Genomic DNA, 54,492 nt, shown 5'->3' on the forward strand with positions numbered 1-54,492 from the left:
TCGAGGTACGGATGGAAGAAACAACGGTCATTTGAGTGCTCCCTGCACAATGTATGAGGACGTTCTGGCATGAATTCGCTGAATGGCAGATGAACCTTCAGCGGCAATTTAAGGGCGTTGGCTTACCTTACCGCTGCGGGCGTGAGCCGTGACATGAAGAATGCGTCATGTTCCGAATTCGTCGCCGGGAGGGTGACAACATCGCCGGCTTCGGTGATGCAGGCTTCGAAGCCGGGGGCTTCTTCCGGCGTGATGGGCAGGCGGGTGACGAGGCCTTCGGCGATCGCGCGCGCCACCACGTCCACGCCTTCGGCGCTCAGGGGTGTGCAGACGCAGTAGAGGATCGCGCCGCCGGGGCGGACCATCTCTGTTGCCGCTTTCAGTAGCCGGTACTGCACATCCGGGAATCGGGCGATGTCTGCTTCGCGCTTGATCCAGGCGCCTTCCGGGTGACGGCGGAGGGTGCCGAGGGCCGAACATGGCGCGTCCAGCAGCAGCAGGTCAGCGAGTGCGTCCGGTCGCCAGGTTTCGGCGTCCGCTGCAATAATCTCAGCAGAAAGCCCGGTGCGTTCGAGGTTCTCTTCGAGCCGTTTCAGGCGCGGTTTCGACCGGTCGACGGCGACCACGTTCAGGACTGCCGCGCAGAGCTGCAGCGTCTTGCCGCCGGGGGCCGCGCAGAGGTCAATCGCCGTGATTTCAGACGGCTTGCCCATGACCATATCGGACTTGTCCATGATCATACCGGACTTCGCCGGATCATCCGATGCGCATGCCATGAGCAGTCTTGCGGGCAGGGCGGCGGCCGGATCCTGTACCCACCAATCTCCGCTGCCATACTCGGCCAGCGCCTCGACCGGCCCGCCCGGCGCGCGGACGGAGCCGTTGCCCAGCAGTTCCCCGCCGGTCACTTCGGCGACGGCGGCAGCGCTGGTCTTCGCGGTGAGGTAAATGCCGGGTTCACCCAACTGGGCGGCGGCGAGCGCGTTGGCGCCCTCTTTCCCGACACTCTCTTCGAAGGCGGCTGCCAGCCAGTCCGGCCAGATGGCGGTGAGGGGCAGGGCGTCCAGGTCGGGGCGTTCGGCGGCGGCGCGGCGCAGCACGGCGTTCAGGAAGGCGCCGCCCGAGCGGGCGTTCGGCCAGTCCTTCGCCGCTTCCACGGTTTCGGAGACGGCGGCATGTTCCGGCACATCCATCCGCCAGAGCTGGACCGCGCCCACGCGCAGCAGGGCCCGGATCGCGGGGCTCGCCGCCTGCAGCGGACGGGAGAGCAGGGGGGCGAGGGCCATGTCGATGCGGCCAAGCTCCCGCAGGGCAGCGGACGTGATGGCGCGGGCAAAGCCGCGGTCCGGCCCATCGAGATCGTTGAAGGGTGGGGACTCGGCCATGGCCTGGTCCAGCGTGCGGCGCTTTTCGAGTGTCAGGAACAGGAGATCGGCGGCTGCCCGCCGCACCAGTGCGCCACTCATCGGTTCACAGTCTTCCCTTTAGCCCCACGGACCTGCTTCACGGCGCATGGCCGGGGAAGCCTGCGGCGCCGTTACGCCCATATCTGCCGCAAGACGGCGCAGGGCTTCAATCCGGTTAGCGGTTGCCGGGTGGGTTGAGAAGAGATTGTCCGCACCGCGCCCGTTCAGCGGGTTCGCGATATACATGTGCGCCATGGCCGGGTTGCGCTCAGCTGCGACATTGATCGTGGACCGCGCGCCGCGTTCGATCTTGGCCAGAGCCGAGGCAAGCCAGAGCGGATTGCCGCAGATTTCCGCGCCCATCCGGTCAGCTTCGTATTCGCGCGAGCGGGAGATCGCCATCTGGACGAGCCCTGCCGCCAGCGGCGCAAAGACCATGATCGCGATGGAGCCGATCAGGCCCGTGCGTTCGCGCCCGAAGAAGAGGGCGAAATTTGCCAGCATGCCGATGGCACCGGCGATGGTGGCGGTGACGGTCATGGTCAGCGTGTCGCGGTGTTTCACATGCGCCAGCTCATGGGCCATCACACCGCGAACCTCGTCGCGGTTCAGCATGCCGAGCAGGCCGGTCGTGGCGCAGACAGCCGCATGCTGCGGGTCGCGGCCGGTGGCGAAGGCGTTCGGCTGGGGCGTTTCGATGATATAGACGCGCGGCGGCGGCATGCCGGCGCGGTCGGCCATGATGGCGACGTCATTGGCGAAGGTGCGCAGCACGGGCGAGGCGGTCTTCGGATCGATCTCTTTCGCGCCCTGCATCGACAGGACGATCTTGTCGGAATTCCAATAGGAGAAAATATTCATCGCGGCGGCCACGACGAAGGCCACGGCCATGCCCGGCACGCCGCCGATGAGATAGCCGACGCCCATGAAGAGCGCGGTCATCGCCGCAAGTAGCATGAAGGTTTTCAGTGTGCCCATCGGGCCTTAACTCCACTCTGTTCTCCGCGTATGTACGCGGTGCGTTCGCACTCCCCAGTCGCCACACCTATATGGCGAGCGTTAACGAAAAGAGGAGTCTCCATGGCCAGCGATGACAAAGCTGTAATCCCTGCCCTGACGGAAGAGGAAATCGAGCGCCGCAAGGCGTTGCCGGAAGCAGCTCGCCGTGCGCTGGAAGAAGCCGATGCCCGCAAGGCCAAGGAAGCCGCCGATGCCGCCGCCCTGCCGGAAGACGAGCATGGCGGGCCAAGAAGCATCGAGCCGACCCGGTATGGGGATTGGGAAAGAAAAGGCATCGCCTACGATTTCTAAGTCCTTCAGAGACCAAGCACTTTCCGTGCAATGATCGTCCGCTGGATTTCGTTCGTGCCGCCATAGATGGACTGCGCACGCCCCGCAAAATAGGTCGCCATGTCCCGGCCGGGCGAGCCGCCGGGATCGTTCTGCCCGGCCCAGAAGCTGAAATGCGGCTGGGCGTAGGCGCCGGCGGCATCGACCATCAGTTCGGTGATCTGCTGGTGGGTCGAGGTGGCGAGGATTTTCACGGTCGATGCCGCATCCCCCGGTGAGCCACCCTGTGCCGCCGCAGACAGGACACGGAAGACCGTCATCTCCAGCCCATCGACCGCCATTTCGGCTTCGGTGAGGCGTCGGGCAAACCCTGCATCGTCGATCAGGCGCTCGCCGCTGCCGTCCGGCGTGGACGTCGCCACATCGCGCACATGGCGCAGCATGGCGCGCTTGCCGCCGATGCGGGCGTACGACGTCCGCTCGAAACCGAGCAGGTATTGCGAATAGGTCCAGCCTTTACCCGCTTCGCCGATCCGGTTGTCTTCGGGCACTTTCACGTCCTCGAAGAAGACCTCGTTCAGGACGTGATTGCCGTCGATGGTGATGATCGGCTTCACCGTCACACCGGGCGCATCGATGGGGCAGCAAATGAAGCTGATGCCCTGTTGTTTCTTCTCTTCCTGCGAGGTGCGCGCCAGCAGGAAGATCCAGTCCGCATGCTGGGCGGCGGACGTCCAGATCTTGTGGCCGTTCAGCGTGTAGGTGCCGTTCTCCAGTTTCGCACTGAACTGGAGGGAGGCGAGGTCGGAGCCTGCGCCGGGCTCGGAATAGCCCTGCGCCCAGCCGACCGAGCCGTCGCGGATGCCGGGCAGCCAGCGCGCTTTCTGTTCCTCCGAGCCGAACGTGTAGATCACCGGGCCGACATAGATGACGCCCATCGGCGTGACGGTCGGTACGCCCGCGCGTTCCAGCTCTTCGTCGAAGACGTATTGTTCCTCGATCCCCCAGCCGGGGCCGCCATAGTCTTCCGGCCAGGCCGTGGCGAGCCAGCCTTTCTGGCCGAGCGCCATTTCGGACCGGCGCACTTCCGCCGTGGTCAGCGGCAGGCCGGCCTTGTATTTGCGGATGATGTCTTCCGGGAATTCGGTTTCGAACCATGTCCGCACTTTTGTGCGGAAGGCTTCGATCTCAGGGCTGAAGGCAAGGTCCATCTTTGGCTCCGTAGCGTTCACCCCAAAAGCGTAGGGCAGGGCCTGTCCATGACAAGCCCTGCCCCGACGTCGCCTTGTTGGCGAATTTTTCGGCGGCGCTAGGCGGCCTTCACTTCGGCGATCCACTGGTCGACGCGGCGTTCCAGCAGCTCGAGCGGCATGGCGCCGCCACCGAGCACGGTGTCGTGGAAGGCGCGGATGTCGAACTTGTCGCCCAGCTCTTCCTCGGCGTGCTTGCGCAGGTCCTGGATCTTGATCATCCCGATCTTGTAGGCCGTGGCCTGGCCCGGCATCACGATGTAACGCTGGACCTCGGAGCGGGCCTGGCCTTCGGTGATGGCCGAATTGTCCAGGAAGTACTGGACCGCCTGTTCCTCGGTCCAGCCCTTGGCGTGCATGCCGGTATCGACGACGAGGCGGATGGCGCGCCAGATCTCGGAACCGAGGCGGCCGAAGTCGGAATAGGGGTCTTCATAGGTGCCCGGGAATTCCGTCGCCAGCCATTCGGAATAGAGGCCCCAACCTTCCTGATAGGCGGTGAAGCCGGCCTGCGTGCGGAACTGCGGCACGCCGGTCAGTTCCTGCGCGATGGCGATCTGCATGTGGTGGCCGGGGATGCCCTCGTGATAGGCGATCACTTCCAGCTCGCCCTTCGGCATGGATTTCATGTCCGAGAGGTGGGCGTAATAGACGCCGGGGCGCGAGCCGTCCGGCGTGCCGGGGAAGTAGTGCTGGGCAGCGCCCGGCTGCTCGCGGAAGGCTTCGACGCGTTTCACGACCAGATCCGCTTTCGGAAGGATGCCGAAGAATTCCGGCAGCTTCGTCTTGATATTCTCGATCTTCGCCGTGGCGTCGTCGATATAGGCCTGGCGGCCCTCATCCGTGTCCGGATAGTAGAAGCGCTCATCGTTCTTGGAATCGCGCTGGAAGGCGAAGAATTCCTGAAGCGTGCCCTCGAAGCCGACCTTGTCCTTGATGGCTTCCATCTCCTTGTGGAGACGCTCCACTTCGGCAAGGCCGATCTCGTGGATCTCGTCCGACGTCATCGACGTGGTCGTGTTGTAAGCAAGGCGCTCATTGTAGTAGGCGGCCCCGTCCGGCTGGAGGAAGGCGCCGACGGGCTGTGAGGAATCCGGCGAGTTGGCCATGTCCTCGGTCGCGAAGGCGATGATGTTCTCGAACGCGGTCTTGAACTCGTTCGTCATCGCGTCGGTCGCATCGGCGAGGATCGCGTCGGATTCGTCCTGCGTCAGCTTTCCGTCTGAAACCAGCGTGGCGAGTTCGGATTTCACATCCACCATCAGGTCGCTGTCCGGGCCGTCCGTGAACGGCGCGCCGGTAATGACTTTGGTCGACTGGTCGATCACGCCCTCATAGGCAAACTTCGGCGCGTGGGTGCCGTGCTCGGCGCTCTCGCGGGCGACATCCGTGGCTTCGTTCAGCGCACGGGCGCTCTCGCGGATCCGCGAGACATAGGCGCGCATGTCGTCGGCATTGTCGACCTGGTGGAAGCTGATCAGGAATTGCGGGACGAAGCCCTGCGGGCCGTTCATCTGGTCATAGACGAAGCCGTTATAGCGGAACTTCGCGGACTCGGCGGACTGGTTGTACTGGTACTCGAAGATGTCCCAGGACAGTTTGTCTTCGTCCGACAGGTCATCATAGTTGAACTTGGCCTTCATCTCATCGACGGCTGCCTTGCGGCGGGCCAGCTGTGCGTCGGCGCAGGCGAAGGTCATGCAGTCGATCTGGTCGTTCAGGTCCTTCCGGCCGAGGAACGTCATGGAGATCGGGCTCTCCTGCAGCGATTCCTCATACTTCTCGTCGAACCAGGCATTCAGCTCCTTGCTGATCTCTGCCTTCTGGTCGGCGGTCAGTTCGGTGGCGGCGGTCGGCGCAGTCGTTTCGGCGGGCGTTCCGCACGCCGCGAGCGCAAGAGCCAGCGCAAGCGCTGACACGGCGGGTTTCATCATGGGAGTCTCCGAATGGGGATTTCTCGATAAACGATAAAGCTTGGTAGCCGCTTCCGCGTCGCTCTGTCAATTGGCAAGCGGCACGCCCGGCGCTAGGGGAGGGAGATGACCGAAACAAATTCCCCCAGAAGGCTCCGGATCGGGACACGTGGTTCGCCACTGGCCCTGATTCAGGCAAATCAGATCGCAGCCGGAATCGAGGCGGCCTCCGGCGGCGCCATGATCGGCGAGATCGTGACGTTCACCACGTCCGGCGACCAGCTGACGACCGAACGCCTGATCAATTCAGGCGGCAAGGGCCTGTTCACCCGCGAGCTGGATGCGGCGCTGACCCGCGGCGACGTGGATCTCACCGTTCACAGCCTGAAGGATGTGCCGTCCGTGCTGGAGCCGGGGCAGGTGTTCGCAGCCTTCCCGCAGCGCGAAGACCCGCGCGAGGGCTTCCTCTCCCCGCATGCCAAGAACCTGATGGACCTGCCGCAGGGCGCAAAGGTCGGCACGGCATCGCTCCGCCGGGAAGCGCAGACCCGCGCGCTGCGCCCCGATCTCGAAATCGTCACCTTCCGCGGCAATGTCGCGACCCGCATGCGCAAACTGGATGAGGGGCTCGCCGACGCGACCTACCTCGCCATGGCAGGCCTGACGCGCCTCGGCCAGCCGGAAGTCGCAACGCCGATCCCGCTGACCGAGATGCTGCCAGCGGCGGCGCAGGGGATTGTGGGCGTCGTGATGCGCGAGGATGCCGATGCGGACACCGCCGCCGTCCTGCACAAGCTGAATCATGTGCCGACAGCGGCCGCCGCGATGATCGAGCGGGCTTTCCTGCTGGCGCTCGACGGCTCCTGCCGCACGCCGATTGCCGCGCACACATTCGACAAGGGCGAGGAATGGCATCTGGTCGGCGAAGTCCTCGCCATGGATGGCAGCGCCCGCTGGCGCGCCGAGGGTGTCTGCCGCAAGGGCGCAACAGAGCTGCAGCTCGAAGCACTGGGCAAGGACATCGCAAACGAAGTCCGCCAGCAGGCGGGCGGCCAGCTTCCGGCCTTCGAGGGGGACTGGTGAGCCTTCCGGTTATCGTGACCCGCGCCGAGCCCGGCGCTTCCGAAACCATGACCCGGCTGGCGGCAATGGGTGTGACGCCAATCGCTTCGCCCATGCTGTCGCTCGCCCGGCTGGATGTGGACCTGCCGGACCTGTCCGGCGTGCAGCATCTGGTCTTCACCAGTGCCAATGGTGTGCGTTTCTTTGCAGAGGCCAGCACCCTGCGCGGGGCGAAAGCCTGGTGCGTCGGCCCGTCGACCGCTGCAGCGGCGCGGGAAGCTGGATTTGCAGCCGTCTATGAAGGCGCAGGCGATGCGGCGGCGCTGGCGGCGGATATCCTCGTTGCCCTGCCGGAAGGGACTGAAGGGGTCCTGCATGTGGCGAACGAAGCCGCTGCGGGCGATCTCGTAGCCCGCCTGAAAGAGGGCGGTATCCCGGCAGAATTTCTGGCGCTCTACGAGACCCGCCCGTCCGACGAGCTGACAGGCGAGGCCGAGGCCGCGCTCGCGTCGGGGCCGGCCTGCGTCCTGATCCATTCCGCTAAAGCGGCGGCAGCCTTCGCCTGGGCGGCTGGGGCTCTGGAACAGGCCATCATCGTCGCCATATCAGAAGCCGCGACCCGTCCGCTGCAGGGCCGGGAGGTCGCTGCGATCCACATTGCCGGGGCGCCGAATGAGAACGCGCTGATGGCGGTCCTCGCCAGGGTGGCGGGCGGTCTTTAAGCCGCCGGAATCCTGTGCGAGTGTGCGCAGGTAGAAACCGGATTCGAAATGACAGACGATTCTATCCCTGAAAGCTCCGTCGACCCGGCAGAACCGATCGACGCGGATTTCGAACTGGCCCCGGAAGAGGGGAAATCGCCAAAGGCAGGCGGTGGCCCCGGCTGGCTGGGCGCGGGCGTGATGAGCATGATGGCGGCCGGGATCGGCGGCCTGATCGGCATTGGCGCCCACATCGTGCTGCCCAGCGGTCTTGGCGATGCCAGCGAGGAAGTGGCCGCGCTGAACGACCGGATCGGCAAGCTGGAACAATCCGCGCCGGATGACCGCGCCGCGCTCAAGGCCGGGATCGATGCGCTGGCAAACCGGATCGACAATCTTCCCGCAAGTAGCGGCAATAGCGCGCCTGTCGACCTGACCGGCATCATCGCCCGGCTCGATGCACTGGAATCGGTCGAGGTGGGCGACACGGTCGCGCCTGAGGATATGGCCCGCGCCCTCGGCGCCCTGTCCGACCGTCTGGATGCGCTGGAAGCCCGGCCCCTGCCGGTGGACCTCAGCGCCCGCGTCGTGGCGCTGGAGCGCGAGATCGAAACACTGCGCGATTCGACGCTGGAACAGACAAAGCAGGGCCGCTCGCTTGCCGACATGCTGGCGCGCGTCCAGACGGAACAGAGCGATGCCCGGGCTGAGGCGGCGTCCGCAAGCTCGGTCGCTGAAGCCGCGCTGGCGCTCTCCGCCATCGAGGCCGCGTCCCGCCGGGGCGAACCGTTCGAGTCGGATTACCGGGCCCTGCGCTCTGCCTTGCCGAAGGTGGATGATGTCCGCGCGCTGGGGCCGCTCGCAACAAATGGTGTGCCGACGCTGGTGGAGCTGACTGACAGTTTCGGGACGGCAGCCGATGCTGCGCGCCGCACGGTGCCCACGGAAGACTCCGGGCGCTGGGGCTGGATCAACAAATTCTTCGGCGGCGCGGTGACCGTTCGCAAGGCGGACGGCACGGATGCCGATCCGTTTGCGCTCCTCTCGCGCGCGGCGGAGGTCCTTGAAAAGGGTGACCTCGAAGAGGCTGTATCCTATACAAGCCGGCTGGACGGGCCGGCGGGCACGGCAATGTCCGGATGGACCGACGATGCGAAACGCCGCATCACTCTGGAACACTCTCTGGAGGCCGTGCGCCTCGCCCTGGCGGATGGGGGCGCCAAGACACCATGAACCGGATCATCGTGTTCCTCGTGCTTCTGATCGTGCTGATTGCGGCGCTCGCTTTCGGCTGGTGGGCTTATACGCTGCCCGGCAAGGTGACCGTACCGATCGGGACGGAAGAGATTTCCATCAAGTCCGGCGCTGCCGTGGCGCTCGTGCTGGCGCTGTCCGGTATCATGGCCGCAGTCTGGTGGATCGTTTCCGGCATCTTCGTGCTGCCGGGCCGGATTGCCCGCTCGCGCCGACAGTCCAAATCCCGCAAGGCCAATGCCGCGCTGACCGAGGGCCTGCTGGCCGCCGAAGCCGGCGATGCCGAAGCCGCGCTGAAGCTCGCCCGCAAGGCTGCGAAGCACGCCGAGGATGAGCGTCTCAAACTGTTGCTGGAAGCGCGCGCCGCCGAAGCCAATGATGACTGGGCCGGTGCCGAACGCGCCTGGAGCCAGCTGACCCGCCTGCCGGGCGGCCAGCTTGCGGGCCTGCGCGGCTCTGCCATGGCGGCCTCCGAACGCGGTGACCAGCTGACGGCGGAAACGCGCGCCCGCGAGGCCCTCGGCCTGAAATCCTCCGCCGACTGGCCATTCAATTCCCTGTTCGACCTGCAGGTCTCGAAAGGGGAGTGGGAGAAGGCGCTCGATACGCTGACGACCGGCGAACGCCGCGGCATGATCAAGGGCGACAGTTTGCGCCGCCGCCGCGCCGTGCTGCTGACCGCCCATGCCGTCGGTATGCCGCATGACGAGAAGACCGCTGCCCAGAAGGCGCTCGCCGAGGCCATCCGGTCCGCGCCGGGCTTCCCGCCGGCGGCCTTCCATGGTGCAAAAACGCTGATGGTGGATGGCAAGGCGAAAGCCGCCCAGGGCGTGCTGGAGCTTGGCTGGAAGGCGCGTCCGCACCCGGCGCTGGCGCAGCTCTCCCGCCGCCTCGTGCCACAGGACAGCCAGGCCAACATCGCCGCCCGCCTGCAGGCGCTGATCGCGGCCCAGCCGAACCACCGCGAAAGCAAGATCCTGATGGCCGAGATCGCCATGGACAAGGGCGACTGGGTCGGTGCGATCCGCGCGCTCGCGCTGCTCGTGGAAGAGAACCCGACCGCGCGCCTCTGCCTGCTGATGGAGCGGGCCCTGAAGGGCTATGGCGACCAGACGGAAGCCGCCCGCTGGGGCCGCATGGCCGTCTCCGCCTCGCGCGAGCCGGACTGGTCTGACATCGACCCGAAGGGCAATGCCTTCGATTTCGACAAGCAGGGCTGGTCGCGCCTCGTCTATGCCTTCGGCGATGTCGGAGATCTGGTGCACCCGCGCTACGAATCCTATGGCCGCGAACTGGAAGCAGGGCGCGTGCCCGCCCTGCCGGGGCCGGAGCTGGAGGCAGATGCCCGGCTCGATGCGCCGAAAGCACCGGACCGTCCGCTCAGCCCGCCGCTGGACTACGCCTCCGACGACGACTGATCGGGCCTGCTTGAGGACTGAAGCGGGTGGCAAAAGCGTCTTGCGAAAGGAGGCGTCTGCCGGTATGAGGCGGGCCTTCAGAATGGTCTAGGCCGCTATAGCTCAGCTGGTAGAGCATCGCATTCGTAATGCGGGGGTCAGGTGTTCAAGTCACCTTAGCGGCACCATTCTCTTTTCCACGCGATTTCTCGTTTATTCACTGAGCAGGATACCGGCGTCCGCCAGGGCCTGGACTTTGTCTGCCGGCAGCCCCAGCCAGTCGTTCAGGGCGTCCTGATTGTGCTCGCCGCGCTTTGGCGACCGCGCGCCGGGTTCGATCCCGCTCCTGGAGGCGGAGAACCGGTAAGGCGACTGAACGGTACGGCGGGGGTTGCCCTTGTCGTCGATCACATCGACGAGCACGCCATTATGCCGGACGCTTTGCTGAGCATAGGACTCCTCGCCGAAATTCCGGACGAGGCCCCAGGCGAGATTCATCCGGTCGAGTGCTTGGGTCAGGGAGTCGAAATCGGGATAGGAGGCGATGTGGTCCACGATGGCCTTGCGCCGATTGGCGAGCTTGGTTTCAAGGTCCGCGCCCTTGGGCGTCGGATCGACGAGTCCGCCCTTGGTCGACAAGACGAGCCACAGCCATTTCATGTCTGAGGATATCAGGATCTGCCGGCCTTCCGGCGCATCCCAGACAAGGTTTTCCTTCGGTTTTGGCCAGTTTTGATCCAGCGCCCAATGGGCATAATCATCGGTCGCGTGCAGGACATTGATCATCGCGATGTCGATTTGCTGGCCGATACCCGTCTGTTCTGCGACACGCAGGGCGGCGAGCAGGCCAACCAGTCCGTGTAGGGAGCTGTAGGAGTCCGCCAGCGAGTATTGGAGATCATAGGCTGGACCGCCGCTCATCTCGGCCTGCCGGGCGATCAGGCCGGCTTCGGCATGGACCACCGGTGCATAGGCCGCGCGGCCGCTTTCGGGGCCTGTCTGGCCGAAGCCGGAAATGGACAGCATGACGAGCTTCGGATTGACCGCGTGAACACTTTCCCAGTCGAGGCCGAACCGTTTCATCACACCGGGCCGGAAGTTTTCCACCAGCACATCCGCTTTCCGGCAGAGATCCAGCACAAGCTCCGTGGATCCTTCGGCCTTCAGGTCGATGCAGATATTTCGCTTGCCGATATTTTGCTGCAGGTAAAAGCCAGCGACGCCATTGTCCTTTTTGCCAAACGTCCGGGTCACGTCACCCTCAGGCGGCTCGATCTTGATCACGTCCGCGCCAAGATCGGACAGCATGCGTGTGGCAAACGGCCCGGCCAGAACACGTGACAGGTCCAGCACCTTCAATCCGGCGAGCGGATAACCTGAAATGTCCATGAATTCCTCCCGGCAATATTTTTTATTGAGACCACCTTATCGCGCGCCTTGCCTGCTTTATAGCCTGACCCGGCGTCGCCTCGGGCTTTTTTGGAACCTCGCGCTTGCTGCCTGTCTGGAACCGCAGCTAGGTTCGGTAGCGTTCACCTGTGTCGCGGGGAAGAAGGAAAAGGACTGCCATGATGAAGCTCGACCCGATGAAATGCCTGCTCGCCGGATCGGCACTGGCGGTGCTGGCAATGGCAGCGTCAGCGGAAGAGGCTGCGCCAGAGCCCGCCATCCCGGTAGAGGTGACAGACCGGATCGACCAGCTCTTCACAGGCTACCAGACTGAACAGCACGTGCCGGGCCTCGTCTGGGGCATCGTGAAGGATGGGGAACTCGTTTATTTCAAGGCGTCCGGCGTCTCGAACCTCGAAACCGACGCCCCGGTAACGGAAGACTCGCTCTTTTCCATCGCCTCGATGAGTAAGGCGTTCACGGCGCTCGGCATCCTGAAGCTGCGTGACGAGGGCAAGCTCTATCTCGATGCCCCGGCCGAATACTATGTGCCGGAGCTGAGAGGCTGGACCTATCCGACCACGGATTCCCCGCGCATCCGTGTGCGCGACTTGCTGGCCCATGTCAGCGGCATGGTCACCGACAATCCCTGGGGCGACCGCCAGCAGGACATGCCAGAGGACGTCTTCACCGAAGTGCTGAAACAGGGCGTGCCGTTCAGCCGGGCGCCGCAGATGGAATATGAGTACTCCAATTTCGGCTACGCCCTTCTTGGCCGGATCATCACCAACATTTCCGGCATGCCGTATGAAGACTATATCCGTACGGAGATCATGCTGCCGCTCGGCATGACCTCGACCGGGTATGACGTCTATGCCGTCGATCAGGGCCGCCGCGCATTAGGCTACCGCTGGGAGGAGGGGGAATTTTCCGGCGAACCTGCGCTCGGCCCCGGTGTATTCGGCGCCATGGGCGGGGTGATGACCAATGCCGACGATTATGAAAAGTGGGTCGCCTTCTTGCTGAGCGCCTGGCCGCCGCGGGACGGGGAAGACAATGGCCCCGTCAAGCGCGCGTCCGTGCGGGAGTTGTCCCAGGGGCTGAACTTCCCGCGCGTCTATATGCGCGATGACAAGGCGGACGGCGAACCCTGCGCGGTCGCAGCGACCTATGCGATGGGCTTTCACCGTATCCAGGAATGCGAGATCGGCTTCACGCTGACGCATTCCGGCGGTTATCCGGGTTATGGGTCCAATGTCCTGCTGATGCCCGATGCCGGTATGGGCGTGTTTGCCTTCGCCAACCGCACCTATGCCGCGCCCTCACGCATTGTCCGGGATGCGGCCATCGAGCTTGCCCGTGCCGGTGAGCTGCCAGCGCGTGAATGGCCGGTCAGCGCACCGGTCGCAGATGCCTATGCAGCCGCAGGCGCTGTGTACGAGCAGGGGAGTTTCGCGCCGGCAGAAGGCAAGCTGGCCATGAACTTCACCATGGACGCGACCATTCCCGTTCGCGAACGCGCGCTGGCAGAGCTGAAAGAGGAAGCCGGCGCCTGCGAAACGGATGCACCGTTCAAGGCAAATGGCCGTCTCAGCGGCAGGTTCGCCTGGACCTGCGAGAATGGAACGATGGACGGCTGGCTGCTCATGTCGCCCAATCATCCGCCGCTGATCCAGGAACTGAAGCTCAGCTTCGTTCCGGCGGACTGATCAGCTATTCCAGCACATAGTCCGCTTCGGCTTCATAGCGGCTGGGGCGGCCTTTGGCTGCGTGGCTGGAATAGAGGTGAAACCGGTCTGCCGTGAACGGACCGCTGCGATAGGCATGGTGGGTTTCCACCCAGCGCCTCGTGTCTTCCAGCGTGGCGTTGTGCAGGTAGGCGAGCGTTACGTGCGGGGTGAACGGACGCCGGTCCGGCTCGAAGCCAAGGCGCCGGGCGGCCTGTTCGCAGCGGGCCGAGAGGCTGCGGAGTTCATCGCTTTCGCGCACCCGCGCCCAGACGGCGGAAGGCTCCCGCCGGCCGAACCAGCCGGTTCCTTCGATCGAGAGGTCGAATGGCGGGCAATGGATGTCCCCCAGCAGATCATCCAGATCGCGCGCCTGTCGGTGAGTCAGGTCGCCGAAAAAGCGCAAGGTGATATGGAAGTTCTCTTCCGGGCGCCAACTTGCCCCGGGCAGGCCGTCCTGCAGGGCGGTGAGGCCTTCCCACAAGTCTTCGGGCACGGGCAGGGCGGCAAACAATCTGTACATGTGTGCTGTCTGCCTCTGTCGGCGGAAAAAGAAAACCCGGCCTGATGGGGCCGGGTTTGCCTGTTGTCATGAATAACCGGATCAGCTGCCGAGCTCTGCGAGCTTTCCGAAGTGCTCAGCCAGCAGATAGTAGAAGGTCACCCGCGATTTCTGACCACCTTCGGCGCTCATCTGTTCGCAAACTGTCTTGATGGCGGCGTCCAGTTCGCCCTGTTTCTCGGCGAGGCCCAGTTTTCCGCGGCACCATTTTTCCCGCACACGGTCCAGTTCCCCTGAGTCGCTGCAGGCGACGATGGAGCTGTCCTTGTTGCGCAGGGCGATGCCGAGATGTCCCACGATCTTCTCGGCGGCGGCCTGATTGTACCCACCATTCGCGTATTTCTTGATATTTTCGGCGTAAGCCGATGCGTCTGCCATAATTGTATCCCCTAGTGCTTAGGCGGCCCCACTGCTGGAGTTACGCCACATCCAGAAGATTATATCTGGCCCGGGGTTAGTCAATCCACTTCTGGATATCTTCCGGAAAGCTTCAACCGGTTATGCGATCAATTTACGAATGCTTTGTCATGATCCGCGGGATTTAAGTAATAGTCTCTCCGTAACCAAGTATTCAGCTTGACGACTTGAAGTGTTTTTCCACGCCTGAGCCAATCCGATCCATGAAGAAGTTGAAGGGGTGTCCGGTTTTGCTTGCACAACGGGGCAAGCCCTCCCATATTTCGCCCATGTTCCGGGTAAATTACCCACCTGGTAGAGAGAAAGGGCTTGATACCTATGAATGATTTCAATCGTGCTTATTCGCCGGCGACCGGCGCAGGCTCGATGGACATGTCGGTCAATGAGGGCCTGCGCGCCTTCATGCTGGGCGTTTATCAGAAGCTTGCCTACGGCATTGCACTGGCAGGCGCCCTGGCATTCCTGGTCGGTTCCAATTCCGTCCCCGCGCTGACCGAATTCGTGCTGTTCTCGCCGTTCCGCCTTGTTGTGCAGTTCGGCCCGATCGCGCTGATCCTGATTTCAGCCTTCGCCATGCGCCGGCCGTCGCCGCTGGGAACGGCGGTCCTTTACTGGACAATCGTCACCCTGCTGGGCCTCAGCCTGTCGGTCTGGGTGCTGATGGCCACGATGAACACCGAGGCGGCCAGTCGCGCAGGCATCGTTTACTCGACGACCTTCATCACCATTGCCAAGGCCTTCTTCCTGACGGCCACGGCCTTCGGGGCGCTGTCGCTCTATGGCTATACGACCAAGCGTGACCTGCAGCCGATCGGCGTCATCGCCATCTTTGCCCTCTGGGGCATTGTCGGCATGTCGCTGCTCAGCTTCCTGTTCCCGCCGTCGGGCTTCTTCGAAACCGCTATCACCGTCGGTGTGCTGGCGATTTCGGGTGTGCTGGTTGCATTCGATACGCAGAATCTGAAGCGCTCCTACTTCGCGCTTGAAGGGGACCAGCGTGGCCTCGCCGTGATGACGAACTGGGGTGCGCTGAACTTCTTCATCCTGTTCTACAACATCTTCACGACGATCCTGTCGCTGCTGTCGCGCGACTAAGACGGATCATAACGGACTATCAGAAGCCCCGCCCGGACCGGCGGGGCTTTTTCTTTGCCGGAAACGCAGAATCCGGTGACATCGGCAGACATGTATCGCCCGCCCGGAGCAAAGTCCCATGCGAACCCTCGGCCCCACCATCGAAACCAGCCGGCTGATCCTGCGCCCGCCGCAGGCGGAGGATTTCGAGCCCATGTGCGCCATGATGGCCGACGAGGAAACGGCCCGTTTCATCGGCGGCGTGATGGAGCCGTCCACCGTCTGGCGGTCTCTCTGTGCACTGGCGGGGGCGTGGACGATCCGCGGCTATTCCATGTTCTCGGTGATCGAGAAATCGACCGGGACATGGATCGGCCGTCTCGGCCCCTGGCAACCGGTGGGCTGGCCGGGCACCGAGATCGCCTATGGCCTGACAAAGGGTGCGCAGGGCAGGGGCTATGCCCAAGAAGGTGTCTCGGCGGCGATCGATTATGCGGTCGACATCCTCGGCTGGGACGAGGTGATCCATTGCATCGATCCGCAGAACGCCCCGTCGCTGAAAGTGGCCGCGAAGCTCGGCGCCCGCAAATTGCGTGAGGCGCAGGCCCCGGCACCCTTCGCCGATATCAGGTGGGACGTGTATGGCCAAAGCGCCGACGATTGGCGCGCCCGGCGGTAACGGCTGCGTGAGCTCACGGGCTCGTGCATCGCGCGTCGGGGAGGGCCCCGTTAATGCTGGGGCGGAAGAAAAGGAAACGTCCATGATCCGCACTGCCTCTCTTGCTTCGCTCCTCGCGCTCCTGCCCGCCGCTGCCGTCGCGCAGGAAGCCTCCGATGCAACACTCGCCGCGAAGACCAGCGAAGCCGAACGCGCCGCCATGGCGGAGGAGATGCGGGTTGGCCCCATTGTCGGCCAGCCGGCTCCGGCCGTGTCCGTGATCGGGCCGGAAGGCGCCGTCAGCTTCACCGACCTTGCCGGGGAGAAAGGCACGGTCGTCGCCTTTTTCCGCTCTGCCGACTGGTGTCCCTTCTGCAAAAAGCAGCTGATCGACCTGAAAGACGCCGCCGCCCCGCTGGGCGACGCTGGCTGGACGCTGATCGGCGTTTCCTATGACAGCCCCGAAACGCTGGCGGACTTCAAGGCCGCAAAATCGCTGCCTTACGGTCTCTATTCCGATACCGGGTCAGCCGCCATCGACGCCTTCGACCTGCGTAATCCGGATGTACCTGCCGGTTCCCGCTTTGACGGCATCCCGCACCCGGCGATCATCTTCATCGCTGCCGACGGCACGGTGAAAGCCGTGATGCGGGAAGAGGGTTACAAGAACCGTCCGCCGGTCGATGCGGTTCTGGAGATGGCTGCGGCGCTCTGATCCCGCACCCCGATCAGTTCCCATGGGTTTCAACTGTCACCGGAATGGCCTAGCGTTCGCGCAAATCATTCCGGAGATTTCAGATGAGACTGATTGCCTTTGCCGCGCTCGGCGCGCTTGCCGCTTGCCAGACGATCACCGCGACCGCCGAGGAGCCTGCTGACCGTGAGGCGGAAATCCTGCAGACGGCAACGTCGCTGGCCAATGCCGGGACCTGGGACAATATCGGCCTCCAGTTTGTCGAAGACCTGACCACCGAAATCGGGCCCCGACTGGCGGGCTCTCCGGACGAGAAGCGTGCGCGCGACTGGGCTGTCGCCGAACTGAAGTCGATGGGCTTTTCCAATGTCCATGTCGAAGACTTCACCGTGCCTTACTGGGCGCGGACACATGAGACCGCCCATGTGGTGGGGGACAGCGCCCAGCCGCTGATCATCACGGCGCTGGGCGGCAGTGCCCCAACGCCGGAAGGCGGGCTGGAAGCGGGCATTGTCCGCTTTGAATTGCTGGCTGACCTGCAGGCCGCCGACGATGCGGATGTGGCCGGGAAGATTGTTTTCATCGATGAATTCATGACCCGTACCCAGACCGGCGCCGGCTACGGCCTGGCAGTGGCAAAGCGCGCAGCGTGTCCGAAAGTGGCTGCTGCGAAAGGCGCAGTCGCCTGTCTGATCCGCTCGGTCGGAACAGACCATTTCCGCCGGCCGCATACGGGCGGGATCGACCGGCGCGGTCCGGATGGCGTTGCGAAGCCCATGGGCCCGATCCCGGCGGCGGCGCTGTCTGCCCCGGATGCCGACCAGCTGGCCCGCCTGCTGGAACGCGGGCCGGTGACGGTCAATCTCGATATCGGCGTCGAGACCGCAGAAGCCGCACCGTCCGGCAATGTCATCGCCGAAGTCGAAGGCGGCGCGAACAAGGACGAGATCGTGCTGATCGGCTGCCATCTCGATTCCTGGGATCTTGGCACCGGTGCGATCGATGACGGGGCTGGCTGCGGCATCGTTGTCGGCGCAGCAAAGCTGATCGACCAGCTGCCGGGCAAACCGGATCGGACGATCCGCGTCGTGCTCTATGGGTCTGAAGAGATCGGCCTGTTCGGCGGCGATGCCTATGCCCGTCAGCATACGGATGAACTGGACAAGCATGTTCTCGCCTCCGAAAGCGATCATGGCGCGAGCTATATCTGGCAGTTCCAGACCCGGTTCGGGGAAGGCGCACTGGACTATGCGAAAAAGATCCAGGGCGTACTCGCCCGCTATGGCGTTGCCGCCGGAGACAATCTTGCCTGGGGCGGCCCGGACATTGGCGTGCTGGCCCGCTCCGGCGTGCCGGTGGCGACCCCGGCGCAGGATGGCTGGGACTATTTCGACTATCACCACACGCCGGATGACACGTTCGACAAGATCGAGCCGGATGCTTTCCGCCAGAATGTCAGCGTCTATGCGGCCTTCACCTATCTGGCAGCTGATTCCGGTTGGGATTTCCGCAAGCCGGCCGAACCGGAAGAAGCAGAAGCCGAAGAATAAGGCCGGATGGTCCCGCGCCAGCGGATCGGCCCGGCCCTCGCGGCAGTGCTGGAAGGGCTGAAACTCGCCCGGCGGGAGCTTGCCGGCAGCGAGATGGATCTGCCGCGCCGCCGCTGGGTGCCCGTGGCGCTCGTCTCGGCGCTGCAGGCGGGGCTCGTTGCTACGCTCTCCGGCTATGAAAGTGCCGGGGAGGGGGATGTGACAGACCCCGCCCAGCCGGACCGGTTCGCTCCGATTGCCCTTCTCCTGCGCCGGGCCCGGTCAACCGAATATCTCAACCCGCCCGAATTGCTGGAACTGCCCGGACGGGTGCTGCGCGACATCGAAACGGTGGTGGTAGCCCGAAATGGCGTATTGCACGGCCCGGACGGGGTAAAAAAACCAGAAGTGAACGATGCGTACCGTTCTATCCTGCAGGTCCTGCAACAGATCTGCCTGACCCACCCATCCTTCCCGGTGGAGGGGCATGGCGTGATACTCGCCCTGATCCGGGATGAAATTTCCGCACTTGAGCGGGCGTTGGCCCCGGCTGGTTAATGTGCAGGTCATGATCTTTCGGCAAGACTGGCCGGATGATGCCCGAATCCCGCGCATACAGCTTCGGCGCCCGTGTTTTCCGGGCCATGGCACCGGCGGTCTCGTTGTTGCTGCTGGCCGCGGCTGCGCCGGACACATTCTCGCGTGAGGAACTCGAAGCGCTGGAATCGGAAAAACGGGTCGCAGAGCAGAAACTTGCGGCCCTTCAGGCCAGCGGCGACGAAGCCCGCGAGGATATCGTCAATGTCGATGCCGAACTGATCGCCGCCGCCATGGAATCCCGCCGCCGGGAGGATCAGGCTGCCGAGGCCGAGAAAAGCCTCGCCGATCTGGGCACCCGGCGTGTGACCGCCCAGATGCGCCTTCTGGAAGACCAGCAGGCCCTTGAAGACCTGCTCGCGGCGCTCGCGGCGTCGAACCGGCGTAAACCACCGGCGCTTGTGATTTCGCCGGGCAAGGCGAATACGGCCGTGCGCCGGGCGATCCTGATGAGTGAAACCACGCCGCGTCTTGCTGCCCGGACCGAAACGGTGCGCGCCGAGATCGACGAGTTGAACACGCTGGAGCGCCGGATTCGCGGCGAAAAGGCCCGTCTTGAGGCTGCAGAGGCAACGTTGGCCCTGAAACAGGTGGAAATCGAGCGCCTGGCAGCCGCCAAGCGAGGCGCTTTCGAGGACCTTTCCGGCGATATCGCGCGGCTGAAGTCGCGGACGGCAGAACTGGGCGCGCAGGCCGATACGCTGCGGGGCCTGCTGAGTGCACTGGAATCTGCCGCGCCGTCAGCGCCGGGCGTGAAACCGTCCCTGCGGCCACGGCTTGTCTCGGCCTCGCCAAGTTCGCCGAAGCCCAATCCTGTTTCCCCGTCGACCCGTCCGCTCGGCAATGCGGCGCTGGGTGCGCTGCAACAGCCTGTGGCCGGCAGCGTGCTGCATGCCTTCGGGGACAAGCTGGCCGCTGGTGGCAAGGCAGAATGGGTCACCTTCTCCACACGGGGCGAGGCGCAGGTCACCGCGCCGATCGCCGGAACGGTGGAATATGCCCGTCCGTTCCGCTCTTACGGCATGATGCTAATTTTGCGGACGAGTGACGGATACCATGTTATCCTTTCCGGAATGAGCCGTATTTACGTCACCGAAGGCCAGAATGTGGCCACCGGCGAACCGGTTGGCCGCATGCCTGACCGGTCTGACCCGCCTCCTGAGCTCAATATGGAATTGAGGCTTGGCGACACGGTGATGAATCCGGCAGACTGGTTACCACGCCGCGGTTGAGGTTGTGTATGAGAGAGGTTTGGAACATGCGTTCATTGCTGATTGGCACCGGAGTTGGTTTGATCCTCGGAGCGACGGCAGTCGGCCTTTCCGCCATCGCAGCGCCTCAGGACGCGGTTCAGCCATCCGATCCGCGCACGGTCACCTACCAGCAGCTTGAATTGTTTGCCGAAGTCCTCGCCCGCGCCCGGCAGGATTATGTGACTGAAATTGACGAACCAAAGGCGATGGAAGCGGCCATCAATGGCATGCTGACCTCCCTCGATCCGCATTCGAGCTACCTGAACGCCGACGATTTCAAATCCATGCAGGTACAGACGTCCGGCGAATATGGCGGCCTCGGCATTGAAGTGACCATGGAAGATGGTTTCGTGCGGGTGATCTCGCCAATGGACGATACGCCCGCCAGCCGGGCCGGTATCCAGCCGGGCGACCTGATTACCGCCATCGACGGCCTGCCGATCATCGGCCAGACGCTGAACGATGCGGTCAAGCAGATGCGCGGCGAGCAGGGTACCCAGATCGACATCACCGTATTGCGCGAAGGGGAAGACCCGTTTGACGTGACGCTGACCCGCGAAGTGATCGAGCAGAAATCCGTGACCTGGCAGCTCGATGACGATGACATCGGATATGTCCGCATCTCGACCTTCAATGAGCGCACCACGCCTCTGCTCGAAGCGGCCGTGAATGGTATTTCCGAGAAAACGGGCGGTCGTCCGCGCGGCATCATTGTGGACCTGCGCAACAATGGCGGCGGCCTGCTCGACCAGGCCGTGTCGGTCAGCGACATGTTCCTGTCGGGCGGTGAAGTCGTCTCGACACGTGGCCGCCGTACGGTCGATATCGACAGTTACATGGCGCACAATGGCGAGGTCTTCAAAGGCGTGCCGATGATCGTCCTGATCAATGGCGGCTCCGCCTCGGCATCCGAAATCGTTGCCGGCGCCCTTCAGGACCGCCGCCGCGCGACCATTGTCGGCACGACCAGCTTCGGCAAGGGCTCTGTCCAGACAGTGACGCCGCTCGGCGCAGACCGCGGCGCCCTGCGCCTGACCACGGCGCGCTACTACACCCCGTCCGGCCATTCGATCCAGGCGCTGGGCATTGAGCCCGACGTGTCGATCTCGCAGGCCCGCCTGACGGAAGAAGAGCTGGCCAGGATTACGCGTTTCTCCGAAGCCGACCTGCCCCATGCGCTCGAAAATGAGGAAGGTGCCGAGCGTCACGCCCTGACCATGCCGGACGAGCAACCGCCGGAAGACTACAAGGGTGAAGACTACCAGCTGGACCGCGCCAAGCAGATGCTGAAGGACGGCGTGATCACCGCCAGCAACGGACTGAAGCGGGCCGGATAACAGCATTCGGTTAACCTTCGTTTGCAACCTGTTAACCGGATTGAGGCAAATCTGGTCGTTCAGAGTCGACTGGATTTGATTACGAGGTTGCCACATGGCAAATCGCCGGGATGCTGAGCCGTCTCCGCTGCGCGCAGGCGTTATGCATACGGGTCTCAGCCTGTTGGTGTTCGGTGGTATCGCCGGCGCGCTGGGTTTGGCCATCTACATGATGGGTGATCCGTCCGAAGCCGGTCCGAAGCAGACGCTGGCTTTGTTCGAGACGACGAATTCTGCAGCCCCTCCGCTCAAGACGCGCCTGAAAACGGACGTCGTCTCAGCCCGCCTTTCGATCGAAACGCCGGACTATAGCGAAGAGGCCGGCTCGGGGGACTTGCCTGATCTCGGCATCGAGGCACCGGACGAAACAGTCATGGCCGCCGCCGAGACGGCTGACCCTGTCGGGGAAGGGGATGCCGAAACCATTGGCGTCCGGATCAATGGCAAGCTGGTGAAGCCCGGCGAGTCCTATGGCGATGTCACGCGCGTCGTTTCGCTGGAACGGGCTCCGATTGCCGGCATGACGGAACGCCTGAACGGCATGACCCTGCCGCGCGTCTCTCCGGATGGTCTTGCCCCGGCAGATGCCTATGCGCGGCCATTCATCAATCCCGGCAACAAGCCGGTCGTTGCGATCGTTGTCGGCGGGCTCGGCATCAACGCGACACATACAAAGTCTGCGATCGAGGAGCTGCCGCCGGAAGTGACGCTATCCTTTGCGCCAGACGCGACCAGCCTGCAGACATGGATCAACCGCGCCCGCGCCGCCGGCCATGAAGTGCTGATCGAAACGCCGATGGAAGCCTATGATTATGGCCGGATGAAAATGCACCCGCTGACCCTGCTGGCCAGCGACAACGAAGCGCTCAACCAGGCCCGCCTCGACCGGATTCTCAGCCGCTCCACCGGCTATTTCGGCCTGATCAATTCGCAAGGCTCCAAGATCGGTGACGACGAGGCCGCGATGAAGCCAATGCTGCAGGCCGTGTCCGACCGGGGCCTCGCTTTCATCGACGATGGCGGCCTCGATGCTGCGAACATGAAGCAGCTGAGCGGTGAAACACGCCTGCGCTATGTGCGGGCGGATTCGGCCATCGATGCGAAGCTTTCGGCCGAAGACATCTCGTCCGAATTCATGGAACTTGAGAGCCAGGCGCTTGAAAACGGCGCGGCCCTCGGTGCGGGCTATGCCTTCCCGATCACCATCGAAATGGTGAAGACCTGGACCGCCGGGCTGGAGCAGAAAGGCATTGTGCTTGCGCCCGCCTCCGCCCTGGCAGCCAAGGCCGCATCCGCGGAAATTCCAAGCGAAGACAGTGTTCGCACTGGCAGCCTTGAGCAGCCTCCTGTAAATCCACACGGGTGACACAGGTTAAGCAGGATCCCGATCGCTATCGCGCGAATGTCGGCCTGGCCCTCTTTTCGAAGGCCGGACACGTCTTCATTGGCCGCCGCATCAATGGCCGCGGCTCTTTCCAGTGGCAGATGCCGCAGGGCGGAGTCGACAAGGGCGAAGACCCGGCAGAGGCCGCATTGCGGGAGCTGGAAGAGGAAGTCGGTGTTCCGGCCAAGCTGGTCGACACGCTGCAGGAAACCGAAGACTGGCTCTATTACGATTTCCCGCCAGACCTGAAGAAACGCCTGCCGGGGCCGTATCTCGGCCAGCGGCAGAAATGGTTCGCCTTCCGCTTCAAGGGATCCGATAGCGACGTACGGCTGGACCGGCATACACCTGAATTCGACGCCTGGCGCTGGGCGCAGCTGGAAGAGACGCCTTCGCTCGTCGTGCCCTTCAAACGGGCCGTCTATGCCGAAGTCGCTGTTCGTTTTGAGCGCTGGACGGCGCCGGTTCTCGGCGGCAAGGTGCCCCAGGGCTGAACCCGGAGGAGGGGCAAAGGGGCATGACGAAGACACTGCTGATGATCCACGGCGTCGGATGCGGCGGCGACGTATGGGACAGGATGATCCCGGTGTTCGAAGCCGATGGCTGGACGTGTGAAGCGCCGACATTGTTCCCCGCCCGCCGGGTGAAAGACAATCCGCCCGCCTCGCTCGCCGAGCTCGGCATCGACGATTACATCTCCTCGATGTCGGCGAAGGCGCACGAAATCGAGAAAGCGACCGGGCAAAAGCCTGCCGTGATCGGGCACTCGATGGGCGGCCTCATCGCGCAGGTGCTGGCGGAGAAGGGGGATGTGTCGCAAGCCGTCTTCCTGACACCGGCCCAGCCGAAAGGCTGTGCTGTGATCGGGCCGAGCGTGGTCTTCACTTTCCTGAACATCCTTCTCCAGCAGAACCGCAAGAAATCCTACAAGGTCTGGCGGACGGGCTTCGATTTTGGCGTCACGAATTGTGTGCCGAAACGCCTTCGGGAAGAGATCTATTCCCACGCGCTCTACGATTCCGGAAAGGTCTATGGCGACCTGACCGATGGGGTGGAGATCGACGAGTCGAAAATCAGGATCCCCACGCTGACGATTGCTGCCGGCAAGGATCGCGCGACGCTGGCTTCGGCGGTTCGCAAAGTCGGTGAGAAGTACAAGAACGCGGCGATAGCCGGAGACTTCATGGAGTATCCGAAAAACGCTCACTGGATCGTCGATGAACCGGGTACGGACCAGGTCGCGTCGGACATTGCCGGCTGGCTCGCCCGCACGCGCGTGAAAGAAGACGCATGATGGAAGACGACGCCCATGGCGTTCACGATTACCTCACCGATCCGCGCAATGCGGACATCCTGATCTCGGTGAATGGCGAACTGAAGAAGCGGGACGAGGCGGTCGTGTCGGTCTTCGACAGCGGATACATCCTGGGCGACGGTGTCTGGGAGGGGCTGCGCGTCATGGATGGCGGCATCGCCTTCCTGCCGGAACACCTGAAACGCCTCTGGGCCGGGGCGAAGACGCTCGACATGGATATCGGCCTGACCAAGGACGAGCTGAGGGCCCGCCTGACAGATTGCCTGAAGGCGAATGGGATGGAGGACGGCGTCCACATCCGCCTGATGGTGACACGCGGCGTCAAGAAAACGCCCTATCAGGGGCCGCGCTTCACGATCACCAAGCCGACCATCGTGATCATCCCGGAATACAAGACACCCGTGCCGGAGATCGTGGAGACGGGCGTTACACTGTTTACCGTGCATGTGCGCCGGACCGGCCCCGCCGAGCAGGACCAGAAGCTGAATTCCCATTCGAAGCTCAACTGCATCCTCGCCTGTATTCAGGCCGACAAGGCGGGCGCCGACGAAGCCCTGATGCTGGACCCGCTGGGCTTTGTGGCGACCTGTAACTCGACTCATTTCTTCATCGTGCGTGACGGGGAAGTGTGGACCAGCCCGCCGGAATACTGTCTCGGCGGCATCACGCGCGGCAACATCATCAAGACCTGCCGCGAAGTGGGCATCCCGGTCTTCGAGAAACGCTTCTCGCTGTTTGACGTCTATTCCGCAGACGAAGCCTTCATCACCGGCACGTTCGCGGGCGTGACGCCGGTACGCGAAGTGGACGGACGGTCCATCGAGACCATCGACGGTCCGATCTCGCAGAAGATCCGCGAAGCCTACAAGGCGCTGCAGGCGCGCAGCCTGACGCCGATCGGCTGACACCCGCAAAAGAAAAAGGCGCCCGCGAATGACAGGCGCCTCTCTCGTTGTTTCGTGGAGGGCAGGGCCCTCAGGCTTTAGCCGCGGCCGGTCATCCGCAGGAAGCGGTTGCGCAGGTCTGCGTCCGATTTGAACACGCCGGTGAACTGGGTCGTGATCGTGGACACGTCCTTGTGGTGCACGCCGCGGGTCGACATGCACTCATGCACGGCGTCGATCAGGACAGCCGTACCCATCGGGGCGAGGCTTTCGGTGATGGCGTCGCAAATCTGGGACGTCATGGTTTCCTGCGTCTGCAGGCGCTTGGAGAAGATCTCCACCACGCGGGCCAGTTTGGAGATGCCGACAACCGCTTCGGTCGGCATGTAGGCGACATAGGCCTTGCCGAGGAAGGGGGCCATGTGGTGCTCGCAATGGCTTTCCACATCGATGTCGCGCAGCATGACGATGTCGTCATAGCCCTGAACGTCTTCGAAGGTGCGGGAAAGGTATTTCACCGGGTCTTCGGTGTAGCCCGAGAACCATTCTTCGTAAGCCTTGACGACGCGCTTGGGCGTATCGATCAGGCCTTCACGGGCCGGGTCGTCGCCCGCCCACGCGATCAGCGTGCGAACCGCTTCTTCGGCTTCTTCCTGGGAAGGGCGTTTCACGGGTTCCGCGCGCGCAATTTCATTCTTTGGTGTGATGGCGTCCATGGCCATAGTTTAGGAGTCCTTCGACTGAGGGACGGGGGTCGAGCCGGGGCGTCCCTTGAAGGTCTTTCACGCCTTCTTGCCCGGACTTAACGCCCGCCCGGAGTTGTACCCTCAGGGCGATAATCAGGAACATAAGGGGCCTAAGCCCCGGTTTCCAGCGGATTCTACGGTGACGGAGCGTCACTGGATTGCGGATGAGTTGCTTTTCGCGGCGTCAACTGGTATCGCCCCGCCCATGTTCGCGCGCGCATTTTCCCTTTGTTGCTGCTGCTGTTGTTGCCGCTGAGGCCGCAACGCGCCATTAGGGCTGTCAGAAACAGGCCCTGCCGGCATTTTCCCGAACAAACCCGATCCAGAGACACAAATGACCATCCGCCTTTACGACACCGCTGCGCGTGAAAAACGCGTTTTCGAGCCGCAGGACCCTAAACGCGTGACGATGTATGTCTGCGGCCCCACGGTCTATAATTACGCCCATATCGGCAATGCGCGCCCGCCCATCGTATTCGATGTGTTGCGGCGCCTCTTGATCCGCACCTATGGCGCGGGCGCGGTCGTCTACGCCCGCAACATTACGGACATCGAGGACAAGATCATCAAGGCTTCGCTGGAAACCGGCGCGCCGATTGCCGAGATCACGAAGAAATATGCCGGGATCTACAATGCAGACACGGCAGCGCTGAATGTGTTGCCGCCCAGCATCGAGCCGTGGGCGACAGACCATGTGGCCGAGATGATCGACATGATCGAGAAGCTGGTGCGCCGCGGCTATGCCTATGTCGGCAAGGAAGGCGTTTGGTTCTCGGTCCGTCAGATGAACGACTACGGCAAGCTGTCCGGCCGAAAGCTGGAAGACAATGAGGCGGGCGCCCGCGTGGAGGTGGATCCAGACAAGCGCGACCCCTCCGACTTCGCCCTCTGGAAATTTGCCAAGCCCGGCGAGCCGGAAGACGCGATCTGGGACAGCCCGTGGGGCAGGGGCCGCCCCGGCTGGCATATCGAATGCTCTGCCATGGCGGCCAAGCATCTCGGCAAGACGATCGACATTCATGGCGGCGGGATCGACCTGCAATTCCCGCATCACGAGAACGAGATCGCCCAGTCCGAATGCGCCCACGGCGAGGTCATGGCGAACTACTGGCTGCACAACGGTTTCCTGGATATGGGCGGGGAGAAGATGTCGAAATCGCTCGGCAATGTCGTGCTGGTGCATGATCTGCTGCAGAAATGGCCGGGCGAAGTGCTGCGCCTCGCCATGCTGAGCGGGCATTACCGCGCCCCGCTCGACTGGACCGAAGACCTGCTGAAACAGGCCAAGGCCACGCTCGACCGCATCTATGGCGCCCTGCGCCGCGTGTGGGAGGCTGACGGCGGCGAAGCCCGTGACACGGGCGTGCTGCGCGCGCTGGAGGACGACCTCAACACGCCGGAAGCCCTGGCTGAGCTTTCCCGTCTGGCGGGTGAGGCAAACACCGCCGCCGACCAGAAAGACGCCGCCGCCATGGCCAATGCGAAAGCGAACCTGTTGGAAGCAGGCAAGCTGCTCGGCCTGCTTACCCAGTCCCCGAAAGAGTGGGAGCAGGGCGTGGACAATGACGAAAACGCCCGCATCGACGCCCTCGTTCAGGCCCGGGTCGATGCCCGCGCCGCCAAGGACTGGGCCGAGGCCGACCGGATCCGTAATGAACTCGCTGCCGAAGGCATCGAGATCATGGACGGGGCGGGCGGCTCGACCTGGCGCCGGGTGTAGGGATGCCTGAGGCCCTTTCGCCGCCTTGCGCTGGCGGAAGGGCAGGGCCATCTTCGGCGCGATGAGCGAGCTTTACCACAACCGCATTCTCGAACTGGCCGCCGGCATCCCGCATGTCGGGCGGCTCAGCGATGCCGAAGGCTCGGTGACCAAGGTCTCCCGGGTCTGCGGCTCGGTCGTGAATGTCGACCTGAAGCTGGACGAGGCGGGCGAAACCGTCACGGAAATCGCTGTCGATCCAAAGGCTTGCGCCCTCGGGCAGGCGGCAACCGCGATCCTTGCAGAGCATGCCGTCGGTGCGCCGGTTTCCGAAATCATCGCCGCACGTGATGCCCTGAAAGCCATGCTGAAAGACGGCGGCCCGCCGCCCGAAGGCCGGTTCTGGGAGCTGCGCCATCTCGAGCCCGTGGCCGACTATCCGCCCCGCCACGCCTCCACCATGCTCGCCTTCGACGCTGCCGTTGCCGCCATCGAGGAAGCGTTGCAGAAGCGCGCATCATCCCGTGCAGCCGCCGAATAACAGCCTGCGCCGCCGGGCGGCCTATGCGCTGCTCTGGGTCTACAAACATGGGCCGAGCCAGGTGATGTGGGCCTTTGGCGCGCGGTGCCAGCATACGCCAACCTGTAGTGAATACGGGGCCGAATGCGTCTCGCGCTTTGGTTGGTGGCCGGGATTCTGGATGACGCTGGCGCGCTTCCTGCGCTGCCGACCGGGTGGCACGATGGGCTGCGATCCGCCGCCGGAAACAAAGCCGGACGTGCCGCTCTGGCAGCCCTGGCGCTATGGCGACTGGTCCGGAAAGCGAATGGCCCATGCCTGCAAACCGGTTGAAAAATCCCCCGAGGCATGACATATCGCCGCCATGGATTTTCGTCTGATCACCGCTCTGACCACACGAACCCGCCGGGGTGCCTGACGCGCCTTCGGCCCGCACACCCGTGCGCGCCCGCCTCATGCACCCGCCAAAAATTCCCTGAAACCGAGCTCTGACTGGTACGGCCTGAATGCGCCGGAACACCATGTACAGGACCATATAAACACCGTTTATGGACCATTTAGAGCTCGATCCCATTCCGGAAGCCGCCTGACTGCAGCCCGCCCGCTTTGAGGGTGGGAAAAGAGGTAAAGAAGCGCTAAGCAAGCCGCCGCATAAGGCTTTAGAACAAGGCTTTCCGGGCCGTTGGAATTTACGCCCCGCGCGGGCGAGTGAAATCGAAGAAGAAGACCGATGATCAAAGTTACGCTGCCCGATGGCTCAGAGCGGGAATATGCCGACGGCGCCTCGCCGAAGGATGTGGCCGAGAGCATTTCCAAATCACTGGCCAAGAAGGCCCTCGCCGCCAAGGTGGACGGTGAGGTGTGGGACCTCGTACGCCCCCTCGAAGGCGACGCCAGTGTCGCCATCATCACCGACCGCGACCCCGAAGGCCTTGAGCTGATCCGTCACGACGCCGCCCACGTGCTGGCGCAGGCCGTCCAGGAACTCTATCCGGATGCTCAGGTCACGATCGGCCCGGTCATCGATGACGGCTTCTATTACGACTTCGCCCGCGAAGAGCCGTTCTCCTCGGACGATTTCGAGAAGATTGAAAAGAAGATGGCCGAGATCATCGACGCCGATTACCCGATCATCCGCGAAGTCTGGGACAAGGACGAAGCGATCGAGACGTTCAAGAAGATCGGCGAAGACTACAAGGCGCAGATCATCGACGACATCATCCCGCCGGGCGAGGCCATCACGGTCTACAAGCAGGGCGACTGGTTCGACCTCTGCCGTGGCCCGCACCTTCCGTCCACGGGCAAACTGCCGAAAGCGTTCAAGCTGATGAAGCTGGCGGGCGCTTACTGGCGTGGCGACTCGAAGAACGAGATGCTGCAGCGCATGTACGGCACGGCCTGGGCGAACGAGAAGGACCTGAAGGCGCATCTCCATCGCCTGGAAGAAGCCGAGAAGCGCGACCACCGGAAGCTCGCCACGCAGCTCGACCTGTTCCACCTGGATGGCCTGGCTGCTGCCGGCTCTGTGTTCTGGCATCCGAAGGGCTACCAGATCTGGCGCCAGATCGAGGCCTATATGCGCCGCCGTCTCGATGAGGCCGGCTATGAGGAAATCAAGACGCCGCAGCTGATGGACTCGGTCCAGTGGGAGAAATCCGGACACTGGGGCAAGTATCGCGAGAACATGTTCATCGTGCCGGACTTCATCCCGGAAGGCGATGAGGGCGTGGAAATCTCCGTACCGGAAGATGCGAAGCTCATGGCGCTGAAGCCGATGAACTGCCCGGCGCATGTCGAAGTGTTCAAGCAGGGCCAGAAATCCTATCGCGACCTGCCGCTGCGGTTGGCCGAGTTCGGCTGCTGCCACCGCAACGAGCCGCACGGCGCGCTGCACGGCATCATGCGCGTCCGCCAGTTCACGCAGGACGATGCCCACATCTTCTGCCGCGAAGACCAGATCGTCGAGGAGTCGATCCGCTTCTGCCGCCTTCTGGAAAGCGTCTATCGCGACTTCGGCTTCGAAGACATCGCGGTGAAACTCTCCACGCGTCCGGACGTGCGAGCCGGTAGCGACGAGACGTGGGACCGGGCCGAGAAAGGCCTTGCCGACGCTGTCGAGGCCGCCGGCCTGCCATGTGAGATCATGCCGGGCGAAGGTGCGTTCTACGGGCCGAAGCTGGAGTTCCAGCTGACGGATGCCATCGGCCGCGTCTGGCAGTGCGGCACGCTGCAGCTCGACTATGTGCTGCCGGAACGTCTGGGAGCTGAGTACACGGCGTCCGACGGCTCGAAGCAGCGCCCGGTCATGCTGCACCGCGCGATCCTCGGATCTCTGGAACGTTTCATCGGTATCCTGATCGAAGAGTTCGCCGGATCCTTCCCGATGTGGCTCTCTCCGGTGCAGGTCGTTGTGGCCGCCATCACGGATGCTGCGAACGATTATGCCGAGGAGGCCGCCGAGGCACTCCGCAAGGCGGGCCTGCGCGTGGAAACGGATCTTCGCAACGAGAAGATCAACTACAAGGTCCGCGAGCATTCGCTGCAGAAAGTGCCGGTCATCGCCGTTGTCGGCGGGCGGGAGGCGGAGGAGCGCACACTGGCGCTGCGCCGGCTCGGCTCGAACGGCCAGCAGATCATCGCGCTGGACGAAGCGGCCACGCTCTTGTCGCAGGAAGGCCTTGCGCCGGACCTGAAGGCCTGAGACGATTCTGAACGGCTGATACTGGGCAGCTGACAAACGGGGCGAGTAGAATAGAAGTGCGACTCATGTCCTACGCGCCCGTGCTTGCAGCTGTCTTTGTGCTCTGGCCGATTATGGGTCTCCTGGGCGGGCAGGGCTATGCGCTCCTCCTGGCGCTGGCGGCCCTGCCGGCTCTGGCGCTTGCCCGGCCAAAATGGCCGCCGGCGCTCTATGCCGTTCCGGCCATCCTGTTCGTGATCTGGGTGATCGTGGGGGAGACCTGGTCACCCAATTCGGGCCAGCTTGTCAGCGGCAGCCTGCTGGAAGGCAATTTTGCCGTAAAGGCGACCAGCCTCAGGATATTCTTTACAGCCGCATTCACCTTTCTGGCGGTTGGCGGGGCGATGCGTATTGCCGACGGCAGCGCGCAGGTTTCGTCCCGCGTCATGCTCGGCGCTTTCGCCGCGCAGGGCCTGATCCTAGCCGTCTCGGTCATTTTCTCCGGCCCGCTGCTTGCGGCGGTCTACGGAGCAGACCCGGTTGCACAGACGCCCGGCATCCAGAATTTCGGGCGCAATGCGAATGCCTTTGCGCTGATCCTGCCCATCCTGATTGCCTACCTGTCGGCGCGCCCGCAATTCTTCTGGAAGCCGGTCGTGGCATTGCTGGTGGTGGCGAGCCTGTTGTTCTTCACCCGTGTGGACACGCAGAGTGCGATGATCGGGCTTGTCTTCATGATGGTGGCGATGGGCCTCGTTCAGGCGCTGCCGAAGCTCGGCTTCCGTATCCTGTTCACCTGTATCGGCGCTTATATCGCGTCGGCTCCGATGCTGATCGGAACGATTCTGAGATTGCTGGAAGCCTACAACATCCATCTGCCAGGCTCGTTCCAGTCCCGGGCCTGGGCTTGGCATGTCGTGATCGAAAAGGTCGCCGAGCGGCCTTTTGTCGGCCATGGCATTGCCGCCTCGAAGACGTGGCGGGAAACCTATTCCGACCATCCGGACTGGCTCGCTCATTTGCCTGACAGCTGGGCCGACTACGCCGTCATACCGGGACATCCGCACAATATGGCGCTGCAGATCTGGGCCGAAACGGGCATGATCGGTGCGGTTCTGGTCGGGTTTTCGCTGGTGCTGCTGGGCTTCCGCCTGCCAGAACCTGCGAAGATGCGCGAAGACATCCGCTTCGCCATTGCCGGTGTCACGGGCGTGGCGTTCAGCCTGTTCAACTTTGCCTACAACATGTGGAACGAGGCCTTCTGGTCGAGCGTGGCGCTGGCTGCCATCGCCATCATCCTGCTGGCGAAGCGCCGCCGCGAGTCGCTGTGAGCACGCTGCCGGCCATCAGCGCCCTTGTGGTGACCTATCATACCGGGCCGCGTCTGCATGAATGCCTCTACGCCCTGAAGGGTGACCCTGACATCACCGAGATCGTCATCGTGGACAATGGCAACCCGCCAGCCCAGCAGGCCTGGATCGACCGGTTCGTGGCGGGCTGCGCGAAGTCGTCGCTGGTCCGTGAGGGTGGCAATCCGGGCTTTGGCACGGCGATGAACCGGGCGGCGGAAAAAGCCAGCGGCGAGCTTCTGCTCGCCTGCAATCCGGACTGCGTGATCAAGCGCGGCGCGATGGGGCCGATGGTGGGGGCGGTGCAGGACGCGCCGCGGCCCGCCATCGTCGGGGGACGGATCTTCGGTCTCGATGGCCGGGAAGGGCGCGGTGCCCGCCGCAACACGCTCACCCTGTGGAATGCGATCGGGCTGGGAAAATGGGCGCTGGACGGGACAGCTGAGCCGGATGGACCGGTGCGCACCGGCGCGATTACCGGCGCCTTTTTCCTGATCCGCCGGGAGGATTACGAAGCGCTTGGCGGGTTCGACGAAGCCTATTTCCTGCATGTCGAGGATGTGGACTTTTGCCGCCGGGCCATCGAAGCCGGGGGCTCTGTCACCTACCAGCCGAAGGCAGGGGCGTTGCACTACACGTCGACCTCCGATGCCCCATCGGCCGTCGTAAAGGCGCACAAGGCGGCGAGCCTGAAGCGCTATTTCCGCAAGTTTGCGAGAACGCCGGGTGAGAAACTGGCCACGGCCCTGATGGTGCCACTGATCGGTTTGGCCATGCGGCTGCGCAGCTAGGCTTTTGGCCGCCAGTCCGGCGGCGCGAGTTCAAAGCCTGCAAAGTCGAAGCCCGGCGCCACCACGCAAGACACCAGCGTCCATGCGCCCAGCGTTTCGGCTGCCTGCCAGTGATGCGCGGGCACGACGCCTTGCAGCGACTGCCCGGCGCGCAAATCCGGACCGAGTGTGACGGCGCGTGGGTCGGCGCCTTCGGGCGTGGCGGTCGTCAACACGAGCGGCCCGCCTGCCTGCCACAGCCAGATTTCGTCGGCATCCACCCGGTGCCAGGCGGAGACTTCATCCGCCTGCAGCAGGAAATGGATCAGCGTGGAAGCCGGGCGTTCCCCTTCGGGGGCAGGGGCGCGGAACGTCTCCACATAATGCCCGCCCTCCGGATGCGACGTCATGTTCAGGAGGCGGATCACCTCCCGCGCCCCAAGGTCGCCGGAGATGGCCTGCATCAGAAGCTGTCCTTGCGCCCGCGGATTTCGGCGAAGGTGGCGACGGCGTCGCCGGGGTGCCCCATGGCGGCCTGCAGTTCCGGCAGGTCCGCGCGGAGGAAGGGATTGGTGGCGAGCTCCTTGTCCAGCCGGGTTGGCACGGTCGGCTGGCCCTTGGCGCGGGTCTCGTCGATCTGTTTCACATAAGCCGCGAGGTCTGCATTGCCGGTCTCGATCGTCTCGGCGAAGCGGGCGTTTGACTGGGTGTATTCGTGCGCGCAGTAGATCATCGTCTCAGGCGGCAGGGCCTTCAGCTTGGAGAGGCTCGCCCACATCATCTCCATCGTGCCTTCGAACACGCGGCCGCAGCCGAGCGCGAAGAGCGCGTCGCCGACAAAGGCCTTGCTCTGCTCTGCAAAGTGATAGGCGATGTGGCCGAGCGTATGGCCCGGCACGTCCAGCACGCGGGCGGTCGCGCGGCCGAGCTCGACAATGTCGCCTTCCTTCAGCTTCACATCGATACCGGGGATCTTCTCCGCTTCACCGGCGGGGCCGTAGATCGTGCAGCCGGTGGCGTCCTTGATCTTCATGTTCCCGCCAGCATGGTCCGGGTGCCAGTGCGTGTTCAGAATATGGCTGATGTGCCAGCCCATCCGGTCTGCTTCGGCGAGGTATTTGTCCGCGTCGGGCGTGTCGATGGCGGCCGTCTGGCCGGAAACGGCCTCATGCACGAGGTAGCCGTAATTATCATTCAGGCAGGGAAATCGGTGTACGTCGAGGGTGATCTTGGTCATCTTTGTCTCCTGAAGACGTCTCCTTCGGATTGGCCTAGCACAGGGAAACCCATGCGTCAGGATGCTGTCACGCTCGAACGCTTTTACTCTGCTCCTCTGGGGCAGGCGGCGGCGCGCATCCTGTCCGGCAAGCTGACGGATCTGTGGGGCGATGCGCGGGGCCTGTCGCTGCTCGGGCTCGGCTTTGCGGTCCCGGTGCTGGACGCGTTCGGCGAGGCGCCATCGCGGATCGTCGCCGCCGTGCCGCACGAACATGGGCCGGTGCGGTGGGATTATTCCGGCCGCGGCAACGCCACTGTGGCAGTGGGGGACGACCGGCTGCCATTTCCCGATGGCATGTTCGACCGGGTGATCGTGATGCACGGCCTGGAGGAGGCCGGCAATCCGCGCACTTACCTGCGCGAGATCTGGCGGATCACGGCGCCGGAAGGGCGCATCGTGCTGGCAGCGGCGAACCGGGGCGGGCTCTGGTCGCGGGCGACGCGCACGCCGTTCGGGCAGGGGCGCCCCTGGACGCGGCCGCAGCTGATGAGCCTGCTCTCATCCGGTCTCTTCCAGGTCACGGCTTCGACCAGCGCGCTCTACATGCCGCCCGTTTCGGCCAGCCTCGTCACATCTGCGGCCGAGGGCTGGGAGGCGATCGGCAACCTGATCGCGCCCGGATTTGGCGGGGTCGTGCTGGTGGAGGCCGTAAAGCGGCTTTACGCCAGCCCGGGCGGTGGGGCACCAGCACCTGTTACCGAAAAGGTACGGATTCCCCGTCCTGTACCTTCCCCAAAACGCGAAAGTCATTGACGTGTCATATAAGCGGCAGATACTTCGCACCTGCAGCAACTACTAGGAGAAGCGCCATGAAGCTTGTCACAGCCATTTTCAAGCCCAGCCGGCTCGACGCGGTCATCGACGCGCTCTCCGAAGTCGGCGCCACCGGTCTGACCGTTTCAGAGGTGCGCGGTTACGGCCGCCAGCTCGGCAAGACCGAAGTGTACCGCGGCGCGGAATACGAGGTGCGCCTGCTTCCGAAAGTGAAGGTCGAGGTCGCCTGTCCGGATGATGCCGCAGAGCGGTTTGCTGACGCCATCACGCAGGCAGCGAACACCGGAACCATCGGTGACGGAAAGATCTTCATCCTGGATCTCGGCTCCGTCATCCGCATCCGCACCGGCGAACGCGACGAACTGGCCGTCTCCAACTAGGATTTCAACGCCTCAGGCGCCGTCATCTTCTTTGCCGAAATGGGCCTCTTCGGCCCCGTGGTGCAGCTGTAGGTTCAGCAGCACGGCCTTGGCGATGGGCAGCGCCGCCAGGATCAGGCCGATCATGATGGCGGACATCACGAGAAATGCCAGGATCTTGAAGCCCAGTGGCATCGGGATCATGGGCACGATGAACATGAACGGCGCCGCCAGGATCAACACGCCGAAGCCGACGAAGAAGGCCGGGCCGTCGGCCGTGTCTTCATTTGTCATTTCCCGTCCGCAGACCGGGCAGGAATCGTTCAGCTTCAGGTAGCTCCTGAACAGTTTTCCTTCGCCGCAATTGCCGCATTTCAGCTGCAGGCCGGACAGGATGGGGGACGGTTTCGACATGGAGGCACTCCGGGGGCTGAGGCGACACATCGTGTCGGCAGCGGCAGACTTCAATGCGACAGATGGCACGCGGGGCCGGGCGGCACTTGACGGGCGGGGCCCGATTGCCCACCAGAGCGGGCTGTAATTCGCAAGACGGAACACCACCAGATGTCTGACCCCATATTCGAGCGGATCGCCATTATCGGCGCGGGCCTGATCGGTTCATCCATCGCGCGGGCCGCCACGGCCTATGGCGCGGCCGGGTCTGTTTCGCTTTATGATGCGAGCGACGATGTCCGGGCCCGGGCTGCCGGGCTGGATATCGGCGAGGTGGCAGGCACGCTGGCCGATGCAGTGAAAGACGCAGATTGCGTGATCCTGTGCGTGCCGGTCGGCGCGCTGGCACCGGTCGCGCAGGCCGCGGTGCCGCACATGAAGGAAGGCGCGATCCTGTCGGATGTGGGCTCGGTGAAGAAGCAGGCTGCCGAAGCGCTGGCCTCCGCCGATGACGGGCGGGTGTTCATCATCCCCGGCCACCCCGTGGCGGGCACGGAGCAATCGGGCCCGGAAGCCGGCTTCCCGACCTTGTTCCGCAACGCCTGGTACATCCTGACTCCGCAAAGCGGGAAGGGTGAGGCCTATGATGCCGCGGCGGACCGGCTGAAGGCGTTCTGGGTGGTGCTCGGCTCCAAGGTGGAAACGATGGATCCGGCCCGCCATGACCGCGTGCTGGCCATCACCTCGCACCTGCCGCACCTGATCGCCTTCAACATCGTCTCCACCGCGTTCGACATGGAGACGGTGGAAGAGGGTGAAGTGGTGAAGTTCTCGGCGGGCGGTTTCCGGGACTTTACCCGGATTGCCGCCTCGGACCCGGTGATGTGGCGCGACGTGTTCCTGAACAACAAGGAAGCCGTGCTGGAATGCCTTGGCCGGTTCTCCGAAGATCTTGCCGCCCTGCAACGGGCAATCCGCTGGGGTGATGGCGACTTCCTGATGCACGAGTTCTCCCGTGCCCGGACGATCCGAAAGGCCGTCATCGATGCTGGGCAGGATTCCGGCGCGGTGAACTTCGGCCGGAACCAAAATGGTGCTAAACCGGACGCATGAAACCGCTGACCCTCTCGGACGACCGGCGCGAAGCGCTTGCAGGCCACCTGCGGCGCCTGTTCGCTGAGGAGTTCGACGAGGACCTTAGCGGCTTCCGTGCCGAAGCCATCATTGCGCTGATGCTGAAACAGCTGGGCCCGGCAGTCTACAATCAGGCGGTGGAAGACGTGCGCGCACATTTCCAGGACAAGCTGGATGATCTGTCTGGCGAAGTCTGGGTCGATGGGGGCGTCTGAAGCCGCTCACACGATCTCACGTGAAATTGTGTCGCCCGCGAGGGCACTCGGACTGTAGGGAAGAAGCATGAAACCGACGACTTCCATACTGTCCCGCCGCGGTCTCCTGTTTGCAGGTGCCGCTTCCCTCGTGATCGCCGCCTGTTCCGGTGGCACCAGCAATGCCGCCCCTGAATCTAAAGGTGAAGGCAAGGACAGCGATGCATTCGCCGATAGCGAATGGCGCAGCCTGACGGAAGCCCAATGGAAAGAGCGGTTGGATCCGAAAGCCTTCGCCGTGCTGCGTCAGGAAGACACCGAACGCCCGTTCACGTCTCCGCTGGAGCATGAAAAGCGCGAGGGCACCTATCATTGCGCCGGGTGCGACCTGCCGCTGTTTTCCTCAGAGACGAAATTCGATTCCGGCACAGGCTGGCCGAGCTTCTGGAAACCGCTTCCGGGCGCCATGGGCACCAAGGACGACCATAAGCTGTTTTATACGCGAACGGAATATCACTGCGCGCGCTGCCTCGGCCATCAGGGGCACGTCTTCAATGACGGGCCCGCACCCACAGGCCAGCGCTGGTGCAATAACGGCGTCGCGCTGACCTTCCGGCCCGCCTGATGCCACTTATTCGATGATCTCGACGCCTTCCGGAATGACGAAGGCCGGGACAGATGCGATGGCGACATCGCCATCGTCGATCAGTTCGCCGGGGCCATTCTCGCGCCGTTCATAGGCTGCGACCAGTGACGTGTAGGGCGGGACATAATCCCAGCCGCCATTGCCATTGTTCTGCGTGATCTCGAAATGGAGGTGCAGCACGGTGGGCGTGCCGCCGAAATCGTTCGAGACATAGCCGATCGTGTCGCCTGCACTCACCGTGTCGCCGATCTTCACCGACAGCTTCTTCATGTTGAGGTGCAGGTATTTGTAGATCCGGCCGCCGGAACGGAGGTTCACACTGTAAGAGCCGACATTCGAGATGATGCCGTTTTCCACCGCGACAACCTCATGCGCGTCACGATCCGCCGCAGATGTGGAGCGTTCCGACTGGCAGCTTGCCGGTGTGCCGACGCGGATGTCCTGGCCCTGGTGGATCTTGCTGATCGGGCAATAGGCCGAATTCCGGTTGGAGGTCCGCGTTTCGCAGAAATTGTCCCGCCACGGATATTCGAAGTTTCGCGAATCGCACTGGTCGCCGCCGACCATGCCGCCGCCAAAGGTGAACACCATGGACTGGAGATAGGCCGGAGAGTCCTTGATCGGGAACACCATATCAGGCGCGAAAATGGTTTCATTTTCCGATCCTTCACCGGTGCCCGGAAGAAGGGCGCCCGGGCCATAGAAGGAGAAGGCCGGCTCTATCGGAGCAGGCGGTTCTGATGTGTCGACCGGGGTGTCCACCGGTGGGGTGGTGTCCGTATCGGCCGTATCGGTTGAATCATCCGGAGTGTCCACAGGCGTGTCAGCTGGCGTATCAGCGGGTGTGTCGACCGGCGTATCCGCGTCCGTGCCGGGATCGGTATCGGGTGTGTCCGTGTCGGCCGTGTCCGGCGTATCCGTGCTGGAATCCGTATCCGTATCGACCGACCCAGCGTCCGGTGTATCGGCCGGCTGATCACCCGTACCGTATGGGTCGGTGACCGGTGTGCCGGGCGGCGGCGGGCCGGGCGCACCCGGGGGGATGGCCGGTCCGGCTTCCGGCGTCGTGGGCGGCGGGCCGCCATCGCCGGGGAAGCGTACGAAATCGCACGCAGCAAGTGTCATCAGCGCCGCTGCGCCAAGCAGGAGGGAACGGGTCTGTTTCATCAGCGGGACCTCACGGCAACGAGGGAGTCGGCGATGGAGAGCGCGTCTTCCTCGCTGATGCAGTCGGCATGCTCGCCATCCGCCACAGTGCATTCGAACTCGATCAGGTAATCGGCGCCATATTTGGTGAAGGCCACCTGCGCGCCGCTCATGGTCGGGATGAAACGCATCGGCGTGTCCGTGACGCCCGGCGACCGCTCGCCGATGATCTCGTTCGTGCCGTTCACGACGATGTTGTAATCCGTTCCCGGATAGAAGGCGAAATAGCCGTCGCTGAGCGGCTGGAACTTCACATCGGATTCAGCGTCTTGCGGCAGCACGATCCCCGATGGCAGCATGACCGGCACCGGCGGCGGGTCACCTTCCTGCGAGGCCGTCATGAAGTTCCCGCTGCTGCCGGAATTGGAGGCGACATCGTTGCGGGCGGCGGCCCAGTTGATTTCGGCTTCGGCGCTCATCGCCTGCGTGTAGACGGGCTTGTCCGCCTCCGCGGCCGCGGTCTCTGCCGCCGGGGCGGCCTCCGCCGGCTTGGAGATTTCGGTGCCGGCATCGTCGCCCATGCCCCGGATGAACTTGTCACAGCCAGCAAGACCCAGCAGGGCGCAGGCGGGCACCAATGCGATGGCAATCCGCTTCCTCATGGCAATTATTCCTTTCCGGGTTGGGCCACATAGTCCGGATCGGCATAGGCGACGCTGTCGACCTGCATGATCCGGCTCTGAATTTCGTTGATGGTTGCGCGCGTTGGCTCCAGGCCGGGCGGCAGGCGGTATCCCAGCCGGATCTCGCCGGAATAGCTGGCCCCGACGAGCCGGAAATCCTGCAGCACGGGATAGCGCGATTGCAGATTGGCCCAGGCGATATCGGCGGCGGCGCGGTCGCGTTTGAAGTTGCGGGAGATGACATCGATCTCCGGCTCGCCCTTGATGCGGACGATATAGACGATCTCCGAGCCATCCTGACTGATCTGGGCGAGCTTCGTCTCCGCCGGAGTCTGCGTTTCGGCAGAGGCAGGCAGTTCCGCGGGCCGGACCAGGGGGAGCGCGTCGCCGGGGCGGAGTTCCGGAACAGGCTGCACCCGTTCACGCATGGCGGGCTGGGCCGCCACCTGCTGGGTGTCAGAGGCGGACCCGTTGGATCCGGCCATCACGAATATGCCTGTCGCCCCCGCCAGCATGGCGAGGCCCGCAAGTCCCAGCGGACCGCCAAGATGGGGAGGGGGCTGGCCGCCGCTCATTCAGTCTCCACCGCCGGATGTGCCGCCAGATACCGGCACGTTTGCAAGGTTCAGAATGCGTCCGCCGCAAGGGCGCCGGCACATGCCGTCAGACCCTTCGATCGGCGTCGTGCCCGGATAGTCGGAGCAAAGGCCTGCGCATTGCAGGTCCGTACGCGGATCGGTGGCGGCGAGCAGTTCTGAGACCAGCTCGTCGGATGTCGCCTCCGGATCGCGGGCCTTCAACAGGGCCAGGGCTGCCGAGACGTGCGGAGCCGCCATGGAGGTGCCCTGTTCATACGCGTAGTAGCAATCCTGCACCGCTTCACCGGTGACCGGGTCATAGCAATCGCTCGAGGCCTTGGTGGAGAGGATGCCGTCCGGACGCGAGTCGTTGTCGTCGTCGCGGGCCATTTCGCCGCCGGGTGCGAGAATGTCGACACCGTCACCGAAGTTCGAATAGGCCGTGATTTCGCCGAGGGCATTGCCGGCCGCCACCGAGATGACATTGTCACAGCCGCCCGGGGCGTAATAGGCCGTGTCGATGCGGGCATTGCCGGCAGCAGAGACGACGACCGCGCCGCGGTCCGTCACCGAGTCGATCGCATCCTGCAGAGAGGCCGGGCAGTATTCGAAAAGGCCAATCGACAAATTGATGATGTCGGCCGGATTGTCGTTCCAGACTTCGCTGCCGTCTTCGCCTTCGGCCGGGATGAGCCCGGCAGCCCAACGGATGGCATCGTTGATATCGGACAGGCGCCCACCACACTTGCCGAGGGCGCGGACCGGCACGATTTTCACGTTCCACGCGCCGCCTGCGACGCCAGCGCCATTGTTGGACGCGGCGGCGCCGATGGTTCCGGCGACATGGGTGCCGTGGAAGGAATCAGCTGATCCGGGCACGGCCGGATTGCAGAGGTCACCCGGGTCATTCGGGTCGGCGTCGCGTCCGTCCCCGTCATTGCCCATGCGCGGATCGGAGACCATGTCCCAGCCCGGTGCGATATTGGCCGAGGCCGCTATGTCCGGATGGGTCATCTGCAGGCCGGTATCGACCACGGCCACGACGACATCGGACGAGCCTTCGATGCCTTGTTTGGTCCAGAACTCCTGGAAACCGGCCCCACCCAGCGACTGGCCGGCGCCAGACCCTCTCGGCTTCATGTCCCATTGCAGATCCCAGAGCGGATCGTTCGGGGTGACTTCCGCGTTCACCGGGGTCGTCGAACCGGTGGAAGGCGTTGTGCCTGTCCCGGTCGTCGAGGAGTCCGATGGCGGACGACGAATGAACTGGTTCTCGAAGATGAAGTCCTTCTCGACATATTCAAACTGGCCGGAGGCGCGCAGGTCGTCGACAAAACAATTTGTCGCCAGAACGGGGTCTGCCTCGATGGCTGCAATGTCGTTCGGGTCCGGACATCCATTGCCTTCGTCGATGGCAAGGAAGCTCAGCGATGGATCCTTTGCGTCTTCCGGGGAGAACAGGGTCGGCCCGGCGCCTGCCACCTGGATCACCATCTGACCTTCGCGCGACAGGGTCACTTCGGCGTTCATCTTGTACTTGGCCAGCGTGTCCAGCATCACGGCGTTGGCATCACGCTGGGCGACGATGGCGTCGCGCGTGACAAGCGACCGGCGCGCAATCTTGCGGGCGGCCAATTGTTCTTCGGCCGGGGCAGCTTCCAGGGAACGCGGCTGCAGTGACCGGGTCCGCTTGAGCGGGGCGGGCTGCGACTGGGCCGTGGTCTCCAGCGCCCGGGTGGCTTCCTCGATTTGCTGCATCGATTGTTCGCGGGCTTTCGGATCCAGCTTCACGCGTGGGGCAATACCCATTTCCGGCTGGAACAGTTCCAGCGAGCGCGAGGCAGGCGCGCGGGCGGTTGTCTCCGAAGCGCCTGCGGCCGGTGGCTCGTCGAGGGCTTCTGCAAGAACGGCCTCGTCTTCGATGTAGAGATTGCCGTCGTCGATCTCCGCCATCGTTTCGGCGGGGGGAATGTCTGCAGGTTTGGCGATCACGGACAGGACGGCAAAGGCAGGCTTGTTCGTCGGCTGGCCTGAAATGTCGCTGATCACCTTGCCGGCAATGGCGCGGGCCTCGACCGGCACGGACCGCATCGGGTCCTTCTTGTCGGCATGATCGACGATGGTTTCGCCGGTAATCTGCTTCAGGGAGGCATCCGCGATCTCGCGGGCGCGCTCAAGGCGTTCGCTCTGACGGTCGCAGCCCGAGACAAGCAGCAGGCCGGTCAGCGCTACCCCGAACAGGAGACGGGCTGATTTGGTGGACTGGTTCGACATGAGAACGTTCCCCGTGAATTTCTCAAACAACATCCCAGCCTGCCTAAATTAACCCTATGGAAAGATTATGACGCCGTTTCCGTCCTGTCCAACCCAAAGGCATTTAAAGGCTGGCCAAAGCGGCGAATGATCACGCTCCGGGCCCTCCTGCTGACGCCGGGTGATATCCCGGCGAGATAGATTTCCTGTCTGGACAAGCCCCGTGACGCGGCAGATGAAGGGGCATGAGCGAGGGGAACAAGGAACCGCCAGACATGTCGCGCCCGGACCGCCGCGGCGCTTTTTTCCTGTTGTTTTTCTGCCTGATGGCCATCGGCGCCGGGAACACGATGCTGATGGCAGCCGTGCTGCCGCCCCTTTCCCGTGAAGTCGGCCTGCCGGACTGGATGGCCGGGGCCGTGTTTGGCCTGTCGGCCTTTTTCTGGTCTGTCTTTTCGCCTGTCTGGGGAAAACGTTCGAACCAGTATGGCCGCCGGCCCATCGCGGCGCTGGGGCTTGCAGGCTATTCGGTGTCGATGCTGCTGCTGTTTCTGTCGGGGCTTGCCGCCAAGACCGGGCTGATCACCAACGCTCTCGTGATTTTTGCCTGCCTGGCCATTTCCCGGTCGTTCTTCGGCATATTCGGATCAGGCGCGAACCCCGCTGCGCAGGCCTATGTCGCCGACCGGACAAGCCAGGCCGAGCGGCGCGACGAGATCGCCTTTATCTCCTCCGGGTTCAGCGTCGGTACCGTGGTCGGCCCGGCATTTGCCGCCGCGCTGGTCGCCTTTGCGGGCATTCTCAGCCCGCTGCTGCTGACCTCGGTCATCGCGGCCATCATGGCAGCGATGATCTGGTTCCGCTTGCCGGAGCAGAAAGAGCCAATCACCGACGCGACACATCTTGACGTCGAGACCAATGCCCGCGGTCTCTGGCATTCGCGGGACGTGTTGCCTTTCCTCGTCTTTGCCGTCTGTCTGTCTCTTGCGACGGGCATCCTGATGCAGGTCTTCGTCTTTGCGGTCATGGACAAGCTGAATGTCGCCGGGACGCAGGCGGCCCAGTATACCGGCCCGGCTTTCACGGTCGGCGCGATGGCGGTGCTTCTGGCGCAGCTGGTCCTGATCCCGCGCCTCAAGCTGCGTAACAAGACGCTGATGTGGGTGGGCTGCATCCCGCTGCTCTGCGGGGCGCTCCTGATGATCGTGGCGCAGGATTTCGCCACGCTGGTCATGGTGCAGTTCCTGCTGGGGCTCGGGCAGGGGCTTGCCCGGCCCGGCTTCTCCAGCGGCGCATCGCTTGCCGTGTCACCCCAGCTTCAGGGCAATGTCGCAGGACTGGTCATTTCGGCAAACGGGATGGGCTATATCGTGACGCCCTTCTTCGGCCTGTTCGTCTACCAGTATATCGGCGCGAACATTCCCTTCATGATTGCCTCGGGCCTGCTGATCTTCATGGGCCTCTACGCCTATTACGCCCTGCGCGACGGCGTTGGCGAATTCGATCCGGAAGAAGACCTCTGACGGCCTAGTTGGTCGACGCTGTGCCGACCGTCTGCCCGGTCACCAGCGCCAGCATGTCCTTGGTCGGATAACCGTCTGCCACCACGCCTTGCGTCTTCTGGAAGCCCTGCAGCGCGGTGCGCGTCTTGCGGCCCGGAATGCCATCCACCGTGCCCGCATCGAAGCCACGCGCATTGAGGCTCGCCTGCAGGATCTTGATCTCGGCCACCGTCAGCGGCTCGATCTCTGTCGGCCAGACGGCGACCGGCACTTTCTTGCCGGTGAATGCGTCTCCCGAAAGCCCAACCGCGAGCGCATAGGAGTCGGCGTTGTTGTACTTCTTGAACACCTTGAAATTATTGAAAATCAGGTATTTCGGTCCGGTCGCACCCGCGGGCAGCCACAGTTCGGCATATTCGGCGCCGCCGGTCTGGAAATCGCCGCCGCGGATCGGAATGATGCCATAGCTGCGCCAAGTCTCCATCCGGCGCTCATTGCCGTCGGCCAGCGAAAAGTCGAAGCCCGACGGAACGATCACTTCGATGCCCCAGGGCTGGCCCGGCGACCAGCCGGAGGACTTCAAATAGTTGGCAGCCGAGGCGAGCGCGTCGCCTTCATTCTTCCAGATGTCCTTTTCGCCATCGCCGTCGAAATCTGCGGCATAGGCATAATAGGTCGACGGCATGAACTGCGTCTGGCCCATGGCGCCTGCCCAGCCGGCGATCAGCTCGTCGCGGTGCGCATCGCCGCGCTCGACGATCTTCATCAGCGTCAGCAGCTCGCGCTCGGCGAACGTCCTGCGGCGGCCTTCCACGGCCATGTTGGCCAGCGTGTTGGGCCCATCGAAATTGCCGATGACCGCGCCGAAGGAGGATTCCATGCCCCAGATGGCTGCAATGTATTCGGCGTCGACGCCATATTTCGCTTCAACTTCGGCAAACAGTTCAGCTTCATTGTGAAGGTGCGAAGCGCCGTTGGAGACGCGGCTGTTGCCCAGTGGCACTTTCAGATAGTCCCAGATCGGTTTTGCGAACTCGGCCTGATCGCCGATGCCGACAGCGGCTGTCTGGAAAGATGAGCCGAGGTAAAGGTCCAGCGGCTTGATGGATTCCAGGAAGGATTTGACCAGGGCCCGGTCATGACCTGCGGCGACGGCGCGGGCGGAAAAATCGTCTCGCCAGGCGTCCATGTCACTGTTTCCAGTGGATTTGTAGCTGATCGGACTTGTGTCCGGCGCAGGCTGGCTGGGGGCGGGCGGCGGAGAGGCCGGTGTGCCCGGAGAGGCCTGCGGACTATGGGCGCAGGAGACCAGAAGGCCGGCCAGAATTGCCGCACCGGCTATATGCGAGCGCGCGATCGCGAAGCGTGCCACTTTTGATGCTCCTGAAAACAGCCGCGCATGACAGCGCGCGTCCTTGACTCTGATGACCGGATTCATTACTCGCACCGCTTTCCAATTCCTTATGACCCACGGGGCCATCCCATGAAAGTCCGTTCGTCTCTCAAATCGCTCAAGTCGCGTCACCGCGATTGCAAGGTCGTGCGCCGCAAGGGCAAGGTCTATGTGATCAACAAGACCGATCCCCGCTTCAAAGCAAAGCAAGGCTGAGCGGAACGTGAATGGGCATTGAGGCGGCAAAATGACCGTCCGGATTGCCCTTTTCGATCTTGGACGGGTCGTGCTCGACTGGGAGCCGGCCCGTTTGTATTCTCGCCTCCTGCCTGACGCGGAAGAGCGCGAGCGATTTCTCTCTGAAATCTGTACGATGACGTGGCACACCCGCCACGATGCGGGCGTGAGCTTCGCCGACAATGCGCTGCCGCTGATTGCGCAATACCCCCAATATGAAACCGAGATCCGGGCCTGGAGCGGGTGCTGGATGGAAATGTTCGACGGCTATATTGATGGTACGCCGGCCCTGATCGACCGCCTCGAAGACCGCGGCGTGCCGCTTTACGCCCTTTCCAACATGCCCTCCGAGACCTGGCCGCTGATGCTGGAGCATTTCCCACTGTTGAAGCGCTTCCGCCACACAGTTGTTTCCGGCGATATCGGCCTTGTGAAGCCAGACCCGGCGATCTTCGCATACACGCTCGAAAAAATGGGTGGCCCGGCGCCGGACGAGGTGCTTTTCATCGACGACAGCGAGAAGAACATTGTTGCCGCCGACGCGCTCGGCTTCCGCACGCACCTTTTCCGTTCTGCCGGGGGGCTGGAGACCGCCCTCAAGGCAGAAGGCCTTCTCTGACAGCCTGACAGAAAGAGGACATTGCCCGGCCGCATTGGACGGGTAGTATCGCCCCATGCTGAGAGCCCTCCTCCTCGCCATTGCTTTCATGGCCGCCGGTCTGCCCGCGCTAGCCGTGCCGACGGACGAGATGTTCGACAAGCTGAAGAACGCCCCCAGTGAAAGCGAAGCCAACGATGCCGCGCAGGACATCTGGGCGTCCTGGATGGAATCGGGCTCAGCCACGGTGGACATGATCATGGAGCGCGGTGTCGAGGCGCAGATGATCGGCGATGCGGAAACCGCGCGGAAATTTTACGACCGCGCCATCATGATCAAGCCGGACAATCCGCAGGCCTGGTTCCGCCGCGCGGGCATCTTCCTGGCTGAAGAGAATTTCCCCGAGGCCCTGCGGGACCTGAACGAGACGCTGAAACTGGAGCCGCGGCATTTCGGGGCCTGGTCCGGCCTCGGTTCCATGTTCGAGACGATGGGTGCCAATGACCAGGCGCTGGAAGCCTGGCGCGAGGCTCTGGCGATATATCCTTACATGCGGGACGGGCTGCAGGCTGAGAAACGCCTCGCCAAGATCGCCGAAGGGCAGGGGCTCTGAGGCCTTGCTGACGGCAGCGGCCATCACGCTGGCGGGCCTCGGCGCCGCGGTCGGTCTTTCTTCCGGCGCCTACACGTCCCGTATTCACAAGGCGCACCCGGCCTCCGGGCGGCGGATCGAAGTCGGCGGCTATGGCATGCATGTGCTGGAGGCCGGCAAGGCGGGCCCGCCGATCCTGATGATCCACGGCGCCAGCGCCAATGCGCGTGAGTTCACCTGGACGCTGGCGCCGAAGCTCGACCAGGATTTCCGTGTGCTGATGGCGGACCGGCCGGGACACGGCCATTCCCGCCGTCCGCCACGCGCCGAGACCCTCGCCGTGCAGGCCGCGCAGATGGCAGGCGTGCTGGAGAAACTTGTGCCGGAAGAGCAGGCCATCGTGGTTGGCCACTCCTTCGGCGGCGCCGTGGCGCTGCGCCTCGCGCTCGACCGGCCGGAGCTGGTGAAGGGCCTCGTCCTGCTGGCGCCGGTGACGCATGATTGGGGCGGCGAGGGCCATGCCTGGTACAACCGCTTTGCGGCTTCGCGCCTGATCGGCCCGGCTTTCAGCCAGGTTGTGCCGTTGGTTGGACCGTCACAAGTGGGAGCTGGCATCGGCGGCGTGTTTGATCCGTCGCCTGCGCCGGAGGGGTATTTCGAGAAGTCCGGCATCGGCCTCCTGTTCCGCCCGGCGGCTTTCCGGGCAAATGCCCGCGACGTGCGCGTGCTGGACCGGGAACTGGCCGCCCAGTCGAAGCGCTATGGCGAACTCGCCGTGCCCATTACCGTCTTTTCCGGCAGCAAGGACACGGTGATCACACCGGCGAAGCATACCGCCCGCCTCAAGAAACAGGCTGACATAGACCTGGTCATCCTGCCCGAAGAAGGCCACATGCCGCACCACAATTTCGGGGATGATGTTGCCGATGCCATCCGGCGTCTGGCCAGCTTGCCCGGGAGCCGCTAAGACGCGGCTCCTTTCATTTCCAATTCCGATTCTGCCGCCCGCCGGCCAATAACTGGAGTTCCTCATGGACGACGCCCCGATCGAGAACCTCACCGAAGCCAGCCGCGAGAAACTGCGCCAGACGGTCGCCAAGATCGAGCGCCTGGAAGAAGAGAAGAAAGAGGTCGCCGAGCAGATCAAGGAGATCTATGCCGAGGCCAAGGCGTTCGGCTTCGACACCAAGGCGCTGCGCCAGGTCGTGCGTCTGCGCAAGATCGACAAGTCGGACCGCGAAGAGCAGGAAATGATGCTCGAAACCTATCTCATCGCCCTCGGCGAAGCCTGAGGCTTTGTAGAAATTCACTGATCGGGATAGGCTTGGCCCATGGGCCGGGATGTCGACGAACGGAAGAAGCGAGCTGCGCTGCGCAAACTGCGCAAGGCGGCCGAGCTTGCCGAACAGGGCAAGGGCCCACCCCTGTCCGACTGGGAGCGTGAGTTCCTGGAAGAAGTCGAAGAACGGATCGAGAAATACGGCTCTGCCTTCGCCGACCCGATGAAGGGCGATGAGGGCGAGGCGCTGTCGGCCCTTCAGCAGGTGAAGCTGAAAGAGATCGACAAGAAGGCCCGCGGCAAGGCCCGGAAGGGCTTCAGCCAGAAATCCGCCTCCGGAAAGAAGTCTCAGAAAGGCAGCTTGGCAAAGCGCGCCCCGCCGCGGGTGCGCCAGATCGATGACGACATTGAGGATGACGTTGCGGCCGAGGCCGAGGAGGCGCCGCCGTCGCCTGCGCCTGCGCCCCGTGGCAAGCCGGTGTTGAAGGCGGTTCCCAAAAGCGAGTCGTCCGACCCCGCGCCTGATGCGTACAAGGACCAAGCCCCGAAATCACGCCCCGCCGGGCGGCCGGTTTTCCGCGTGATCGACGGGGGCAAGGACGGGGCCTGATACCTGGCTCCGGACGAAGGGAGCTGGCTCATGAAGACTGTCATCATCACAGGGGCTTCCACGGGGATTGGGGCAGGGGCCGCGTGCTACATGGCGGCCAAAGGCTGGCGCGTCTTTGCCGGGGTCCGCAAACATGCCGATGGCGAAATCCTGAAGCTGAAGGCGACAGGCGATTTGCGCCCGATCCTCCTTGATGTGACGAAACCGGATCAGGTGGCCGCTGCCGTAGAGACCGTGTCTGGGGCACTTGATGGCGAGTGCCTCTCCGGTCTCGTGAACAATGCCGGCATCGCGAAGATGGGCCCGCTGGCGATCCAGCCGATGGAGGATTTCCGCGCGCAGTTCGAGGTGAACGTGTTTGGCCTGCTCGCCATGACGCAGGCCTGCGTGCCGCTGCTCGGCGCTGACCCGGCACGCACGGGGCCTCCCGGCCGCATCGTCAATATCACCAGCGTCGGCGGCAGGTTGTCCTCGCCGTTCCTTGGCGCTTATGCCGCGACCAAGCATGCTGTGGAGGCGATGACGGACACGCTGCGCCGGGAACTCGTCATCTATGGTATTGATGCGATCGCTATCGGTCCGGGCTCCGTCAAGACACCGATCTGGGACAAGGCCGAAGCGGAAAACACCGATAGCCCCTATGCCGCCAGCGACTGGGGAGATGCCCTGAAACAATTCGAACAGGTCATGCTGTCCGGCGGGCGTTCCGGCCTGACGCCGGAAGAGGTTGCCAGTTACATCGAAACTGCGCTGGCCGCAGACAAGCCGAAAGCGCGCTATGCGCCAGTGCCGGACAAGCTGACGAACTGGACCATCCCGACGTGTTTGCCGAAGCGCATGCTGGACGGGATTTTCTGGAAACGCTTCGGATTGAAAAAACCGTGACGCCCCTGTCAGGTTTCGCTTGACGGACCGCACGGAACCCTCGTGCATGATGCCTTCACGATAAGGGAGGAAACATCATGGCGGATCTCAGCGGCAAGGTTGCCGTAATCACGGGTGCAGCAAGCGGCATTGGCCTGGCAGGCGTGGAGACCTTTGTGGAGGCCGGCGCGAAAGTCATCGCTGCCGACATCCAGGACGAAAAGGGCCGCGCGCTGGAAACGCGCTTCGGGACGGACAAGGTCCGCTACATCCATTGCGACGTGATGGATCTCGCTGAGCTGGAAGCCCTGATGGACGGCGCGGTCAGCCATTTCGGCAAGATCGACGTGGTCTGGAACAATGCCGGCAGCGGCGGCACTCCGGCGAATGTCGAAGAGCTGGATGAGGAAGGCTATGACATGACGATGGACCTGCTTCTGAAGCAGGTCTTCTTCGGCACGAAATACGCCGTCGAGCGCATGAAGGAGACCGGCGGCGGTTCCATCATCAACACGTCCTCGATCAGCGCGCTGGAAGCTGGCTGGGCGCCGATCACCTATTCCGTGGCCAAGGTGGGCGTTGCGCACTTCTCGCGCATCGCTGCCGCGCAGGTCGCCAAGCACAAGATCCGCGTGAACGCGATCCTGCCGGGCTTTATCGCCACATCCATCTTCGGCGCCTCGCTTGGCATGCCGCGCGAAGTGGCCGACCAGATGGCGGAAATGCTGGCCCAGCAAGGCGGCTCGATGCAGCCGGCCGGACGGACGGGACAGGGCAAGGACATCGCCGAAATGGCGGCGTTCCTCGCCTCCGACGCAGCCGGTTTCATCACCGGCAGCCAATTCACCGTCGATGGCGGCATCACGATTGGTCCGCGGCATTCGTGGGACGAGTCGGCTGGCGGCCCGGTCCTCGAAGCGCTGGGTATTACGCCGGAACAGGCCGAACAGATGGCCGAGGCCATGAAGGCCCAGCAGGAATAGGTCAGCGGCGCCTGTCCGGGTCGAGGCCGGGGATGGCCTCGACAGCGGACAGCAATTCCTGCAGGGAGGCGGCTCGGATCACCCGGCGGCCTTTCTCGTCCGACAGGGCAAAGCCCTCTTCGGTCTTGAACAGCGGGAAGCGGCGCCAGTGGGCGCGGGTGCGGAAGATCCAGATCTGATCGGGGGACTCGCCCGCAGCGGCCCATCCGGTCCACATATGATCCGGCGGCAGGCTGCGCCACAGGGCGTCGATCTCGTCGACTTCGGAAGGCGTAAAGGCGGTCATGGCAGTCAGTCCCGATCAATCAGGTATTTCCGAGGTTAGTGCGGCTGAGGCGCCCCGCAACCTGGAAGGTGCACTCTGGATGACGGCGTCCGGCTTCGTCTTCACCGCGTTCCTGACCCTGTCAAAAGTGCAGTCGGCGGAATTCGATCCTGGTTTCCTCGCCTTCTTCCGTTCCTTCATTGCCTTGATCCTGACCCTGCCGGTGATCCTGCAGCAGGGCTGGGGCATCATGCGCATCCACCAGCCGGGTCTCGTCCTGTTGCGCAGCCTGTTCGGCACGATGGGGTTCATCTTCGGCTTCTATGCGGTCTCGGCCCAGTTCGGCCTGCCGCTGTCGGAGTTCAATGCGATCAGTTTTTCCCGCGCCATGTTCATCACGGTGCTGGCGGCAGGGCTGCTCAAAGAGACGGTCGGCTGGCACCGCTGGGGCGCGACGCTGGCGGGATTTATTGGCGTTCTGGTCATGACCCAGCCGCAGGCAGGGGTCAGCTTCGGGACGGTCCTCGCGCTGGCGGCGGCGTTCTGCATGGCCGGGGCGATCACGCTGGTGAAGCTGCTGTCGCGCAATCACAAGCCCGTTACGCTGCTGATCTGGGCGAATTTGCTCTCCTCGGCGATGCTGCTGCCACTGGCACTTTGGAAGACGCCGGAAGTCATGCCGTCATGGCAGGACTGGGCCATGATCACGCTCATGGGCGGCTGCGGCGTGGCCGGTCAGTATTTCTACATCCGGGGCATGGCGATCGGGGACGCCTCGTTCCTGTCGCCGATCGACTATCTGCGCCTGCCCATGGCTGCGACGGTGGACTGGCTGTTGTTCAAGGCCCTGCCGGGACCGTGGACCTGGGTTGGCACTGCCATCATCATCGGTGCGACGGCCTATATTACGCTTCGGGAACAGCATATGCGGCGGCGCGCCAGAGGGGGCTGAGCCCGGATTGAAAGTCTTTCCTTGTGAATAGTGGCGAAATCGTTCATTGATCACGCCAGAAAAGGGAGACTCGCATGGCCAAAGTTCTCGTCACTGGCGCCACCGGCTTTATTGCCGGTCATGTCATCCACCAGCTGCTGGAAGCGGGCCATGAAGTAAGGGGTACGGCCCGTTCCGCTTCCAGGGAAACACCCCTGAACACGATTTTGAGCGATTATGCCGGCAAGCCCGTGCACATCGAGATCGTCGAGGCGGACCTCTCCAGCGATGCCGGCTGGGCTGAGGCGGTGGAAGGCATGGACTATGTCCAGCACCTTGCCTCACCCTTCCTGGCGGTGATGCCGAAGGATCCTGAGGAGATGATTCGCCCGGCGCGCGATGGCGCCCTGCGCGTGCTGAAGGCCTCAAAGGCGGCGGGTGTGAAACGCGTGGTGATGACGTCCTCCATGGCGGCCATCGCCTATGGCTGGGGCGATGCCCGGCCCAACCCGCTCACCGAGGAACACTGGTCCAATCCCGACAACCTCAAGGACAATACGGCCTACACCCGCTCCAAGACGATCGCGGAGAAGGCGGCCTGGGACTATATGGCCGGGGAGGGCGCGGGTATGGAGCTCGCCGTCATAAATCCGTCCGCCGTTCTCGGGCCGGCGATGAGCGCGGATGTCTCTACGTCCATCCAGATCATTACCCAGCTGATGACGGGCAAAGCGCCGGCCTCTCCGCGGGTCGGTTTCTGCGTCGTCGATGTACGCGATGTCGCCGATGCGCATGTGAAGGCGATGACCGTGCCGGAAGCGGCCGGCGAACGCTTTCTGGCGTCCGGCCGGTTCATGTGGATGAGTGAAGTGGCGGACGTGCTGCGCGAGCAATTCCCCGATTACCGCAAGAAGCTGCCGAAGGGCGAACTGCCCGACTGGCTGCTGAAGGCGCTGACACTGGTGAACCCGCCCCTGAAGGCCGTCGTGCCGGAACTTGGCCGGGAGCGGCATTGTTCCAACGAGAAAGCCCGCCGCGTCCTCGGCTGGACGCCGCACACCGAAGAAGAAGCGATCATCTCGAGCGCGCAGAGCCTGGTCGACCTGAACGTGATCTAGGCCTCGTTGCGGCCCCGGAAGGTTGCGCCGGCAGAAATGAAGCTGGCGGCCGCGAGAATGGCGGACATGACGCCGTTCCACCCGGCCATGGACAGGCCCAATATGTAGAAGGGCGCATCGGTGCAGGACGGTACGGTCATCGGCCGGTCCAGCGAGTCCATGTTCATGAGATCGATTTCGCCGCCGCCTGCACAGCCGGTCGGGGGCGGGAAAATCTTCCATTCGACGCCAGAATGGTAGAAGGCGACCACGACGCCGACACCGAAAACAAGGCCGATCAGCACATTCAGCGCCACCAGGAAACGCCGGGTCGGCCGCAGTTTCCAGAGGGCGAGCCCAGTCAGAGTCATGGCGATCAGCGCCCAGTAGACCTCCCGCTGGCGCAGGCAGAGCGGGCAGGGATAGAGCTTGCCGAAGGTTTCGAAGGCGTGGGCGACCGCAAGCATCAGGGCGGACACCACCATCGCGGCGACCGGCCATTTCCAGTCCTTGAGAAGACCTTGAAGGAAGCTCATCGCCGGCACGCTAGCATGCAGTCACGCCAGCAAAAGTGCGGCGCAGCGTCACGAGCCTAACAATCCCGTGAGCCAGTCCTTTCCGAAATGGATGGCGGCCAGCACCGCGGTCGGTCCCAGGATCAGCAGCGAGGAAACCCAGACAAATCCGAGGACAGCGCCGATGATGACAAGGAAGCCGTCCCGGTTGATCAGGCCGAAGGCGGCCAGCGCGACGGCAAAACCGGGAACGGTGTTGGTCATCGGCAGCGGCACCAGGATCGATGCGCAGAAGATGCAGAGCACAAAGCCCAGCAGGCGTTCCGAACGTGGGCCCGTGATCATCGTGAAACGGGGCTTGGAGAAATTCTCCACCCAGCCCAGCCATTTGCGGCCCCCTTCCGCCATGGCGATCAGGCCCTTGCGGTCGATCTTACGCTTGCCAAGGGCATCCGGCAGCCAGGGTTGCTCATGGCCAAGGGCCATCTGCACGGCAAGGGCCATCATGGGCAAAGAGACAACCTGCGGCACGCCATAGAGGAACGGAATGCAGCAGGGCAGGGCCAGCAGGAACAGGCCCGCGCCGAACGCACTCTCGTCCAGATGGTCAAAAATTTCCCGCAGCGTGTACCCGTCTTCCGGCGCGCCGGCGGCCATGGCCTCGACGATCTGGAGCAGGGTTTTTTCGGTTTCCGCTTTGGTGACACTCATGCGTGTTCAATACGTCCTGTAATATGCAGCCCGGGATAGATTGACGGGCAGGCCCTGCTCGGGCAGGAGAGCCTTCCCGATAAGGGCCTCTGTGGCGGAATTGGTAGACGCGGCGGATTCAAAATCCGCTTCTGGCAACAGAGTGCCGGTTCGAGTCCGGCCAGAGGTACCAGCGTTTGATCGCGCCATCAGTATTCGTATTTCTCCACCCGGGTCAGATCGATGATATAGGCAGCGTCCGCGAGGTCGCTTTCCTGTTTCTGTGCATGAAGTGTGCCTTCGATCCAGACCGCTTGCGGCAGGTCCTTCAGCAGGATCGGATCTTCAGTGCGCACGAAAATGGTCTGGTTCGGCGGCGGCGGCGGTGCGTGGATACATGCGCCGAAATAGGGCACCAGCAGGAATTCGCGGATCTCGGCCTTGGCGTCGTATGAAAACGGCACGGTGTAGCCGGGCATGCGGATCTTCTTGCCGTCGAACGTGTCGACGGTATTGAACGAGCCGATCTGCATGGCTGTATCGGCGGCAGAGCCTTCCTGAATGGAATAGAGCGTCGCCATCTGGGCGGCGTACATCTTCT

General features: G+C 63.5%; 60 protein-coding genes and 2 tRNA genes (2 of these 62 running past the window's edge). 41 read left to right on the plus strand and 21 right to left on the minus strand.

Annotated elements, in window-relative coordinates:
• The 3 genes from R3C98_RS04980 to htpX form a co-directional block, all read right to left on the minus strand.
• Window positions 1–31, minus strand: partial view of a glycine zipper 2TM domain-containing protein gene (locus tag R3C98_RS04980; RefSeq protein WP_371313009.1) — the start only. 467 nt of this gene lie to the left of the window's left edge; the window shows 31 of its 498 coding nt (coding positions 1–31); the start codon lies at window positions 29–31; its stop codon lies off the left edge, out of view.
• A gap of 91 nt (window positions 32–122) precedes the next feature.
• On the minus strand, window positions 123–1,466 hold the full coding sequence (locus R3C98_RS04985) for an RsmB/NOP family class I SAM-dependent RNA methyltransferase (RefSeq protein ID WP_371313010.1): 1,344 nt from the start codon (window positions 1,464–1,466) through the stop codon (window positions 123–125).
• A gap of 18 nt (window positions 1,467–1,484) precedes the next feature.
• Window positions 1,485–2,384, minus strand: a complete 900-nt coding sequence (gene htpX, locus R3C98_RS04990; RefSeq protein WP_371313011.1) for a zinc metalloprotease HtpX — start codon at window positions 2,382–2,384, stop codon at window positions 1,485–1,487.
• Between the two features lie 102 nt (window positions 2,385–2,486).
• Between htpX and R3C98_RS04995 the strand changes: the two genes are divergently transcribed.
• Window positions 2,487–2,717, plus strand: coding sequence for a DUF1674 domain-containing protein (locus tag R3C98_RS04995; protein WP_371313012.1), 231 nt, complete (start codon window positions 2,487–2,489; stop codon window positions 2,715–2,717).
• 5 nt (window positions 2,718–2,722) lie between these two features.
• Here the strand turns inward: R3C98_RS04995 and R3C98_RS05000 are convergent, their stop codons facing one another.
• Window positions 2,723–3,907: an acyl-CoA dehydrogenase family protein gene (locus R3C98_RS05000; protein WP_371313013.1), complete on the minus strand. Its 1,185-nt coding sequence runs from the start codon at window positions 3,905–3,907 to the stop codon at window positions 2,723–2,725.
• Between the two features lie 98 nt (window positions 3,908–4,005).
• A complete protein-coding gene (locus tag R3C98_RS05005; protein ID WP_371313014.1) occupies window positions 4,006–5,880 on the minus strand; it encodes a DUF885 family protein in 1,875 nt (624 codons plus the stop codon).
• 105 nt (window positions 5,881–5,985) lie between these two features.
• On the opposite strand from R3C98_RS05005, the gene hemC reads away from it, so the two are divergent.
• The 5 genes from hemC (at window position 5,986) to R3C98_RS05030 (ending at window position 10,461) form a co-directional block, all read left to right on the plus strand.
• Window positions 5,986–6,942: a hydroxymethylbilane synthase gene (gene hemC, locus R3C98_RS05010; RefSeq protein WP_371313015.1), complete on the plus strand. Its 957-nt coding sequence runs from the start codon at window positions 5,986–5,988 to the stop codon at window positions 6,940–6,942.
• Entirely contained in the window at window positions 6,939–7,643 is a 705-nt protein-coding gene (locus R3C98_RS05015) for a uroporphyrinogen-III synthase (protein WP_371313016.1), read from the plus strand. Before hemC ends, R3C98_RS05015 begins: the two co-directional genes overlap by 4 nt.
• 48 nt (window positions 7,644–7,691) lie before the next feature.
• Window positions 7,692–8,855: a COG4223 family protein gene (locus R3C98_RS05020; RefSeq protein ID WP_371313017.1), complete on the plus strand. Its 1,164-nt coding sequence runs from the start codon at window positions 7,692–7,694 to the stop codon at window positions 8,853–8,855.
• Window positions 8,852–10,294, plus strand: a complete 1,443-nt coding sequence (locus R3C98_RS05025; protein ID WP_371313018.1) for a heme biosynthesis protein HemY — start codon at window positions 8,852–8,854, stop codon at window positions 10,292–10,294. The genes R3C98_RS05020 and R3C98_RS05025 overlap by 4 nt, the downstream gene beginning before the upstream one ends.
• A 91-nt stretch (window positions 10,295–10,385) precedes the next feature.
• Window positions 10,386–10,461 (plus strand) — tRNA-Thr (locus R3C98_RS05030).
• Window positions 10,462–10,486: 25 nt separating this feature from the next.
• On the opposite strand, the gene R3C98_RS05035 is transcribed toward R3C98_RS05030, so the two are convergent.
• Window positions 10,487–11,662, minus strand: a complete 1,176-nt coding sequence (locus tag R3C98_RS05035; protein WP_371313019.1) for a CaiB/BaiF CoA transferase family protein — start codon at window positions 11,660–11,662, stop codon at window positions 10,487–10,489.
• Window positions 11,663–11,841: 179 nt separating this feature from the next.
• Here R3C98_RS05035 and R3C98_RS05040 point away from each other — a divergent pair, with 179 nt between their 5' ends.
• Window positions 11,842–13,371 carry a serine hydrolase domain-containing protein gene (locus R3C98_RS05040; RefSeq protein ID WP_371313020.1) on the plus strand — a complete coding sequence of 510 codons (1,530 nt, stop codon included), beginning with the start codon at window positions 11,842–11,844 and terminating at the stop codon, window positions 13,369–13,371.
• Window positions 13,372–13,375: 4 nt separating this feature from the next.
• Here R3C98_RS05040 and thpR read toward each other — a convergent pair whose 3' ends face one another.
• Window positions 13,376–13,912 carry an RNA 2',3'-cyclic phosphodiesterase gene (gene thpR / locus R3C98_RS05045; RefSeq protein WP_371313021.1) on the minus strand — a complete coding sequence of 179 codons (537 nt, stop codon included), beginning with the start codon at window positions 13,910–13,912 and terminating at the stop codon, window positions 13,376–13,378.
• Window positions 13,913–13,993: 81 nt separating this feature from the next.
• Complete coding sequence (locus R3C98_RS05050; RefSeq protein ID WP_371313022.1) at window positions 13,994–14,329, minus strand: DUF2853 family protein; 336 nt, start codon at window positions 14,327–14,329, stop codon at window positions 13,994–13,996.
• Window positions 14,330–14,686: 357 nt separating this feature from the next.
• Here R3C98_RS05050 and R3C98_RS05055 point away from each other — a divergent pair, with 357 nt between their 5' ends.
• The 11 genes from R3C98_RS05055 to R3C98_RS05105 all read left to right on the plus strand — a co-directional run bounded on the left by R3C98_RS05055 (window position 14,687) and on the right by R3C98_RS05105 (window position 25,153).
• Window positions 14,687–15,463 (plus strand): Bax inhibitor-1 family protein, encoded by a 777-nt coding sequence (locus tag R3C98_RS05055; RefSeq protein ID WP_371313023.1) that lies wholly within the window; start codon window positions 14,687–14,689, stop codon window positions 15,461–15,463.
• A gap of 118 nt (window positions 15,464–15,581) precedes the next feature.
• Window positions 15,582–16,121, plus strand: a complete 540-nt coding sequence (locus R3C98_RS05060; protein ID WP_371313024.1) for a GNAT family N-acetyltransferase — start codon at window positions 15,582–15,584, stop codon at window positions 16,119–16,121.
• 82 nt (window positions 16,122–16,203) lie between these two features.
• Window positions 16,204–16,815 carry a redoxin domain-containing protein gene (locus R3C98_RS05065; protein WP_371313025.1) on the plus strand — a complete coding sequence of 204 codons (612 nt, stop codon included), beginning with the start codon at window positions 16,204–16,206 and terminating at the stop codon, window positions 16,813–16,815.
• An 83-nt stretch (window positions 16,816–16,898) separates the two neighbouring features.
• Window positions 16,899–18,344, plus strand: a complete 1,446-nt coding sequence (locus R3C98_RS05070; protein WP_371313026.1) for a M28 family peptidase — start codon at window positions 16,899–16,901, stop codon at window positions 18,342–18,344.
• Between the two features lie 6 nt (window positions 18,345–18,350).
• Window positions 18,351–18,881 carry a hypothetical protein gene (locus tag R3C98_RS05075; RefSeq protein ID WP_371313027.1) on the plus strand — a complete coding sequence of 177 codons (531 nt, stop codon included), beginning with the start codon at window positions 18,351–18,353 and terminating at the stop codon, window positions 18,879–18,881.
• 35 nt (window positions 18,882–18,916) lie between these two features.
• On the plus strand, window positions 18,917–20,152 hold the full coding sequence (locus R3C98_RS05080; protein ID WP_371313028.1) for a murein hydrolase activator EnvC: 1,236 nt from the start codon (window positions 18,917–18,919) through the stop codon (window positions 20,150–20,152).
• Between the two features lie 26 nt (window positions 20,153–20,178).
• Complete coding sequence (locus tag R3C98_RS05085) at window positions 20,179–21,510, plus strand: S41 family peptidase (RefSeq protein WP_371313029.1); 1,332 nt, start codon at window positions 20,179–20,181, stop codon at window positions 21,508–21,510.
• A gap of 94 nt (window positions 21,511–21,604) precedes the next feature.
• Entirely contained in the window at window positions 21,605–22,915 is a 1,311-nt protein-coding gene (locus R3C98_RS05090; RefSeq protein WP_371313030.1) for a divergent polysaccharide deacetylase family protein, read from the plus strand.
• Window positions 22,912–23,427, plus strand: a complete 516-nt coding sequence (locus tag R3C98_RS05095; protein ID WP_371313031.1) for an RNA pyrophosphohydrolase — start codon at window positions 22,912–22,914, stop codon at window positions 23,425–23,427. The genes R3C98_RS05090 and R3C98_RS05095 overlap by 4 nt, the downstream gene beginning before the upstream one ends.
• A gap of 23 nt (window positions 23,428–23,450) precedes the next feature.
• The gene (locus R3C98_RS05100; protein ID WP_371313032.1) at window positions 23,451–24,227 is read left to right on the plus strand and encodes an alpha/beta hydrolase; all 777 of its coding nucleotides are present in this window, start codon (window positions 23,451–23,453) and stop codon (window positions 24,225–24,227) included.
• Complete coding sequence (locus tag R3C98_RS05105) at window positions 24,224–25,153, plus strand: aminotransferase class IV (protein ID WP_371313033.1); 930 nt, start codon at window positions 24,224–24,226, stop codon at window positions 25,151–25,153. The genes R3C98_RS05100 and R3C98_RS05105 overlap by 4 nt, the downstream gene beginning before the upstream one ends.
• 77 nt (window positions 25,154–25,230) lie before the next feature.
• On the opposite strand, the gene folE is transcribed toward R3C98_RS05105, so the two are convergent.
• Window positions 25,231–25,848: a GTP cyclohydrolase I FolE gene (folE, locus tag R3C98_RS05110; protein WP_371313335.1), complete on the minus strand. Its 618-nt coding sequence runs from the start codon at window positions 25,846–25,848 to the stop codon at window positions 25,231–25,233.
• Between the two features lie 364 nt (window positions 25,849–26,212).
• Here folE and cysS point away from each other — a divergent pair, with 364 nt between their 5' ends.
• The 6 genes from cysS (at window position 26,213) to R3C98_RS05140 (ending at window position 32,917) form a co-directional block, all read left to right on the plus strand.
• Window positions 26,213–27,598: a cysteine--tRNA ligase gene (gene cysS, locus R3C98_RS05115; RefSeq protein ID WP_371313034.1), complete on the plus strand. Its 1,386-nt coding sequence runs from the start codon at window positions 26,213–26,215 to the stop codon at window positions 27,596–27,598.
• Window positions 27,599–27,623: 25 nt separating this feature from the next.
• Window positions 27,624–28,118, plus strand: coding sequence for an iron-sulfur cluster assembly scaffold protein (locus tag R3C98_RS05120; protein ID WP_371313035.1), 495 nt, complete (start codon window positions 27,624–27,626; stop codon window positions 28,116–28,118).
• Entirely contained in the window at window positions 28,102–28,449 is a 348-nt protein-coding gene (gene yidD, locus R3C98_RS05125) for a membrane protein insertion efficiency factor YidD (RefSeq protein ID WP_371313036.1), read from the plus strand. Before R3C98_RS05120 ends, yidD begins: the two co-directional genes overlap by 17 nt.
• Before the next feature lie 378 nt (window positions 28,450–28,827).
• Window positions 28,828–30,798, plus strand: a complete 1,971-nt coding sequence (gene thrS, locus R3C98_RS05130) for a threonine--tRNA ligase (RefSeq protein WP_371313037.1) — start codon at window positions 28,828–28,830, stop codon at window positions 30,796–30,798.
• 65 nt (window positions 30,799–30,863) lie between these two features.
• Window positions 30,864–32,108 (plus strand): O-antigen ligase family protein, encoded by a 1,245-nt coding sequence (locus R3C98_RS05135; protein WP_371313038.1) that lies wholly within the window; start codon window positions 30,864–30,866, stop codon window positions 32,106–32,108.
• Window positions 32,105–32,917, plus strand: coding sequence for a glycosyltransferase family 2 protein (locus R3C98_RS05140; RefSeq protein ID WP_371313039.1), 813 nt, complete (start codon window positions 32,105–32,107; stop codon window positions 32,915–32,917). The genes R3C98_RS05135 and R3C98_RS05140 overlap by 4 nt, the downstream gene beginning before the upstream one ends.
• Here R3C98_RS05140 and R3C98_RS05145 read toward each other — a convergent pair.
• The gene (locus tag R3C98_RS05145) at window positions 32,914–33,360 is read right to left on the minus strand and encodes a cupin domain-containing protein (protein WP_371313040.1); all 447 of its coding nucleotides are present in this window, start codon (window positions 33,358–33,360) and stop codon (window positions 32,914–32,916) included. The genes R3C98_RS05140 and R3C98_RS05145 overlap by 4 nt on opposite strands.
• On the minus strand, window positions 33,360–34,133 hold the full coding sequence (gene gloB, locus R3C98_RS05150) for a hydroxyacylglutathione hydrolase (RefSeq protein ID WP_371313041.1): 774 nt from the start codon (window positions 34,131–34,133) through the stop codon (window positions 33,360–33,362). The genes R3C98_RS05145 and gloB overlap by 1 nt, the downstream gene beginning before the upstream one ends.
• A 51-nt stretch (window positions 34,134–34,184) precedes the next feature.
• On the opposite strand from gloB, the gene R3C98_RS05155 reads away from it, so the two are divergent.
• Together R3C98_RS05155 and R3C98_RS05160 are read left to right on the plus strand one after the other, a co-directional pair.
• Complete coding sequence (locus R3C98_RS05155; RefSeq protein ID WP_371313042.1) at window positions 34,185–34,928, plus strand: class I SAM-dependent methyltransferase; 744 nt, start codon at window positions 34,185–34,187, stop codon at window positions 34,926–34,928.
• A 56-nt stretch (window positions 34,929–34,984) separates the two neighbouring features.
• The gene (locus R3C98_RS05160) at window positions 34,985–35,329 is read left to right on the plus strand and encodes a P-II family nitrogen regulator (protein ID WP_321488147.1); all 345 of its coding nucleotides are present in this window, start codon (window positions 34,985–34,987) and stop codon (window positions 35,327–35,329) included.
• A 12-nt stretch (window positions 35,330–35,341) separates the two neighbouring features.
• Here R3C98_RS05160 and R3C98_RS05165 read toward each other — a convergent pair whose 3' ends face one another.
• On the minus strand, window positions 35,342–35,722 hold the full coding sequence (locus tag R3C98_RS05165) for a DUF983 domain-containing protein (RefSeq protein ID WP_371313043.1): 381 nt from the start codon (window positions 35,720–35,722) through the stop codon (window positions 35,342–35,344).
• Between the two features lie 150 nt (window positions 35,723–35,872).
• Here R3C98_RS05165 and R3C98_RS05170 point away from each other — a divergent pair, with 150 nt between their 5' ends.
• The 3 genes from R3C98_RS05170 (at window position 35,873) to msrB (ending at window position 37,654) form a co-directional block, all read left to right on the plus strand.
• Window positions 35,873–36,814, plus strand: a complete 942-nt coding sequence (locus tag R3C98_RS05170) for a prephenate/arogenate dehydrogenase family protein (RefSeq protein ID WP_371313044.1) — start codon at window positions 35,873–35,875, stop codon at window positions 36,812–36,814.
• A complete protein-coding gene (locus tag R3C98_RS05175) occupies window positions 36,811–37,050 on the plus strand; it encodes a DUF2164 domain-containing protein (protein ID WP_371313045.1) in 240 nt (79 codons plus the stop codon). The genes R3C98_RS05170 and R3C98_RS05175 overlap by 4 nt, the downstream gene beginning before the upstream one ends.
• A 67-nt stretch (window positions 37,051–37,117) precedes the next feature.
• Window positions 37,118–37,654, plus strand: a complete 537-nt coding sequence (msrB, locus tag R3C98_RS05180; protein ID WP_371313046.1) for a peptide-methionine (R)-S-oxide reductase MsrB — start codon at window positions 37,118–37,120, stop codon at window positions 37,652–37,654.
• Window positions 37,655–37,660: 6 nt separating this feature from the next.
• Here msrB and R3C98_RS05185 read toward each other — a convergent pair whose 3' ends face one another.
• Genes R3C98_RS05185 through R3C98_RS05200 form a run of 4 tightly spaced genes read right to left on the minus strand, consistent with a single transcriptional unit; the run spans window position 37,661 to window position 42,356 of the window.
• Window positions 37,661–38,842 (minus strand): M23 family metallopeptidase, encoded by a 1,182-nt coding sequence (locus tag R3C98_RS05185; protein ID WP_371313047.1) that lies wholly within the window; start codon window positions 38,840–38,842, stop codon window positions 37,661–37,663.
• A complete protein-coding gene (locus R3C98_RS05190; protein ID WP_371313048.1) occupies window positions 38,842–39,483 on the minus strand; it encodes a hypothetical protein in 642 nt (213 codons plus the stop codon). Before R3C98_RS05190 ends, R3C98_RS05185 begins: the two co-directional genes overlap by 1 nt.
• 5 nt (window positions 39,484–39,488) lie before the next feature.
• Entirely contained in the window at window positions 39,489–40,079 is a 591-nt protein-coding gene (locus R3C98_RS05195; protein WP_371313049.1) for a hypothetical protein, read from the minus strand.
• Entirely contained in the window at window positions 40,080–42,356 is a 2,277-nt protein-coding gene (locus R3C98_RS05200) for a S8 family peptidase (protein ID WP_371313050.1), read from the minus strand. It lies immediately after the preceding gene.
• A 224-nt stretch (window positions 42,357–42,580) separates the two neighbouring features.
• Between R3C98_RS05200 and R3C98_RS05205 the strand changes: the two genes are divergently transcribed.
• Entirely contained in the window at window positions 42,581–43,858 is a 1,278-nt protein-coding gene (locus tag R3C98_RS05205; protein WP_371313051.1) for an MFS transporter, read from the plus strand.
• A gap of 4 nt (window positions 43,859–43,862) precedes the next feature.
• Here R3C98_RS05205 and R3C98_RS05210 read toward each other — a convergent pair whose 3' ends face one another.
• On the minus strand, window positions 43,863–45,209 hold the full coding sequence (locus R3C98_RS05210) for a lytic murein transglycosylase (RefSeq protein ID WP_371313052.1): 1,347 nt from the start codon (window positions 45,207–45,209) through the stop codon (window positions 43,863–43,865).
• Between the two features lie 111 nt (window positions 45,210–45,320).
• Here R3C98_RS05210 and ykgO point away from each other — a divergent pair, with 111 nt between their 5' ends.
• The 8 genes from ykgO (at window position 45,321) to R3C98_RS05250 (ending at window position 50,393) form a co-directional block, all read left to right on the plus strand.
• Window positions 45,321–45,446, plus strand: coding sequence for a type B 50S ribosomal protein L36 (gene ykgO, locus R3C98_RS05215; protein ID WP_034762314.1), 126 nt, complete (start codon window positions 45,321–45,323; stop codon window positions 45,444–45,446).
• Between the two features lie 31 nt (window positions 45,447–45,477).
• Window positions 45,478–46,086 carry an HAD family hydrolase gene (locus R3C98_RS05220; RefSeq protein ID WP_371313053.1) on the plus strand — a complete coding sequence of 203 codons (609 nt, stop codon included), beginning with the start codon at window positions 45,478–45,480 and terminating at the stop codon, window positions 46,084–46,086.
• A gap of 55 nt (window positions 46,087–46,141) precedes the next feature.
• Complete coding sequence (locus R3C98_RS05225) at window positions 46,142–46,678, plus strand: tetratricopeptide repeat protein (protein WP_371313054.1); 537 nt, start codon at window positions 46,142–46,144, stop codon at window positions 46,676–46,678.
• 4 nt (window positions 46,679–46,682) lie between these two features.
• Window positions 46,683–47,624: an alpha/beta fold hydrolase gene (locus R3C98_RS05230; RefSeq protein WP_371313055.1), complete on the plus strand. Its 942-nt coding sequence runs from the start codon at window positions 46,683–46,685 to the stop codon at window positions 47,622–47,624.
• 64 nt (window positions 47,625–47,688) lie between these two features.
• Window positions 47,689–47,949, plus strand: a complete 261-nt coding sequence (locus tag R3C98_RS05235) for a DUF2312 domain-containing protein (protein WP_034761343.1) — start codon at window positions 47,689–47,691, stop codon at window positions 47,947–47,949.
• A gap of 39 nt (window positions 47,950–47,988) precedes the next feature.
• The gene (locus R3C98_RS05240; protein WP_371313056.1) at window positions 47,989–48,546 is read left to right on the plus strand and encodes a hypothetical protein; all 558 of its coding nucleotides are present in this window, start codon (window positions 47,989–47,991) and stop codon (window positions 48,544–48,546) included.
• A gap of 30 nt (window positions 48,547–48,576) precedes the next feature.
• A complete protein-coding gene (locus R3C98_RS05245; protein ID WP_371313057.1) occupies window positions 48,577–49,431 on the plus strand; it encodes an SDR family oxidoreductase in 855 nt (284 codons plus the stop codon).
• Window positions 49,432–49,508: 77 nt separating this feature from the next.
• Window positions 49,509–50,393, plus strand: a complete 885-nt coding sequence (locus R3C98_RS05250; protein ID WP_371313058.1) for an SDR family NAD(P)-dependent oxidoreductase — start codon at window positions 49,509–49,511, stop codon at window positions 50,391–50,393.
• Window position 50,394: 1 nt separating this feature from the next.
• On the opposite strand, the gene R3C98_RS05255 is transcribed toward R3C98_RS05250, so the two are convergent.
• On the minus strand, window positions 50,395–50,679 hold the full coding sequence (locus tag R3C98_RS05255) for a hypothetical protein (protein ID WP_371313059.1): 285 nt from the start codon (window positions 50,677–50,679) through the stop codon (window positions 50,395–50,397).
• Between R3C98_RS05255 and R3C98_RS05260 the strand changes: the two genes are divergently transcribed.
• Together R3C98_RS05260 and R3C98_RS05265 are read left to right on the plus strand one after the other, a co-directional pair.
• Entirely contained in the window at window positions 50,678–51,610 is a 933-nt protein-coding gene (locus tag R3C98_RS05260) for a DMT family transporter (RefSeq protein WP_371313060.1), read from the plus strand. The two genes, R3C98_RS05255 and R3C98_RS05260, sit on opposite strands and share 2 nt — an antisense overlap.
• Before the next feature lie 74 nt (window positions 51,611–51,684).
• Window positions 51,685–52,707, plus strand: coding sequence for an SDR family oxidoreductase (locus R3C98_RS05265; RefSeq protein WP_371313061.1), 1,023 nt, complete (start codon window positions 51,685–51,687; stop codon window positions 52,705–52,707).
• On the opposite strand, the gene R3C98_RS05270 is transcribed toward R3C98_RS05265, so the two are convergent.
• Together R3C98_RS05270 and R3C98_RS05275 are read right to left on the minus strand one after the other, a co-directional pair.
• Entirely contained in the window at window positions 52,704–53,222 is a 519-nt protein-coding gene (locus R3C98_RS05270; RefSeq protein ID WP_371313062.1) for a disulfide bond formation protein B, read from the minus strand. The two genes, R3C98_RS05265 and R3C98_RS05270, sit on opposite strands and share 4 nt — an antisense overlap.
• Window positions 53,223–53,270: 48 nt before the next feature.
• Window positions 53,271–53,912, minus strand: a complete 642-nt coding sequence (locus R3C98_RS05275) for an exopolysaccharide biosynthesis protein (protein WP_371313063.1) — start codon at window positions 53,910–53,912, stop codon at window positions 53,271–53,273.
• A gap of 85 nt (window positions 53,913–53,997) precedes the next feature.
• Between R3C98_RS05275 and R3C98_RS05280 the strand changes: the two genes are divergently transcribed.
• Window positions 53,998–54,084 (plus strand) — tRNA-Leu (locus R3C98_RS05280).
• A gap of 16 nt (window positions 54,085–54,100) precedes the next feature.
• Here the strand turns inward: R3C98_RS05280 and R3C98_RS05285 are convergent.
• On the minus strand, window positions 54,101–54,492 hold the 3' portion of the coding sequence (locus R3C98_RS05285; RefSeq protein WP_371313064.1) for a DUF3299 domain-containing protein. The gene runs 316 nt beyond the window's last position; 392 of the gene's 708 nt are visible here — the last part of the coding sequence; its start codon lies beyond the right edge, outside the window — the gene reads right to left on this strand; the stop codon is at window positions 54,101–54,103.

Source organism: Hyphomonas sp., assembly GCF_041398465.1.
GTDB lineage: Bacteria > Pseudomonadota > Alphaproteobacteria > Caulobacterales > Hyphomonadaceae > Hyphomonas.

Coding starts and splice junctions, on each gene's coding strand:
- R3C98_RS04985 (WP_371313010.1), bottom strand. CDS start 1,466: ATGAGTGGCGCACTGGTGCGGCGGGCAGCCGCCGATCTCCTGTTCCTG.
- htpX (WP_371313011.1), bottom strand. CDS start 2,384: ATGGGCACACTGAAAACCTTCATGCTACTTGCGGCGATGACCGCGCTC.
- R3C98_RS04995 (WP_371313012.1), top strand. CDS start 2,487: ATGGCCAGCGATGACAAAGCTGTAATCCCTGCCCTGACGGAAGAGGAA.
- R3C98_RS05000 (WP_371313013.1), bottom strand. CDS start 3,907: ATGGACCTTGCCTTCAGCCCTGAGATCGAAGCCTTCCGCACAAAAGTG.
- R3C98_RS05005 (WP_371313014.1), bottom strand. CDS start 5,880: ATGATGAAACCCGCCGTGTCAGCGCTTGCGCTGGCTCTTGCGCTCGCG.
- hemC (WP_371313015.1), top strand. CDS start 5,986: ATGACCGAAACAAATTCCCCCAGAAGGCTCCGGATCGGGACACGTGGT.
- R3C98_RS05020 (WP_371313017.1), top strand. CDS start 7,692: ATGACAGACGATTCTATCCCTGAAAGCTCCGTCGACCCGGCAGAACCG.
- R3C98_RS05025 (WP_371313018.1), top strand. CDS start 8,852: ATGAACCGGATCATCGTGTTCCTCGTGCTTCTGATCGTGCTGATTGCG.
- R3C98_RS05035 (WP_371313019.1), bottom strand. CDS start 11,662: ATGGACATTTCAGGTTATCCGCTCGCCGGATTGAAGGTGCTGGACCTG.
- R3C98_RS05040 (WP_371313020.1), top strand. CDS start 11,842: ATGATGAAGCTCGACCCGATGAAATGCCTGCTCGCCGGATCGGCACTG.
- thpR (WP_371313021.1), bottom strand. CDS start 13,912: ATGTACAGATTGTTTGCCGCCCTGCCCGTGCCCGAAGACTTGTGGGAA.
- R3C98_RS05050 (WP_371313022.1), bottom strand. CDS start 14,329: ATGGCAGACGCATCGGCTTACGCCGAAAATATCAAGAAATACGCGAAT.
- R3C98_RS05055 (WP_371313023.1), top strand. CDS start 14,687: ATGAATGATTTCAATCGTGCTTATTCGCCGGCGACCGGCGCAGGCTCG.
- R3C98_RS05060 (WP_371313024.1), top strand. CDS start 15,582: ATGCGAACCCTCGGCCCCACCATCGAAACCAGCCGGCTGATCCTGCGC.
- R3C98_RS05065 (WP_371313025.1), top strand. CDS start 16,204: ATGATCCGCACTGCCTCTCTTGCTTCGCTCCTCGCGCTCCTGCCCGCC.
- R3C98_RS05070 (WP_371313026.1), top strand. CDS start 16,899: ATGAGACTGATTGCCTTTGCCGCGCTCGGCGCGCTTGCCGCTTGCCAG.
- R3C98_RS05075 (WP_371313027.1), top strand. CDS start 18,351: ATGGTCCCGCGCCAGCGGATCGGCCCGGCCCTCGCGGCAGTGCTGGAA.
- R3C98_RS05080 (WP_371313028.1), top strand. CDS start 18,917: ATGATGCCCGAATCCCGCGCATACAGCTTCGGCGCCCGTGTTTTCCGG.
- R3C98_RS05085 (WP_371313029.1), top strand. CDS start 20,179: ATGCGTTCATTGCTGATTGGCACCGGAGTTGGTTTGATCCTCGGAGCG.
- R3C98_RS05090 (WP_371313030.1), top strand. CDS start 21,605: ATGGCAAATCGCCGGGATGCTGAGCCGTCTCCGCTGCGCGCAGGCGTT.
- R3C98_RS05100 (WP_371313032.1), top strand. CDS start 23,451: ATGACGAAGACACTGCTGATGATCCACGGCGTCGGATGCGGCGGCGAC.
- R3C98_RS05105 (WP_371313033.1), top strand. CDS start 24,224: ATGATGGAAGACGACGCCCATGGCGTTCACGATTACCTCACCGATCCG.
- folE (WP_371313335.1), bottom strand. CDS start 25,848: ATGGACGCCATCACACCAAAGAATGAAATTGCGCGCGCGGAACCCGTG.
- cysS (WP_371313034.1), top strand. CDS start 26,213: ATGACCATCCGCCTTTACGACACCGCTGCGCGTGAAAAACGCGTTTTC.
- thrS (WP_371313037.1), top strand. CDS start 28,828: ATGATCAAAGTTACGCTGCCCGATGGCTCAGAGCGGGAATATGCCGAC.
- R3C98_RS05135 (WP_371313038.1), top strand. CDS start 30,864: ATGTCCTACGCGCCCGTGCTTGCAGCTGTCTTTGTGCTCTGGCCGATT.
- R3C98_RS05145 (WP_371313040.1), bottom strand. CDS start 33,360: ATGCAGGCCATCTCCGGCGACCTTGGGGCGCGGGAGGTGATCCGCCTC.
- gloB (WP_371313041.1), bottom strand. CDS start 34,133: ATGACCAAGATCACCCTCGACGTACACCGATTTCCCTGCCTGAATGAT.
- R3C98_RS05155 (WP_371313042.1), top strand. CDS start 34,185: ATGCGTCAGGATGCTGTCACGCTCGAACGCTTTTACTCTGCTCCTCTG.
- R3C98_RS05160 (WP_321488147.1), top strand. CDS start 34,985: ATGAAGCTTGTCACAGCCATTTTCAAGCCCAGCCGGCTCGACGCGGTC.
- R3C98_RS05165 (WP_371313043.1), bottom strand. CDS start 35,722: ATGTCGAAACCGTCCCCCATCCTGTCCGGCCTGCAGCTGAAATGCGGC.
- R3C98_RS05170 (WP_371313044.1), top strand. CDS start 35,873: ATGTCTGACCCCATATTCGAGCGGATCGCCATTATCGGCGCGGGCCTG.
- R3C98_RS05175 (WP_371313045.1), top strand. CDS start 36,811: ATGAAACCGCTGACCCTCTCGGACGACCGGCGCGAAGCGCTTGCAGGC.
- msrB (WP_371313046.1), top strand. CDS start 37,118: ATGAAACCGACGACTTCCATACTGTCCCGCCGCGGTCTCCTGTTTGCA.
- R3C98_RS05185 (WP_371313047.1), bottom strand. CDS start 38,842: ATGAAACAGACCCGTTCCCTCCTGCTTGGCGCAGCGGCGCTGATGACA.
- R3C98_RS05190 (WP_371313048.1), bottom strand. CDS start 39,483: ATGAGGAAGCGGATTGCCATCGCATTGGTGCCCGCCTGCGCCCTGCTG.
- R3C98_RS05195 (WP_371313049.1), bottom strand. CDS start 40,079: ATGAGCGGCGGCCAGCCCCCTCCCCATCTTGGCGGTCCGCTGGGACTT.
- R3C98_RS05200 (WP_371313050.1), bottom strand. CDS start 42,356: ATGTCGAACCAGTCCACCAAATCAGCCCGTCTCCTGTTCGGGGTAGCG.
- R3C98_RS05205 (WP_371313051.1), top strand. CDS start 42,581: ATGAGCGAGGGGAACAAGGAACCGCCAGACATGTCGCGCCCGGACCGC.
- ykgO (WP_034762314.1), top strand. CDS start 45,321: ATGAAAGTCCGTTCGTCTCTCAAATCGCTCAAGTCGCGTCACCGCGAT.
- R3C98_RS05220 (WP_371313053.1), top strand. CDS start 45,478: ATGACCGTCCGGATTGCCCTTTTCGATCTTGGACGGGTCGTGCTCGAC.
- R3C98_RS05225 (WP_371313054.1), top strand. CDS start 46,142: ATGCTGAGAGCCCTCCTCCTCGCCATTGCTTTCATGGCCGCCGGTCTG.
- R3C98_RS05235 (WP_034761343.1), top strand. CDS start 47,689: ATGGACGACGCCCCGATCGAGAACCTCACCGAAGCCAGCCGCGAGAAA.
- R3C98_RS05240 (WP_371313056.1), top strand. CDS start 47,989: ATGGGCCGGGATGTCGACGAACGGAAGAAGCGAGCTGCGCTGCGCAAA.
- R3C98_RS05245 (WP_371313057.1), top strand. CDS start 48,577: ATGAAGACTGTCATCATCACAGGGGCTTCCACGGGGATTGGGGCAGGG.
- R3C98_RS05250 (WP_371313058.1), top strand. CDS start 49,509: ATGGCGGATCTCAGCGGCAAGGTTGCCGTAATCACGGGTGCAGCAAGC.
- R3C98_RS05260 (WP_371313060.1), top strand. CDS start 50,678: ATGGCAGTCAGTCCCGATCAATCAGGTATTTCCGAGGTTAGTGCGGCT.
- R3C98_RS05255 (WP_371313059.1), bottom strand. CDS start 50,679: ATGACCGCCTTTACGCCTTCCGAAGTCGACGAGATCGACGCCCTGTGG.
- R3C98_RS05265 (WP_371313061.1), top strand. CDS start 51,685: ATGGCCAAAGTTCTCGTCACTGGCGCCACCGGCTTTATTGCCGGTCAT.
- R3C98_RS05270 (WP_371313062.1), bottom strand. CDS start 53,222: ATGAGCTTCCTTCAAGGTCTTCTCAAGGACTGGAAATGGCCGGTCGCC.
- R3C98_RS05275 (WP_371313063.1), bottom strand. CDS start 53,912: ATGAGTGTCACCAAAGCGGAAACCGAAAAAACCCTGCTCCAGATCGTC.